Origin of the sequence: Paraburkholderia sp. UYCP14C (assembly GCF_004197395.1) — a bacterium.
Classification (GTDB): domain Bacteria; phylum Pseudomonadota; class Gammaproteobacteria; order Burkholderiales; family Burkholderiaceae; genus Paraburkholderia.
Window position 1 is genome coordinate 115,343 of the sequence record NZ_SELS01000003.1, and the last position, 56,513, is coordinate 171,855.

A 56,513-nucleotide genomic window follows, 5' to 3' on the forward strand; every position below is an offset into this window, starting at 1 on the left:
CGAGCCGTCCGGCGTCTTCACGCAGCTCGGCATTCGCGAATTCGCCGCGCAATTCGTCGACCAGCAGCGCGGTGTCATCGCCGAAACCGATCTTGCAGATGCCTTTGTCGGTGGCCGCGACCAGCACGAAGCCGAGCGAGGTCGGCGCGCTCGCGTAGCGCACCGTGAGCCCGGCACCCTTGCGGCGGTACGCGGACGGCGCCATGCCGAGTTCGGCCGGCGCGCTGTCGTACATTCGCGACGGCGAGCCGAAACCGGCGTCGAGGGTCGCGCGCGTGACGTCGGCGCCGCCTTGCAACGCATCGCGCAACGCGGCGCCGCGCTGCGCGGCGTGGTACTGACGCGGCGACACCCCGACCACACGCTTGAACAGGCGCTGCAAATGGAACGGGCTCACGTGCACGGCATCGCTCAGTTGCGCGAGCGTCAGGCGCTGCTGCGGATCGGCATCGAGCGCGGCGCATGCTCGGGCGACGATTTCGAGCTCGCGCGGCAGGCCGCCGGGCTGGCAGCGCTTGCAATCGCGAAAGCCCGCGGCGCGCGCGGCCGCGGCATCGGTGAAGAAGGCGACGTTTTCGCGGCGCGGCTGGCGCGACGCGCACGACGGGCGGCAGAACACGCCGGTCGTCCTGACGGCGTAGAAGAATGCGCCGTCGGCGTCGTGGTCGCGGCGGGTGACGGCGTTCCAGCGTTCGTCGTCGGTGGGCCACTGGGTGGTGTCGACGTCGGCGGCGGTGCGCACGGTGGCGGAATGGCGAGTGGTGGCGTTCATAATGTCTGGGGCCCGGATGGGCAGGCAATGTCGATGCTCATCAATCTAGGCCCGATCGCTACACAGTACGCGCCGCTTCTTGCTCTGTCATTCGGATGCGCTTGTCCTTACCCGTAGTGGGGTCAAACCGGCAAAGCGAAGTCCGAAACGCCCCGGAACGCACTGCGATCGGGCGTTTCGCCTCAAAGTGCGGCAATTTCGCACGATATCGGGTTTTCCCTTAAAAAGTTATTGCGTCGCACCAAGCCGATGTGTATATTAGTACCTGTCTCCTCCATGTCTCCTCCTGATATGGATTCAGCCCGCCCCACTTGAGCGGGCTTTTTTTTGCCTGCGTTTTTGTCCGCGGTTGGGTCCTTTTGGTTCGCTCGCCCGCGACTTCCCGCCGATCCATCCCCGCCCTTTCTCCTACACTTCCTAATCGGTTCTCCGAACTAGCGAAAGGGCGTCCGACATGAAAATCCACATTCGCGAGATCGACCACGTCGTGATCCGGGCGACGCACGTCGACACCCTCGCGCGCTTTTACTGCGACGTACTCGGCTGCAGCGTTGAAAAGGAGCAGCGCGAACTCGGCCTCACGCAACTGCGCGCGGGCCGATCGCTGATCGATCTGCTGCAGACCGGCGCGAAGCTCGATCGTGCGGAAAACGGCGCGGCGGGCACGGGACGCAACATGGATCACCTGTGTCTGCGCGTCGAATCCTTCGATGCCGACGCGCTGAAGGCGCATCTGAGCGCGCATGGCGCGCGCCTGGGCGAGCAGGGAGTGCGTTATGGCGCGGACGGATTCGGGCCGTCGCTGTATCTGTTCGACCCCGAGGGCAACATGGTCGAACTGAAGGGGCCGCCGGAAGCGGCACGGGTCACGTCGCTCTGAAGGCGAACACGAAGCGGCGCAAAAAAACCGCTTCAGAGTTGCGCCATCACGCGTCGGCGGGCGCTTTCAGAACGGTCCAGTCGATCTTCACCGCATCGGCTTCGGCGCTGCCGAGCCATGCTTCGCCGTCCTGCACCGTGCATTGCAGCCGCATCGTACGTTCGGCGAGCGAGCCGAGCGATGCCGCGACGTCCTCGCCGAGCGTCCATACCGTCGCGTTGCGCAGGCGTTCGACCTTGTTGCGCACGCCCTGCCACCAGATTTCCGAAGTCCGTCCGCCATACGCGATCACGACCACGTGATTGGAGCGGCCGCTCGCCTTCGAGATGCGGCGCTCGTCGGGTTGACCGACCTCGATCCAGGTATCGATCGCGCCGGTCAGATCCTTCGCCCACAGGTCCGGCTCGTCGACATCCGACAAACCTTTGCAAAATTCCAGCCGTTCCTGCGCGAACAGCGCGAACGCGGCGACGCGGACCATCATCCGTTCGTCGGTTTCGGAGGGGTGACGGGCGATCGTCAGCGAATGGTCGGCGTAATAGTGCCGGTCCATGTCCGCGATCTGCAATTCCGCCTTGTATATCGTCGATTTGAGAGCCATGCCGTTGCTAAACCAAGCGCTCGCTCCACCGGAGCGCAGCGAAAATGAATCGTCGACGGCGCGTTGCCGTTTCTTGTGTTTGTTGCTGTACATCGTCTGTTCCTCCCGCGCCGTCAGCCGGTGCCTATGACGCAGAAGGAAGCATTTACCGGGCCACGGCAGCTTCCGTGGCCGTGCCGTACACGTCGCGAGCCGCGTCCCGCAACGCCTCGAGCACGACGGCGGCCGCCGGAGACAACAGATGCGACTGGCGCGTGATGATACCGAATGTATCCATCCTGCACGGTAAATCGATCGGTACTCGCTTCAATACGCCGTACTGTTGGTATTGACGCGCCACTTCATCGGGCAATACGGCCAACATGTCGCTTTGCAGCAGCAGGCTCGAAATGGCGAGGAAGTTGTTCGTATTGACGACGTTCTGCGGCGGATTCAGGCCGATCTGCGAAAACATCAGATCGAAGCGATGGCGCAGCACGCTGCCCGGCGGATGCAGCACCCACGCCGCGTTGACGATACCGCGCAGCGTCAGGCCTGTTTCATTTTCGAGCGGATGGCCGGGGCGCGCGACCACGCACAGCGGTTCGTCGGCGAGCGGTTCGTAGCGCACGTCGGTCTTGAACTGGTTCTGCCGTTCGAGCACGCGGCCGATCATGATGTCGAGATCGCCTTCGGCAAGCCGCGGCAGCATCACGTCGGAGGTTTCGACCTCGGTCCAGATCTGCAGTTGCGGATATCGCTCCTTCACGCTGGCGATCGCGCGCGGCACCATCGTCGCGGCGGCCGCGGCAATCACGCCGATCCGCACCTGGCCCGCGAGCCCCGAGCGCAGCGCCGAGATTTCGTCGTGCGCCTGGCTCAGGTTCGACAGCACCATGCGCGCGTGGCGGATCATCACCTCGCCGTACAGCGTCGCGTGCATGCCGTGCGGCGTGCGGTCGAACAGGCTCACTTCGAGCATGTCCTCGAGTTCCTTCAGCAGGCGCGACGCGGCCGGCTGCGTCATGCCGAGCACGTCGGCCGCGCGGCGCACGTTGCCCTCCTCCTCCATCGCGGCAAGCAGCAGCAACTGGCGCGTTTTCAGCCGCGCGCGCACGAACCAGTTCGAATAGCTACGCGTCATCGCAAGGTCTCCAGGTCTTTACGAGCGGTGTTTGTACGTTCTTCCTCGGAAGTTCCCATGATGCCATATCGAAACTGATATCGGAGAAGCCTAAAAAGGGATTGGAAAGTTATTGGGACGACTCATACCATTCGTGGACTTTTGTGAACTTCCGGTGCGCCTTTTCCGCCGATGAACCGCGATCCGCTCGTCCCTCTCGTTGTCAGCCCATTTCGCCATTACATCAATGGCGGATGGGAGACGGGTGCGACCACGGGCGTGTCGCTCAATCCGTCGGATCTCGACGAACCGGTCGGCGAATACGTGCGCGCCGATGTGCGGCAGACCGATAGCGCGATCGAAGCCGCGCACGCGGCGTTTCGCGACTGGTCGCTCGCCTCCGCGCAGCGCCGCGCGGACGCGCTCGACGCGATCGGCAGCGAAATGCTCGCGCGCCGCGAGGAACTGGCCCGGCTGCTCGCACGTGAAATCGGCAAGGTGCTGCCCGAGGCGCTCGCCGAAGCGACGCGCGCGGGGCAACTGTTCAAGCTGTTCGCGGCCGAGGCGCTGCGCGCGTTCGTCGAACCGCTCGCGTCGGCGCGTGCCGGCGTCGAAATCGACGTGACGCGCGAGCCGCTCGGGGTGGTCGGCATCATCGCGCCGTGGAGCGCGCCGCTCGCGATCGCCGCGGCGAAGCTCGGCGCCGCGCTCGCGCATGGCAACTGCGTCGTCTACAAGCCGGCCGAATCGGCGCCCGCCTGCGCGGCGGCGCTCGCGTCGATCGTCAGTCGCGCCGGCTTACCGGCCGGCGTGTTCAATCTCGTCATGGGCAGCGGGCGCAAGGTCGGCGCGCGCATCGTCGCGCATCCGCTCGTCGCCGCGATCAGCTTCACCGGTTCGTCCGATACCGGCACACGCGTGCTGCAGGCCGCCGCCGCGCGCCAGGCGCGTGTGCAACTGGAGATGGGCGGCAAGAATCCGTTCGTCGTGCTGGCCGACGCCGATCTCGACGGCGCGGTCGATGCGGCGCTGACCGGCGCATTCAGCGCGACGGGCCAGCGCAGCACGGCGGCCGCGCGGCTGATCGTCGAACGCTCGGTGTTCGCGCCGTTCGTCGACGCGTTGCAGGCGAAGCTCGCGAAACTCACCGTCGATCACGCGTTGAAGCACGGCACCGATATCGGCCCGGTAGCGAACGCCGTGCAGCTCGAACGCAATCTCGACCACGTGCGCATCGGCGAGCAGGAAGGCGCGCAGTTGCTGCGCGGCGGGCGGCGACTGGAGCGCGCGACGCCCGGCTATTTTTTCGAGCCGGCGCTGTTTCTCGGCGAACCGGAACATCGCATCGCACGCGAAGAGATTTTCGGGCCGCTTGCGATCGTGCTGCGCGCGGACGATTACGAACACGCGCTACATCTGGCGAACGACACCGCCTACGGACTGTGCGCCGGCATCTGCACGCGCTCGCTCGAACGCGCGCGGCATTTTCGCCGCCACGTGCAGAGCGGTCTCGTCACGATCAACCTGCCGACCACGGCCGTCGAGCATCACGGACCCGGCGGCGGGCGCAAGGCATCGGCCTACGGCGCGAGCGATGCGTCGTTCTGGACCGCTGTGAAAACGGCGTACGTGGCGGGCTAGCAGCGATGAGTCGCACCACCGTTTTCGTCGCCACATGCGTCCCCGGCCATGCACGACGTTTCGCGAATCGCCCGGCTGGCCGAGCCCGGTTCCGCCCAGATCCGCGCGACGGCTGAAGCCGCCCGCGTTACCCCGCTGCAACTACCACGACATCAATGCAGCTTTTCAACTTCAGGAGACAGTAGATGACCAGCAAGCTTCGCCGTTTGACCCTGACCGCAATGGCCGCCGCCGCCCTCGCCGCGCCGTTTGCCGCGCAACTGTCCGCGCATGCGGATGAACCGCTCAAAGTCGGCTTCCTCGTGAAGATGCCGGAACAGGCGTGGTTCATCAACGAACAGAAAGCCGCGACCGCACTCGGCCAGAAGGACGGCTTCTCGGTCGTCAACATCGGTACGCCCGACGGCGAAAAAGTGCTGGCCGCGATCGACAACCTCGGCGCGCAAGGCGCGAAGGGCTTCGTGATCTGCGCGCCGGACGTGCGTCTCGGACCGGCGATTCAGGCACGCGCGAAGCGCTACAACATGAAGTTCGTGACCGTCGACGACCAGCTGGTCGATTCGACCGGCAAGCCGCTGGCGAACGTGCCGCACCTCGGCATGTCGGCGTTCAAGATCGGCAACCAGGTGGGCACGGCGATCACCGACGAAATGAAGCGCCGCGGCTGGAAGCCTGAGGAAGTCGGCGCGCTGCGTATCACCGACTACGAACTGCCGACCGCGAAGCTGCGCACCGACGGCGCGACGCAGTCGCTGCTCGCCGGCGGCTTCAAGAAGGAAAACATCTTCGACTCGCCGCAGAAAACCACCGACGACGAAGGCGGCTTCAACGCGGTGTCGCCGGTGCTCGCGCAGCATCCGAACATCAAGAAGTGGGTGATCTTCGCGCTCAACGAAGAAAGCGTGCTCGGCGGCGTGCGCGCGACCGAGCAGCTGCATATCCCGGGCACGGACGTGATCGGCGTCGGCATCAACGGCGCGGGCGAGGCGTTCGCCGAGTTCCAGAAGAAGGAACCGACGGGCTTCTACGGCACGATCGCGGTCAGCTCGACGAACCACGGCAAGGAGAGCACTGAAAACCTCATCGAATGGATCAAGGACGGCAAGCAGCCGCCCGCCGACACGCAAACCACCGGCAAGCTGATGGTGCGCGGCAATTGGCAGGACGTGCGCAAGGAACTGGGTATTTAAGCGACGTTCTCGCAGCAGATAGCGGGCCGCATCGCGACTTGCGTTTAGCGCGAGCGCGGTCCGCTCAGGTTTCATCCGTTTCGAGGTTTTTCGATGACGTCCTTATTCACCGGGTCTCAAGCCCGCGAGGCGGCGCTCGCGCCCTCGCCCTCGCCTGCATCGACGCCCGCCTCCGCCGCTCCCTATCTGCGGCTCGATGGCATCACCGTGCGCTTTCCGGGCGTGCTCGCGCTCGACCAGGTCTCGCTTGAAGTGCGCCGCGGCGAGGTGCACGGCCTGATGGGCGAAAACGGCGCCGGCAAGTCGACGCTGCTCAAGGTGCTGTCCGGGGTCAATCATCCTGTGTCGGGCACGCTGTCGCTCGATGGTGTCGAGCAGCAGTTCGCGACGACCAAGGCGGCGATCGCCGCGGGCTTCGCGATCATCTATCAGGAATTGCATCTGGTGCCGGAGCTGACCGTCGCCGAAAACCTGATGCTTGGCGCATTGCCGAATCGCTTCGGGGTACTGGACGAAAAGGCTCTGGTCGCGCGCGCGATACGCGAGCTCGAACGGCTCGGCGAAAAGCTCGATCCGTCGCAGCAGGTCAAGCATCTGTCGATCGGTCAGCGGCAGATGATCGAAATCGGCAAGGCGCTGATGCGCGACGCGCGCGTGATCGCGTTCGACGAACCGACCAGCTCGCTGTCGTCGCGCGAGACCACGCAACTGTTCCGCATCATTCGGGCGCTGAGGGCCGAAGGCCGCGCGATCATCTACGTCACGCACCGGATGGACGAGGTCTACGAGCTGTGCGATCGCGTCACGGTGTTTCGCGACGGCCGCCGCATCGACACCTTCGAGGCCGGCGCGGGACTCGATCGCGATCGGCTGATCAGCTGCATGGTGGGCCGTTCGATCTCCGATGTGTACGGCTATCGCGAGCGCGAGCACGGTGACGTGCAGCTTCAGGTCGACGGCCTGATGGGACCGGGACTGCGCGAACCGGCCTCGTTTTCGGCGCGCAAGGGCGAGATCGTCGGCTTTTTCGGACTCGTCGGCGCGGGCCGCTCCGAGCTGATGAAGCTGATCTACGGCGCGGTCAAGTCGAGCGCCGGCGAGGTCGCGCTGAAGGGCAAGCGCGTGCGGTTTGCCACCCCGCGCGACGCGGTGCGCGCCGGTGTCGCGCTGTGTCCCGAAGATCGCAAGCAGGAAGGCATCGTGTCGATCGCATCGGTGTCGGACAACCTGAACATCAGCTGCCGCCGCCACTTCAGCCGCTTCAACGTGCTCAACGGCCGCAAGGAAGCGCAGACGACGCGCGACTACATCGGCAAGCTCGCGATCAAGACCCGCAATGGCGACACGCCGATCGGCACGCTGTCCGGCGGCAATCAGCAGAAGGTGATCCTGTCGCGCTGGCTCGCCGAAGAGATCGACGTGTTCCTGATGGATGAGCCGACGCGCGGCATCGACGTCGGGGCGCGCAGCGAAATCTACGGGCTGCTGTATGGGCTCGCCGAGGCGGGCCGCACGGTCATCGTCGTGTCGAGCGATCTCGCCGAGGTGATCGGCGTGACCGATCGCGTGATCGTGATGAAGGAAGGCCGCATCGTCGGCGATCTGCCCAAGGCGCAGGCCACGCCGGATGCGCTGATCAAGCTGGCGCTGCCGCGCTGATCCGCCGACGGCTCGCGCCACCGGACCTCTTACCGAATACCGCAACGAAAACGGCATTATCTGGAACAGACATCATGAACATACCTTCCACCGATTCCTCGACCCCCGCCGTCGCCTCCGCCGGTTTGACCGCGCGGGCGGCGCGCACCTGGGACCTGATCAACAAATCCGGCATCGTGATGGTGTTCATCATCCTGTTCGCGGTGCTGTCGTTCGCGGTCCCCGGCTTTCTGAGCTCGCGCAATATCCAGGGGCTGCTGCTATCGGTCACGCTGATCGGCTCGATCTCCGTCACGATGATGTTCGTGCTCGCGCTCGGCGAGGTGGACCTGTCGGTCGCGTCGATCGTCGCGTTTTCGGGTGTGGTGGCTTCCGTGCTGATCACCGCGACGCATAGCGTGTTCGTCGGCGTCGCGGCCGGCGTGCTCGCGGGCGGCGCGGTCGGACTCGTCAACGGCACGCTGGTTGCGCGCTACAAGATCAACTCGCTGATCGTCACGCTCGCGATGATGGAGGTCGTGCGCGGCCTCGCCTACATCACGTCGAACGGCGACGCGGTGATGATCTCCGAGGAGCGCTTCTTCGATCTCGGCGGCGGCTCGTTTCTCGGCATTTCTTATCCGATCTGGAGCAACATCGTCGGCTTCGTGCTGTTCGGCTTCCTGCTGAAGAAGACCGTGTTCGGCAAAAACGTGCTGGCCGTCGGCGGCAACAGCGAGGCGGCCGTGCTCGCCGGGCTGCCGGTCACGCGGATCAAGATCACGGTGTTCGTGCTGCAAGGCCTCGTGACCGGCTTCGCTGGCGTGATGCTCGCGTCGCGCATGAGCCTCGGCGATCCGAAGACCTCGGTCGGGCTCGAGCTCGGCGTGATTTCCGCCTGCGTGCTCGGTGGCGTGTCGCTGACGGGCGGCGTCGCGACGATCTCCGGCGTGCTCGTCGGCGTGCTGATCATGGGTTCGGTGCAGGACGCGATGAGCCTGCTGAACGTGCCGACGTTCTACCAGTATCTGATTCGCGGCGGCATCCTGCTGCTCGCGGTGCTGTTCGACCAGTTCCGCCGCAGCAAGCGCGTGCACTGACGCGCCGTTGCTCGTGACCGGTTTCCTGCGCTTTGCGAGAAGGCGTACTGCCGATGCAGGTCGATAAAACCCGCATCGGCTTTTTTATTCCATGCAAAGGCGCGCTGGTATCGAAAGCAATAAAAAAACGGCTTGGCATCTGAATGCCCAAGCCGCTTCTTTTAGCTCACGCGTTCACGCCTGCGGCTTTTAAAGCCGCAGCGGATACGCATGCGACCGTATTCCGGCTTTTGCCGGAATACCGGTGTTGGACTTATTGCTTGATAAATCGGTCGTTCGCCCAGAGCCCCTCAGTGTCGCTATTGCCTGAATTCACGAACTCGACGTCGTGGCCGACCACCCGCACTACGCGGAAACTCGAGTCGGTCGGTGTCGATACGCATTGATATCCGGAGAAGAATTCCTGCATTTGCTGCTGTTCACCGGCTTGCGCGTGGTGGTCGACGGCATCGAGCTTGTCCTTCGATACGCAGCCATACGCATTGGCCTTGAACTGGATCGTTTGCTGCGGCTTGATCACGACGTCTTGCGCCTGAACGCTAGCGGCAGCCAATCCTGCAATGGCGAAAACAACTGCAATTCGAATTTTCATTTATCCCTCCGGTGCGGGCCGAAAAAATACTCGGGTTAGCTATGTATTTAACTTTAACGGTGGACCCGCATCTCGCACTTTAGGAGAACCGAGGAGAACGACAAGCACATCTTGTGTGCGGTCGCAACAGTGACGAATTGTCGCACTCGCTGTCGCAGCTGCTTAAAGCTTGAGCACACGCCGGATCGGATGGCAATGAAACGGATAACTAATAGGCTCATCGCGTCCACGGCTTTAGCTGGTAAAGCTTTGCGCGCGTATTCGCGTAAACGCGGAGCGTCAATTAAGCCAATTAATACAATTTAATCATCGAGTTTGTGCATCGCACACAAAGTCATTCGGCAGGCAAAAGCCGGTACGCGCAATAACGAAGCAAATGTAGAAAATAAATAGTGCCAGCCGTGCATCGAGAGTAGCCCTGAAGCGTTTGCAACGCCTCATTGCCGAAACCGCACTAACCGGGGTCAAGCCGCGCAAAGCCACGCGGACAAGGCAAGGGCGGCGCGAACGTGGCGCAATGCACCATCGGGCGCCGCCTGAATCCAGGGTCGATTAGCGTCGCACTGCCATGCGGGAACAAGCGGTGCTCTACAATTGAAACAAATCTCCTGCACCTGGAGGCTATCGTGAACGAGCACGTAATACTCGGGATTTTTCTGGTCGTTCCGCTGCTGATCGTCGCGTTTCTTTTCTCCGACGAATTGTGGCAGGAGCATCGACACCTGCACGAAGGACGGCCAATGCCAGCGCGACCCCGGCGCATCGACTGGCGGCATCCGCTGCGCCGTGCGCGCGACCGGATCTGAGACTGCGAAGCGGATCGCCCAAAGAAAAAAGCCTGCCACGGCGGGCAGGCTAAAAAAGAGATCCACACTCAATGCCTTGAACACAAGGCAATAGCAGTCTAGCCGCGCCGCGCCTGACGGTGGTTTCAACGGCTTTTACAGTTGTTACCGCACGTGACCGCGATGCGCGGCGCGTAGATCGGTGCGCGCGTGTCGCAAGTCTCAATGCTTCAACGGGCGCGCCAGTGCGCTCGAATTCGTGTGGCGAGCGCTTCGAGCGTGTCCGCATCGGCGCGCTCGCGCGCATGCAGTTTCAACGGTTGACCTTGCCAGCGCGGAATCACGTGGAAATGGACGTGCGGCACCGTCTGTCCCGCCGCCGCGCCGTTGAACTGGCCGATGAACACGCCGTCCGGACGCAGCGCCGCACGCACTGCGATCGCGAGCTTCTGCGCCATGCGCATCGACGCGACCAGCGCGTCATCCGACAGATCGAAAATTTCCGCCACCGCCTCTTTCGGCACGACGAGCAAATGGCCATCGGCTTGTGGCATCAAGTCCATGAAAGCCAGCGCCTGGTCGTTTTCCGCCACCTTGATGCACGGTAGTTCACCGCGCAAGATTTTGGCGAACGGGTTGCTGTCGTCGTAGCTCATCGCGTTTCCTTTGCTCGTTGGGGCTGGGTACCGTCTTTGCCGCGCAGCTTCATGCCGCGGGTTTTCCTATTCTCCCCCGATCGCTCACGACACGCGTGCGGCGCGCCGGATCGCTTGCGGCGGCTGGCCGAATGCGCGCAAAAACGCGCGTCGCATCCGCTCGGGGTCGATGAAGCCAGTGTCGGCCGCGACCGTTTCGATCGAATGACGGCCAGTTTCGAGCATCGTGCGCGCCGCTTCGACGCGCAGCGCCTCGATCGCGCGGGCCGGCGACTGGCGCGTCTCGTCGCGAAACGCGCGGCTGAACTGGCGCGGACTCAGATGCGCGACGTCGGCCAGCTGCTCGACACTCAGCGGCTCGCGCAGATGGCTCTTCGCATACGACAGCGCGTTCTGGATCCGGTCGGATTTCGGTTCGAGATCGAGCATCGCCGAGTACTGCGACTGCCCGCCGGTGCGGCGGTGATAGACGACGAGCTTTTTCGCGATCGCGCGCGACGCCTCGACGCCGAGGTCGTTCTCGACGAGCGCGAGGCAGAGATCGATGCACGCGGTCATGCCGGCCGAGGTCCACACCGAGCCGTCGACGATGAAGATGCGGTCGTCGTCGACCCGCGCGTGCGGAAAGCGCCGCTGCAGGTCGCGCGCATGCGCCCAGTGGGTGGTCGCGTGGCGGCCGTCGAGGATGCCCGCTTCGGCGAGCACGAATGCGCCGGTGCAGATGCTGGCGGTGCGGCGCGAAGCGGCGAGGGCGTCGTTCAGAAACGCAAGCAGCCCCGGCGACGACGGCGCGATCTCCATCGCGCCGGTGACGATCACCGTGTCGTAGGCGGGATCGCCGAACGGCCGCGTTGCGACCTCGACGCCCGCCGAGCTGCGCACCATGCCGCCGTGCTCGGAGATCAGCGCGACGTCGTACGCGGGCTCGTCAGTGTCCTGATTGGCGAGTTCGAATATCGATACCGCGACCATGTCGAGGATCTGGAAGCCCGGAAATACCACCACGCCGATGCGTTTCATGTGCTTGTCCGGAAACGAGGGAAATACGACATTTGAGACAAAACAGTACGCGCCTACACTGAGCTCGTCAACCCCGCCGCATCAGCGCGAAAGCCGCGAGGCGGCGAGTTCACGGATGTTCCCATTCACTGGACAGGGCGGTCGCATCATGCGCAGCCCGCAAGGAGAGCTTCAATGGCAACGCAGGCAGACAAGGGCGTACAAGGCAATTCGAACGAAGGCAAGGGCACGGCGGTGGTGACGGGCGCATCGTCGGGTATCGGCGCGGTGTACGCGGACCGGCTCGCGCGACGCGGCTACGACCTGCTGCTGATCGCGCGCGACGGCGCGCGCCTCAGCAGTCTCGCCGAGCGGCTGACGAAGGAGACAGGACGCCGCGTGAGCACCGTCAGCGCCGATCTGACCGACAAGGCCGACGTGCGCCGCATCGAGAACCAGTTGCGCGCCGAGCGCGGCATCACGATGCTGGTCAACAACGCGGGCGTCGGCGCGACCGCGACGCTGGTCGACTCGGACATCGACGAACTCGAGAAGATGATCGACCTGAACGTCACCTCGCTCACGCGCCTGACGGCGGCGGTGTTGCCGGGTTTCATCGCGCGTGGCGCGGGCACGGTGATCAATATCTCGTCGATCGTCGCGCTGTCGCCGGAGTTGCTGAACGGCACCTATAGCGGCACCAAGGCGTACGTGTTGAACCTCACGCAGTCGCTGCATCACGAGGTGGGCGGCAAGGGTGTGCGGCTGCAAGCGGTGCTGCCGGGCGCGACGAGCACCGCGTTCTGGGATCGCGCGGGTCTCGCGGTCGAGAACCTGCCTTCGCAGATCGTGATGAACGCCGAGGACATGGTCGACGCGGCGCTTGCCGGTCTCGACCAGGGAGAGCTGGTGACGATCCCGTCGTTGCCCGATGCCGCCGACTGGGAGCGTCTGAACAGCGCGCGTTTGCATCTGCAGCCGAATCTGTCGCGCAGCGCGCCCGCCGAGCGCTATACGCGCGCCGTCGCGGCGTAAAACAGAAGGTGGGGAGGGCGGCGCCGGACTCAGCCGCTCACCGCCACCTGATTCCTGCCATCGTGTTTCGCGCGATACAGGCCGACGTCGGCAGCCTCGATCAGCGTCGTGACCGGTTCGGCGTCCGACGGCACCACCATCGCCGCACCGATGCTGATCGTGACGACGCCGTCCGCCGAGCCCGCATGGGTGATCGCGAGGTCTTCGATCGCGATGCGGATTTTCTCCGCGAGCAGGCGCAGGCCGCCCACCGACGCGCCCGGCACGACCACCGCGAACTTCTCGCCGGCGAAGCGCGCGGCGAGATCCGGCGAGCGGCCGAGGCACGCTTCGATCGCATGCGCGACGCTCTTCAGCACTTCGTCGCCGGCGACGTGCCCATAGGTGTCGTTGTAGGCCTTGAAGTTGTCGACGTCGATCATCAGGAGGCCGAGGGCGGTCTTGTCGCGCGTGCCACGGCTCCATTCGGCGGCGAGATACTCGTCGAGGTAGCGGCGGTTCGACAGGCCGGTCAGACCGTCCGAATGCGTGAGCCGCTGCAGTTCGAGGTTCGTCGCCAGCAGTTGCTGTCGGGATTGCCGTAGCGCGCGGTACGCCTCGTCGCGTTGCAGCAGGTTCAGATACGAGCGCGAGTGATAGCGGATGCGCGCGATCAGTTCGATGCGATCGGGCAACTTCACGAGGTAGTCGTCCGAGCCGGCCGCGAAGGCCGCGCTTTTGACGAGCGGTTCCTCTCTGGTCGACAGCGCGATGATCGGAATGTCGCGCGTGGCCGGATTCAGTCGGTATTGCCCCACTAGCGTCAGAGCGTCGGTGCCCGGCATCACGAGATCTTGCAGGATCACCGTCGCGCGCGTTTGCTCGGCGCAGCGCACCGCGTCTTCCCATGACGCGCAGTAATGAAAGTCGACGCCCGGCTCGCCGGCGAGTGCCTCGCGCACCGCCTCGGCGATGATCGCCTGGTCGTCGACCAGCAGCACCGTGATCGGGCACTCGGCCGCCGGCGGACTGGCGAGGAGGCGCGCGATCGCATCGTCGATGGCGGGACTGGGTGCATCCTCCGCGACGAGCGCGTGCGCGTGCGCGTTCGCTTCGTCTGCGGGATGCAGCGTTGCGACGTTCTGGGGCGGTTTAGAGATGTCCATGTGGTTCAGCCAGGAATGAAGGTCAGGAATGGCACGTCAGCATGCGGGTGACGCGAGGCGCTCGTTGACCACGCCACGAACGCACCCCAGAGCACCGCGCCTCGTCGTCAAAACTCCCTTTGGTCAGATAATAGTCGGCGCCCGCATCGAGTCCAGCGCGCAATGCGATGCGCCGGATTACACATGCAACGGTATGTGCCTGTTACAGAGTTAATGTCCGGTTACCAACTGCAGCATCTATTTCCGTCCGGGTTGGCGACAATTCGTCTATGCCTGAACGGCGGGAGCTCAAAATGAAAAAGATCGCAGTGGCGTTGGTAATGGCGGGCAGTTTGACGGTGGCGGGCCAGGCGTCCGCGCACGGAAACGGCGGCGATGTGGTGGGTGCGCTGATCGGCGGCGCGGTGCTGGGCGCGGTGGTGAGCTCGGCATTGACGCCGGCGCCCGTGGTCGCGTATCCGCAGCCGGTCTATGCGGAGCCTGCGTATCAGCAGCCGGTTTATGCCGAACCCGCGTATCAGCCCGCGCCGGCTTATGCGGCACCGCCGCCCGGATATTGCTATGACCAGTACCAGCGCGCCTATGTCGCGTGCGGCGCACCGCCGCCCGGACAGTACGGCTACGCGCAGCCGCAACCCGAGCCGCAGTGGTGAGCGCGGACAGGCTCTGATGCGCGGGTGATTCGGACTGGCAACGCGCAGACAAAAAGGCCGTCGCTCAATGCGACGGCCTTTTCCGTATGAAGCACGCTTAATGCTTGTGATGCAGCCACTCCGAGTAATGCGTGTCGAGCCAGCGCTCGAGCCTCGGCGGCTTGGACGGGTCGCGATGACGCGACATCATCCAGATGGCAAAGCCGACCACCAGCATGACGGCGGGCCCCATCAGGTAGGCGAGCATTGATTCAGGCATCGGAACCTCCGTATCGGCTTGCATCCATCTCTCAGTGTAGGCGAAGGAAGCGGGGAAAGAACGACGATGTGAAATGGTCGAGAGAAGCGGAAGAAGGCGCGTTTGCGCCCGAGTTGGAAACCTTATTTCTTGATGATTTTTCCTTTGTCTGCTTGAGTCTGAGGCGAGGTCGCATCAGCCTGTGTACCATCCCGTTTCCGGTATGAAGGCAAGCGTCACATGGCGCCAAAACCCATGACGATGCCGTCAAGCCGTCCCGTTCGCCGTGTGCCGTGCGACTTCCATCTGGCTATCGACAAAGTCTGCCCAACTCTGAAGCATGTGACGCTGCGGCGCCGCTTCATCGGTCGCTTCGCGATTCGCGATGTCGCCCCCCGCGCCTGATTGCTGCTTCATGTCGCGCAGATGCGTCGACGCGGTGCGCCGAAAGTCATGCAGCACGAAATGCTCGACGTCGAGCCCCAATGCCTTGACCGCCTGGTTCAGCGTGCTTTTGGCGATCGGCCGATCGTTGCCCCTGACGCTCGGGAATACGAACGTTTCGCTGGCGCGGGCGCGCTGCAGCTCGCGCAGCAGCGCAACCGCCTGACGCGGCAGATGGACGACGCGGTCCTCCCGCGCGTTCAGGCGCGCGGCGGGGATCGTCCATAGCGCGTTGTCGAGATCGAACTCGGCCCATGTCGATTCGACGAGGTCCGACTTGCGCGCCATCGTCAGCACCAGAAGATGCAGCGCAAGCTTCAGCGGGCGGCGGATATTCGACGTGTCGATCGTGCGCAGCATGACACCGATCTCGGCGCCGGACAGCACGCGGGTGCGGCTGTCGAAGGTTGCGATCGAGCGCGCCGGCACGACTTCCGCAGGGTTGCCGGTGGCGAGCTGCCGTGCGATCAGGTATGCGTACAGGCGCTTCACGACGTTGCGCGTATGCAGCGCCATTTTCGGCGAGCCGCGGCTTTTGATGCGCTCGCAGATCCCGACGATGTCGTCGGCGGTGACCGCGCCGATCGGCTTGTTGCCGATCGCCGGCAGCACGTCCTTGTCGAGCGCGCGCCGCGTGGTGCGGCGATATTCGTCCGACTTGCCGGCCAGCGCCGTCGCGAGATAAAGCTCGGCCGCTTCGCGCAGCACGTCGGCCTTGCTCTCGGCACCCCGATCGCGCCGCGCGGTCGCGACCGGCGAGATGCCCTGCGCGACGAGATCAGCGTACCGCTGCGCCTTCGCGCGCGCGACGCGCAGCGAAATCATCCGGTAATCGCCGATGGTCGCGAGCGGCTGACGCTTGCCGTTCAACGTATAGCGGAAGCGCCAGACCTTGGTGCCGGTCGTCATGACCTCGATCACGAGGCCGTTGCCGTCGGCGACGCAGTAGCGGGTCGCGCGGGGTTCGAGCGCGCGGATCTCGGATTCGGTCAGCGGGGTGGCGAGGCGGGGCATGGTTTTGGCGACGCTGTACGGTTAGGCTCGGACAGCGGGGATTTTAAACCTTAGGCCTGTTTGTGTACCTAAGATTTACCGCGTTTTTGGTCGACGGAGCGCGATTTTCCATTACGCGGCCGCGCGGCCAATTCGACCAAAAAAGATTAAAATGGCGGGGAGATCGCGTCGACGAGCAAGTTCGGCGTTACTTGCCGATGCAGAATCGGCTGAAAATCACTCCGAGCAGATCGTCCGAACTGAACTCACCCGTGATCGAATTCAATTGATCCTGCGCGAGCCGCAATTCCTCGGCGAACAGATCCAGCGCCTGCGCGTTCTGCTCCGCATGCGCGGCAGCGGTCGCCAAATGCTCGTCGGCCGCGCGCAACGCGATCAGGTGCCGCTCGCGCGCGAGATAGACGCTCTCCGCGCCCGCCTGCCAGCCGGCGATGCGCAACAGCTCATCGCGCAGCAACGAGACGCCGTCTCCCTTCTTCGCCGACAGCCGCACTTCGCTGAGTTCCAGATCGGCGTCGAGTGCCTGGGTCGCCGGTGCGAGCCCGGTCAGGTCGGTCTTGTTCAGCACGCGCACGACCGGCACGCCGTGCGGAAAGCGTCCGGCGATCGTTTCGTCGTCGGCCGTCATGCCGGTGCGCGCGTCGAGCAGATGCAGCACCACGTCCGCGCGCTCGATCTCGCCCCACGTGCGCTCGATGCCGATCTTCTCGACCTCGTCCTCGGTTTCGCGCAAGCCGGCCGTGTCGATCACGTGCAGCGGAATGCCTTCGATCTGGATCGTCTGCGCGACCTTGTCGCGCGTGGTGCCGGCGATCGGCGTGACGATCGCGAGCTCGGCGCCGGCGAGCGCGTTCAGTAACGACGACTTGCCGACGTTCGGCTGCCCCGCCAGCACGACCGACAAACCCTCGCGCAACAACGCCCCCTGGCGCGCCTCGCTCAGCACATGCGCGAGACGCTCGCGTATGCGCGCGAGCTTGCCGCGCGCGTCGGCGGCCTCGAGAAAGTCGATTTCCTCTTCCGGGAAGTCGAGCGTCGCTTCGACCAGCATCCGCAGCGTAATCACTTCTTCGACCAGTGCGTGGATGTCGCGCGAGAACGCGCCGTCGAGCGAACGGCCGGCCGAACGCGCGGCGGCCTCGGTGCTCGCCTCGATCAGATCGGCGACGGCTTCGGCCTGCGCGAGGTCGAGCTTGTCGTTCAGAAACGCGCGACGCGTGAACTCGCCGGGCTCGGCGAGCCGCAGGCCGAACGCGCGGCCGGCGTCGATACAGCGCTGCAGGACCAACTGCAGCACGACCGGGCCGCCGTGGCCTTGCAGTTCGAGCACGTGCTCGCCGGTGTACGAATGCGGCGCCGGGAAGTACAGCGCGATGCCGCGGTCGAGCGGATTGCCGCTCGCATCGAGAAACGGCACGTAGCTCGCGTGACGCGACGCGAGCGTCTGGCCGGTGAGGGCCTGCATCAACGGCTGGGCGGCGGCCGCGCCAGCGCGACCGAACGAAATCCGCACGACGCCGATGCCTCCCCGGCCGGGCGCGGTAGCAATGGCAACGATGGGATCGGAATCGGTCGTGAGCATGGGAAGTCGGGCGAAAACGCGAGGGGGAGGGCAGCGCCGCGTCGGACGAGTCGGCGCGAGGCATTGTAACGCGCGCGCTTCGAGCGGAAGGGGCGGCGTTGGCGGCAAGGATGTGAAGCGGATGGCGCGCTGGTTCGCCCTACTATCCGAACAACTCAGATTTATCTTAAGTAAGCTAGGATCGTTACTACGATTCTTAAGAACAATTGAGATTTGACGGGGCCGTCGGTTCGGGCAAAGGCAGGCCAGTCAATAGAGAGATGAAAAAAAACGAATCCGTGCAACGCATTGCCGGGCGCGCGCTGCAAGCTAAAACTATCTCAAATAGGAGAAAACAAAGCTTGACCGGTTGTCAACTGGGTGAACGCTGAATCGCACAATCTGGCCCATGCCAACCGACAAAGAAAAAGCCGCCTTCGCCAAGAGGCTGAAGGAACTGCTCGAGCCGCTGAAAATTCGCGGCGGGACCAAACTCGCCGAGCAGTTCAATCTTCGCTATCACGGCGAGCGGCCCGTGACACCACAGACCGCGCACAAATGGCTGACCGGTACGACGATTCCGAAGCCGGACAAGTTGCGCACGCTAGCCGAATGGTTAAACGTCAAGGAGCACTGGCTCCATTACGGACCGCCGCCCGGCGCCAGCGCAAGACCGATGGCTCGCGGCGAAAAATATCCGCCGACGCCGGAAACGATCGAGCTCGCTTCCAAGATCGCATCGTTGACCCCGAAGGACCGGAATCTGGTCGAGGAAATGATCGTGCGCTTTTACGGCGAGGATTCCGACGAGGAGTGAGCGACGCAACATGAGCGCGGCGGCCGGCCGCATTTCCTTCCACCGCACCATAAAAAAAGCCGCCCGGTTCGCACCGGGCGGCTTTTCGTTTTCAGCTTGCGCCGCGCCGGCCATGCGGGCCGCCGCGGGACGGAACATCAGGCCGGCTTCGCCTTTGAGCTGCCCATCATCCGCGTGATGTAGTACTGCTGCGCGATCGACAGCACGTTGTTCACGACGTAGTACAGCACGAGACCCGCGGGGAAGAAGAAGAACATCACCGAGAACGCGATCGGCATGAACATCATCATCTTTGCCTGAACCGGGTCCGGCGGCGTCGGGTTCAAGCGGGTCTGCAGGAACATCGACACGGCCATCAGGACCGGCAGGATGAAATACGGGTCCTGCTGCGACAGATCCTGAATCCACAGAATCCACGGCGCGCCGCGCATTTCCACAGACGACAGCAATACCCAGTACAGCGAGATGAACACCGGAATCTGGATCACGACCGGCAGACAACCGCCGAACGGATTGACCTTCTCGGTCTTGTACAGCTCCATCAGCGCCGCGTTCATCTTCTGCGGATCGCCCTTGAAGCGCTCGCGCAGCGCTTGCATGCGCGGCGTGATCGCCTTCATGCGCGCCATCGACTTATAGCTCGCGGCCGACAGCGGGAAGAACACTGCCTTGATCAGCAGCGTGAGCAGCACGATCGACCAGCCCCAATTGCCGACATAGCTGTGGATCTTCGACAGCAGCCAGAACAGCGGCTTCGCGATGATCGTGACCCAGCCGTAGTCCTTCACCAGATCGAGGCCCGGCGCGATGCCGGCGAGCATCTTCTCTTCTTCCGGACCGGCGAACAGACGCGCGGACACGCTAACGGTCTGGCCCGGCTGGATGGTCGGCATCGCCTGCTTCATGCCGACGCGATACAGCGACGGATCGATCTTCTCGGCGTAGAACTCACGCTTCACGCCTTCCTGCGGAATCCATGCCGACGCGAAGTAGTGCTGGACCATCGCGACCCAGCCGTCGTTGGCCGACGTCGCGAAGTTCTCCTTGTTCTTGTCGAGATCGCTGAACGTCATCTTCTGGAAGTGATGCTCGTTCGTGTAGACAGCCGGTCCGATGAACGTGTGCGAGAAGCGCGGCGTTTCGACCGGCTGGTCGTCGCGCACGAGCTCCATATAGACCTGCGGCGTCACCGGCGTGGTGCCGACGTTCTGGACCTTCGTCTCGACGCCGATCACGTAGCTGCCGCGCGTGAACGTATACGTCTTGATGACCCTGAGGCCGCCCTTTTCCGGCGACTCGAAGCTCATCTGGAACGAGTTCTGACCGTCAGCCAATTGGGTCGGCTGGTTCGGCATCAGCGTGAAGACGTCGTTGTGATTCGGGAAATCGCCGCCGAGCAGGCCGGTGCGAGCCAGATACGTGTGATTGTTCGTCTTGTCGAACAGGGTGATCACGAGGTCCGGCTGCTTGCCGTCGCCCTGCTTGACGAGCGACAGGCGCGACAGCGTGCCGCCGCGGGTGTCGATTTCGCCGCTATAGACGTCGGTGCCGAACTTCACGAGCTGCGATTGCGCGGCTGCCGGCGCGTTGCCGGGCGCTGCCGCGTTGGTGGCCGGCAGATCGGCCGGTTGGGTGCCCGGCGTCGTGGTACCCGGCGCTGCGCTGCCGGCGGTCTGGGTCGGCGTCGTGCTCGGGAAGAACATCGACGGGCGTCCGTGGTCGCGTTGCCAGTTGTCGAACAGCATGACAGCTGACATGAAAAAGATGACCCATAGGACGGTGCGTTTGATATCCATGCGTTGTCTCAGTGTCGATGGAACGGCGCGTCAGCGCTTTTCAGAGGTGGGTGGCGGGACGAGATCGATGCCGCCCGCGGAAAGCGGGTGGCAGCGGCAAACACGCCTCACGGCGAGATAAGTCCCGCGCGCGGCGCCATGATACTGGATTGCCTCGCGCGCGTAATCAGAGCAGGAAGGGTAAAAACGGCACCGGTTGCCGAGCATGGGGCTCACGGCAAGCTTGTAAAAACGCAATAAAGCGAAGAGTACCGTTTGCATGGCAGGTGCGGCCGAACGGCGCCGCGCAACGTGGAGTACCGAGCGACGCCCGCGCCCTGAAGCTGCCGGCGCAACGCCCGTTGCGGCGACCGTGGTGCGGGCGATCACTGCGTCATTCCGTCCTGGGCGCCTCCGCGGGCGGCGCCTGACGACGGGTAATTTCGCGCGCTGCCTTGTCGAGCAACGCTTCGATTTCGCTGCGGCACAGCGCCTTCAACGGCGGTGACGACGCGCTCGGCAAAGCCTTTTTGTCGAAACGCGTGTGTAGACGCAGCAGCACATCCCAACCGCCGAATTCCGCGCGACGCACTCGGAAGGCCTCGCGCGCGATCCGACGCACCAGATTACGCGTCGCCGCGCGCGGCGCATACTTCTTGCCGATCACGAGGCCAAGACGCGCCTCGTTGCCGGTGGGCCGGCCGTACACGACAAAGTGCGCGGTACGGCGCCACGGCCGCAAACGAAAAACGGATGAAAATTCATCCGTTTTTAGCAGCCTTGCGGCTTTGGGGAAGGCGGCTTGCGCTCGCAACGGAACCGAGCCCGGTTGCTGCGCCCCGGCCGCTCCCGCTTCGCCACGGGCTTCGGTCACAGCGCGCAATCCGCTTGCCTTAGATCGCGAGGCGCTTGCGGCCCTTCGCGCGACGTGCGTTGATGACCTTGCGGCCGCCAGCGGTCTTCATGCGAACGCGGAAGCCGTGGGTGCGCTTGCGACGGGTAACGGAAGGTTGGTAAGTACGTTTCATGTTGCTCTCACTTGATCGAAAAAAACCGCGCGATCATCGCTGAAAGCGCAATGGCCGGTGGTTCACTGAAATTGGTTTTCGCGGAACCCGCTATTTAAACTGGTTTTCCGTTGGCCGTCAATACTTTAGCCATCCTCCGGCGCAGCCGATGCTTATGGGACTCGATGATCCGTCCCTGTGGATAACTCACTTTCGGGTCCGTTTTGGCGTTAGAATCTCGCCTTACTTCCCAAAAATGTTGCACGTCGCTCCGGCACGTTTGTCCCGCAGACCCTTGTGGCACAAGCGCCTGGGGCCGTTACGCCTGGCTGCTCAGGGCCTTGTTGCGCGTGCGCGACAGGGGCAGCGGCGACCGCCGTGCACACCATAACGATAGCAACTTGATGAACGAATTCTGGCAACACTGTTCCGCATTGCTGGAGCGTGAGCTTACGCCCCAGCAGTACGTGACGTGGATCAAACCCTTGGCCCCGGTCGCCTTCGACGCCGATGCGAATACGTTGAGCATTGCCGCGCCGAACCGCTTCAAGCTCGACTGGGTCAAGAGCCAGTTCTCCGGCCGCATCGCGGATATGGCCCGCGATTTCTGGCATACGCCGGTGGACGTGCAATTCGTACTGGATCCGAAGGCCGGCATGCGCGCCCCGGCGGCCGCGGCGCCGGCTCCGTCGTCGCCACGCCCGGCTTCACCCGCGCCGCATGGCGGTAATGCCGGGGGCGTCGCTGCCGTAGATGCGGCTGTCGGCGCCGTGCAGGCCGCGCATGCCTCGCGCGCGAATCCCGTGGCCGCGGCAGCGGCGCTCGCCGCGCAAAATGCGCACCAACGCAGCGCCGCCGAAGACGCCGCAGACCTCGACCTGCCGAGCCTGGACGCGAACGAAGCCGCCGCCGGACGCCGCACGTGGCGTCCAGGCCAAGGCGCGGGCGCGGCGGCGAGCAGCGAGAACGACTCGATGTACGAGCGCTCGAAGCTGAATCCCGTGCTGACCTTCGACAACTTCGTGACCGGTAAGGCGAACCAGCTCGCGCGCGCCGCGGCGATCCAGGTCGCCGACAACCCCGGCATCTCGTACAACCCGCTGTTCCTGTACGGTGGCGTGGGCCTCGGCAAGACCCACCTGATCCACGCGATCGGCAATCAGTTGCTGATGGACAAACCCGGCGCGCGGATTCGCTACATCCACGCGGAACAGTATGTGTCCGACGTCGTGAAGGCGTACCAGCGCAAGGCGTTCGACGACTTCAAGCGCTACTACCACTCGCTCGACCTGCTGCTGATCGACGATATCCAGTTCTTCTCGGGCAAGTCGCGCACACAAGAGGAATTCTTCTACGCGTTCGAGGCACTGGTCGCGAACAAGGCGCAGGTGATCATCACGAGCGATACGTATCCGAAGGAAATCTCGGGTATCGACGACCGCCTGATCTCGCGCTTCGACTCCGGCCTGACGGTGGCGATCGAGCCGCCCGAACTCGAAATGCGCGTTGCGATTCTGATGCGCAAGGCGCAATCGGAATTCGTGAGCCTGAACGAAGACGTCGCGTTCTTCGTCGCGAAGCATCTGCGTTCGAACGTGCGCGAGCTCGAAGGCGCGCTGCGCAAGATCCTCGCGTATTCGAAGTTCCACGGCCGCGAAATCACGATCGAACTGACCAAGGAAGCGCTGAAAGACCTGTTGACGGTGCAGAACCGGCAGATTTCGGTTGAAAACATCCAGAAGACGGTCGCCGACTTTTACAGCATCAAGGTCGCGGACATGTATTCGAAGAAGCGTCCGGCGAACATCGCGCGGCCGCGGCAGATCGCGATGTACCTGGCGAAGGAATTGACGCAGAAGAGTCTGCCGGAAATCGGCGAGCTGTTCGGCGGCCGCGACCACACGACGGTGCTGCACGCAGTGCGTAAGATCGCCGACGAGCGCAGCAAGGACGCGCAGCTGAATCACGAACTGCACGTGCTGGAGCAGACGCTGAAGGGCTAAACGGGCTGGCCGTGCCCGCGACTATGAACCGCGCGGGTGCGGAGTGAAATGCGAAAGTGATTGGTAGCGGCTGCAAGTGGGCCGCACCAGCACCGGAAGCTGGGAAACGGGGCATCCAACGAGCAACCGGCGTCCATCTGCGGGACCCGGACGGGGTAATGACAGGAGCACGACGGTAAGCAGCCGGAGAGTGGCGTAGAAGCGCGGGGAAAAGTGCGACGAGGATACGGCTTGACCTGCCTGACCTGGCGCAAAAGGCCGCCCGCGAACCGGCCGCGCAGCGCAGCGGCGCAACAAACCGCCAGCGACCGAGACCCCGCTCCGCAAAATCGACCTGTTTATTCCCAAACTCGCCCCCAATTTAGTGAGGCGGTCCCGTTTTCAGGCACAATACAGGTTTAACCGCCCGGCGGCCGCGGGCGGATTTCACGCCGTGACGGGCGCTTGCGTGGCGCCGGCGGGGAGCTGCGGCTGCACGCTGGAAAGCCTGTCCTGCAAGGCGTGCAGGCCGTTATATCAACGAAGGAACCCTATGCAACTGGTCAAGACCGAACGCGATAACCTCCTCAGGCCGCTGCAAACCGTGAGCGGCATCGTCGAACGCCGCCATACGTTGCCGATCCTCGCCAATTTGCTGATCACCAAGAACGGTCCGGACGTATCGTTCCTGTCGACTGACCTCGAGTTGCAGATCACCACGCGCGCCGACTTCGGTGTGGGCGGCGATTCGGTCGCGACCACGGTGGCGGCGCGCAAGCTCCTCGACATTCTGCGCGCGATGCCCGACGGCCAGGTCACGCTGACGCTGAACGACAAGCGCCTGACCGTGCAATCCGGCAAGAGCCGCTTTGCGCTGCAAACGCTCGCCGCGGACGAGTTCCCGACCGTCGCTCAGGCTAAAGACTACGGCGCGAGCCTCGTGGTTCCGCAAAAGACGTTCCGCCAGCTGCTCGGCATGGTCCATTTCTCGATGGCCCAGCAGGACATCCGCTACTACCTGAACGGCATGCTGCTGGTGGTGGACGGCGATCAGCTGATGGCGGTCGCGACGGACGGCCACCGTCTCGCGTTTTCGTCGATGAAGATCGAAGGCTCGTTCGCGCGCCAGGAAGTGATCATTCCGCGCAAGACGATTCTCGAATTGCAGCGCCTGCTCGAAGACATCGACGACACGCTGAAGATCGACATCGCGCAGACGCAGGTCAAGTTCACGTTCGGCCAGGTCGAACTCGTGTCGAAGCTCGTGGAAGGCAAGTTCCCCGACTTCCAGCGCGTGATTCCGAAGTCGCACAAGAACAAATTCCAGATTGGCCGCGAAGAACTGCAGCGCTCGCTGCAACGCGCGGCGATTCTGACGTCGGATAAGTTCAAGGGCGTGCGCTGCATCGTCGAGCCGGGCCAGTTGAAGATCATGTCGACCAACGCCGATCAGGAAGAGGCGCAGGAAGAACTGGAAATCGCGTACGACGGCGACAGCGTCGATATCGGGTTCAACGTCACGTATCTGCTCGACGTGCTCGCGAACCTGAAGGTCGACATGTTGCAGGTGAGCCTGGGGGACGCCAGCTCCAGCGCGTTGATCACGATTCCCGAGAACGACGAATTCAAGTACGTGGTGATGCCGATGCGCATCTGACGCGTCCAACATCAAGAAGAACACCAAGGGGCGCAGCGCCCCTTTGGCGTTTTTATGGCGTTTTGAAAAGTCCAGAGCAGTAACCTTGCAGTAACGCAGAACCGGAAAAAATCCATGACTGAAACGAACAATACGCAGCCCGATAACAGCTACGGCGCCTCGTCAATCCAGATCCTCGAAGGTCTGGAAGCCGTGCGCAAGCGGCCTGGGATGTACATCGGGGATACATCGGATGGCACCGGTTTGCACCACCTCGTGTTCGAAGTGCTCGACAACTCGATCGACGAAGCGCTCGCCGGGCATTGCAACGACATCCAGGTGATCATTCACGCGGACAACTCGATCTCGATCACCGACAACGGCCGCGGCGTGCCGACCGGCCTGAAGATGGACGACAAGCACGATCCGAAGCGCAGCGCCGCTGAAATCGTGATGACCGAGCTGCACGCCGGCGGCAAGTTCGACCAGAACAGCTACAAGGTGTCGGGCGGCTTGCACGGTGTGGGCGTGTCGTGCGTGAACGCGCTGTCCGCGTGGCTGCGTCTGACCGTGCGCCGCGACGGCAAGAAGCACTTCATGGAATTCCACCGTGGCGTGCCGCAGAACCGTGTGCTCGAAGTAATCGACGGCGTGACCACATCGCCGATGCAGGTGGTCGGCGACACCGAAAACCGCGGCACCGAAGTGCATTTCATGGCCGATGAGACGATTTTCGGCAACGTCGAATATCACTACGACATTCTCGCGAAGCGGATTCGCGAGCTTTCGTTCCTCAATAACGGCGTGCGGATTCGTTTGCTGGATCAGCGCTCGGGCAAGGAAGAAGATTTTGCGTTCGTCGGCGGCGTGAAGGGCTTTGTCGAGTACATCAACAAGAACAAGTCCGTGCTGCACCCGAACATCTTCCACATCATGGGTGAGAAGGAAGGTGTGGGCGTCGAAGTAGCGATGCAGTGGAACGACAGCTACAACGAAAACGTGCTGTGCTTCACCAACAACATTCCGCAGCGCGACGGCGGCACGCACCTTACCGGTTTGCGCGCGGCGATGACGCGCGTGCTGAACAAGTACATCGCCGACCACGAAGTCGCGAAGAAGGCGAAGGTCGAAACGTCGGGCGACGACATGCGTGAAGGGCTGTCGTGCGTGCTGTCGGTGAAGGTGCCGGAGCCGAAGTTCAGCTCGCAGACGAAGGACAAGCTGGTGTCGTCGGAAGTGCGCGCGCCGGTGGAAGAAGTGGTCGCGAAGGCGCTCGAGGAATTCCTGCTCGAGACGCCGGCCGACGCGAAGATCATTTGCGGCAAGATCGTCGATGCCGCGCGTGCGCGCGATGCGGCGCGCAAGGCGCGTGAGATGACGCGTCGCAAGGGCGTGCTCGATGGCGTTGGTTTGCCTGGGAAGCTCGCGGATTGCCAGGAGAAGGATCCGGCGAAGTCGGAGATCTATATCGTCGAGGGTGACTCGGCGGGTGGCTCGGCGAAGCAGGGGCGTGACCGGAAGTTTCAGGCTATCTTGCCGCTGCGCGGTAAGGTGCTGAACGTCGAGAAAGCACGCTACGACAAGCTGCTTTCTTCCGAGCAGATCGTTACGCTGATTACCGCGCTTGGGTGCGGGATCGGCAAGGAAGACTACAACCTCGACAAGCTGCGTTATCACCGCATCATCATCATGACCGATGCTGACGTCGATGGTGCGCACATCCGTACGCTGTTGTTGACGTTCTTCTATCGGCAGATGCCGGAGATGATCGAGCGCGGGTATATCTATATCGCGCAGCCGCCGCTGTACAAGATCAAGGCGGGGAAGGACGAGCGGTATCTGAAGGATGAGTCGGAAGTGAATGCTCATATTCTTCGGCTCGCGCTGCAGGGGTCGGAGTTGGTGGCTTCTGAAGGTGCGACGCCGATTACCGGGGATGCGTTGGGTGAGTTGGCTCGGGCTTATCTGTTGGCGCAGGCGGTGGTTGATCGTTTGAGCCGCTTGTATGACGCTGGTGCGCTCGAGGCCGTGATGGATGGCGTCGCTATCGATCTGTCCAGCGAGCAGGCGGCCGAGGCTTCGGCTCGCGCTCTCGAAGCGAAGCTGCGGGATGATGCGCTAAAGCCTGATGTCACCGTGACCACGATGTATGACCCCGTGCGGGAATTGCGCTCGCTGCGCGTCGCGCGGACGCATCATGGCAATCAGAAGATTTCCGTTATCGATGAAGAGTTTCAGTTGACCGCGGATTATCAGCAGCTGGTGACTACCGCTAATACGTTTAAGGGTTTAATTGGCACTAACGCTGTGATCAAGCGTGGGGAGCGGAGTATGGCCGTCATCGACTTCAAGAGTGCGATGAAGTGGCTGCTTGCTGATGCCGAGCGGAATATGTCCAAGCAGCGCTATAAAGGCCTCGGTGAAATGAATCCTGAGCAGCTTTGGGAGACGACTATGGACCCGCAAGTGCGCCGTCTTCTGAGAGTGCAGATCGAGGATGCCATTGCGGCTGATGGGATCTTTGCTACGCTGATGGGGGATGATGTCGAGCCGCGGAGGGCGTTCATCGAGTCGAATGCGCTTAGGGCGGGGAATATCGACGTTTAATGGTGTAGTGCGAAGCTCGACCGAGCATCTCATCAAGTTGTGCGATAAAGTCCTGAAACCCCGCAGCCGTAAAGGCTTGCGGGGTTTTTTCTTTCCCGCATTCGCGACATAGCCTCGATTGCGAGCCCCGACGCTGAATGCTCTGCGCTTGAAAATCCGCGGGTCGCGACCATTCAGTTGCCGCCAACGAGATCTTCTAGTGGCCTTTCACTCAAGGCCACTTATCCACATCCCCCTTTGGACAACCTTTGTAAAAGCAGCCGAACACGTTGTGGGCGAAACCTTGACAAACGCTAAGCGTTAACGGACCGACGAAAAGTTCTCCCTGGCTCCGTTAACCTGTCCGCCCGCGCTCCCAAGGGTTATCGATTCCGCAGCGCGTTGATCCGTAAACGAACTTCCAAGTTATCCACAGCCGAACGCGCCGCTTGTTAACTATTACTACGTATACATATACAAAGACTATAAAAACCAGAGAAGCAACCCAAAACCCGCGCAACGTATACGCACACGACAACAGCAACATCGCAGCATTCAGAAGGAGAAGCAGCGAGCACCCACCCAGCCACCCGCGCCTCACCCCAACGGCAAACAGATCTCCGTAATCAACTCCGCAGGCGCAGTCTCCTTGGGACTATTCAAATACTCCTCAAACACCGGCGCATCCGCCGCCTCTCTTCCAGACTGCACGAGCCAGGTCCCGTACAACCACTCATAAGCCGCCCGCATGTCGCTATACGGCCCAACATGCCGCAACACCGCATATTCCCCACCGCGTATACGCGTGACAGAAACCCCGCCATCCATCGCAACGGCAGAAGCAACTTCAGCCATCACCGGTCCCGGCAACAGCACCCCCGCCTTCGACCGCAGCGCCTGCTCCTCGACCACCCCCGCATCATCGAAGTAAACGCCGATCATCCGCATCTGCGCCGCGAGCAGATTATGTTTCGCAAGCCACCCGAACAAAGCATCAAAAGCCTTGCCGATCTGCATATAAGGCCCGACATGATCGACCGACAGAATCTCCATCGGCTCCACATAACGAATCACGACCTCACGAATCGTCGTCATCTGATCCTCTCCTGAAAGCGCCGGCCGAAACCGGCTCTGCGTGCCCTGCTTGCGATACTGCGCCGGCGGCACACCAAACACCGCGCGAAACGTCCGCGAAAATGACTGCAAACTGCTATACCCCGAACGCTCGGCGATCAGAGCGATCGGCATCGAGCTGTTCGCGAGAAACCCCGCCGCGCGGTGCAACCGTAAGCGGCGCACCGTCATCGCGACCGTCTCGCCGTACATCGCCTGATAAATCCGGTGCCAGTGGTACGGCGACAGGCATGCAATCTCCGCAAGCCGTCCGATATCGAGCGGGTCGTCGAGGTGATCGTAGATATGATCGAGCACGCGTGCGAGTCGCGTTTCATATCGAGCTCGATGGTCTGATTCATTCATAGCTGGACCGCAGAAAATTGGCGCGAGAGCATGCAAGCAAAGTATCACGCTACGGCGTGCGCGCCGTTTACCAAATCCTGCGGATTTAACGCGGTCCGCGAGAAGCGGATTAAGCGCTTGTTGACCACATCACGCGCGCAAGCGGGAGCGCCAAACGCGAATCGACAAGCAGCCCCGCCCCCCAACGTGACGCTGCCTCAATTTGGCGCTATCGTGTAACCCGCACCATCAGCAGCAAGCAGTAGGCAGCAACTAACCGCCGTTCCCATTCCTACCCGCGTTCGCGCGAAGCGATGGAGCCGCAAACATGAGCTATACCGAGTCGATCGGCAGTCGCACCTACCGCTTCGCCGACCTGAAGACCCTGCTCGCCAAAGCGAGCCCGCAGCGCTCCGGCGACCAACTGGCAGGCGTCGCGGCAACGAGCGAAGAAGAGCGGGTCGCCGCCAAAATGGCGCTGGCACAGGTGCCGCTGCGCACGTTCCTGAACGATCCGCTGATCCCCTACGAAACCGACGAAGTCACCCGCCTGATCATCGACGATCACTCGCCACAAGCCTTCGCCGAAATCTCGCATCTGACGGTAGGCGATTTCCGCAACTGGCTGCTCAGCGCCACAACCGACACCGACGCACTCACCGGCATCACCCACGGCCTCACGCCTGAAATGGTTGCCGCGGTCTCGAAGCTGATGCGCAACCAGGACCTGATCGCCGCCGCCCGTAAACGCCCGGTCGTCACCCGCTTTCGCAACACGGTCGGTTTACCGGGCCGCATGTCCGTACGCCTGCAACCGAACCACCCGACCGACGACGTCAAAGGCATCGCCGCCTCGATGCTCGACGGCCTGATGTACGGCTGCGGCGACGCAATGATCGGCATCAATCCCGCGAGCGACAATCTCGCCGCGATCACGAAGCTGCTCCACATGATCGATGAATTCCGTCAGCGCTATCAGTTGCCGACGCAGTCGTGCGTCCTCACGCATGTGACGAGCACGATCGCCGCGATCGAAAAAGGCGCTCCGGTCGATCTCGTGTTCCAGTCGATCGCGGGCACCGAGAAAGCGAACGCGAGCTTCGGCATTTCGCTCGCGCTACTTCGGGAAGCGTACGAGGCGGGGTCGTCGCTGCAACGTGGCACCGTCGGCAGCAATCTGATGTATTTCGAAACGGGACAGGGCAGCGCGCTGTCGGCGGATGCGCATTTCGGCGTCGACCAGCAGACCTGCGAGGCGCGCGCCTATGCGGTCGCACGCAAGTTCAAGCCGTTCCTGGTGAACACGGTGGTCGGTTTCATCGGCCCCGAGTATCTGTACGACGGCAAGCAGATCATGCGCGCGGGTCTCGAGGATCACTTCTGCGGCAAGCTGCTCGGCGTGCCGATGGGCTGCGATATCTGCTATACGAATCATGCCGAAGCGGATCAGGACGACATGGACAATCTGCTGACGCTGCTCGGCGTCGCGGGCATCAATTTCATCATGGGCGTGCCGGGCGCGGACGACGTGATGCTCAACTATCAGAGCACGTCGTTTCACGATGCGCTGTACGTGCGCGACGTGCTCGGTTTACGGCGCGCGCCCGAATTCGAGGAATGGCTGGAGTCGATGCAGATCATCGACGCACGCGGCGCACTGATCAGCGCACCGACACGGCAACCGCTGCTCGAAGGCGCGCGCGACTGGATGGGGATCGCATGAGCGAGAACGACGCACCCGATAAGGATCCGTGGAACGCGCTGCGTCGGTTTACGCAGGCACGCATCGCGTTGGGCCGTGCGGGCAACAGCCTGCCGACCGCGCCATTGCTCGCGTTCAATCTCGCGCATGCGCAGGCGCGCGACGCCGTGCACCATCCGCTCGATGTGGACCCGCTGCACGCACAGCTGCGCTCGCAAGGTTTCAATACGCTCGACGTGCATAGCGCCGCGCCGGATCGCGAGCATTATTTGCGGCGGCCTGATCTTGGGCGGCGTCTGTCGGATGAGAGTCGCGCGGCGCTCGCGCAACTGCCGGCACAATCAACCGATGTGCTGTTCGTCATCGGCGATGGTCTATCGGCATTTGCCGCGTCGAAGCAAGCGGTGCCGTTGCTGCAAGCCATCCATCCCAAGCTCGCGGGTTGGACCATTGGCCCCGTCGTGATCGCGCGTCAGGCGCGCGTCGCGCTTGGCGACGCGATCGGCGAATTGCTCGACGCGAAAATCGTCGTGATGCTGATCGGCGAGCGGCCGGGTCTGAGCTCACCGGATAGCCTCGGCATCTACATCACGTACGCGCCGAAAGCGGGTTGCAGCGACGCCCAGCGCAACTGCATTTCGAACGTGCGGCCCGAGGGACTCGACTATCCGCAGGCCGCGCACAAGCTGCACTATCTGCTCACGCAGGCGAGGAAGCTCAAACTTACCGGCGTAGGTTTGAAAGACGACAGCGATGAGCTACTGGCGGGCGCACCAACCCATCCTGCGGTGAGCGACGGCTCAACGTAGCACGCAACGCGACAGCAAACGCCGCACGCCCGTCGCTCACTTGCGCAACAACCTCAACCCATTGCCCACCACCAGCAAACTCGCGCCTACATCGGCGAACACCGCCATCCACATCGTGCCGAAGCCCATCAACGTCAGCACGAGAAACACGCTCTTGATGCCCAGCGCGAGCGCGATGTTCTGCACCAGCACCGCATACGTCGCCTTCGACAACCGGATGAACGCCGGAATCTTGCGCAGATCGTCGTCCATCAGCGCGACGTCGGCCGTCTCGATAGCAGTATCGGTACCCATCGCGCCCATCGCGAAGCCGATGTCGGCGCGCGCGAGCGCGGGCGCATCGTTGATGCCATCGCCGACCATGCCGACCGTCGCGCCGTCGGCCGACCATTGCGCGACGGCAGCGAGTTTGTCCTCGGGCAACTGATCGCCGCGCACTTGATCGACGCCGACCTGTTGCGCGATCGCCTCGGCGGTGTGGCGGTTGTCGCCGGTCAGCATTGCGGTGGCGACACCGAGCCGCCGCAGATCGGCGACGGCGGCGCGGCTCGTGTCCTTCACCGTGTCGGCGACCGCAAACAGAGCGAGCACCCGCTGCGCGCCGACGAGCATCACGACGGTTTTGCCTTGCTGTTCGAGCGCATCGAGACGCGCTTCGAGTTGCGGCGAGCAGCGGCCCAGTTCTTCGACCAGGCGATGATTGCCGAGCCAGTACGCGATGCCGTCGATGTCGCCGCGCACGCCGCGCCCAGCGATCGCTTCGAACGCATCGACCGGCAGGTGTTCGACGCCGTCGTCATCTGCGGCGGCAGCAATCGCCATCGAAACGGGATGGTCGGAGCGTCCCGCGAGGCTCGCCGCGAGCGTGCGGTAGCGGTGCGCGTCACCCTCCTCGCCAAGCGCCTCGAACTCCGTCTGCACCGGCTTGCCATGCGTAATCGTGCCGGTCTTATCGAGCGCCAGCCGGGTCAGCTGGCGTCCCTGTTCGAGGTATACGCCGCCCTTGATCAGTATCCCCTTGCGCGCCGCGGCCGCAAGCCCGCTGACGATCGTCACCGGCGTCGAAATCACGAGAGCGCACGGACACGCGATCACCAGCAGCACCAGCGCCTTGTAGACCCACGCGTGCCACGCTCCACCGAATAGCAGCGGCGGGACCAGCGCGACGGCGAGCGCAATCGCGAACACGATCGGCGTATAAACACGCGCGAACTGATCGACGAAGCGCTGCGTCGGCGCCTTCGTGCCCTGCGCCTCCTCGACCGCGTGGATGATGCGCGCGAGCGTCGTGTTGCCCGCCGCGGCCGTCACGCGATAGTCGAACGAGCCCGTCTGGTTGATGGTGCCGGCGAACACGGTGTCGCCGGTCGTTTTGTCGACCGGCAGGCTCTCGCCGGTGATCGGCGCCTGATCGACGCTCGAGCGGCCCGCGACGATCTCGCCGTCGAGCGCGATCCGCTCGCCCGGCTTCACGCGCACCAGCGCGCCGGGCGCGATCGCGTCGACGCGGACGAGCTGCCACGCGCCATCGGGCTGCTGCACGCTGGCTTCTGCGGGCGTGAGCCGCATGAGTCCTTCGATCGCGTTGCGCGCGCGGTCGAGCGAATGCGCTTCGATCAGCTCGGCGATCGTGAACAGCACCATCACCATCGCGGCTTCGGGCCACTGGCCGAGGAGCGCCGCACCGGTCACGGCGATGCTCATCAGCGCGTTGATGTTCATGTTGCCGTTGCGCAGCGCGAGCCAGCCTTTGCGATACGTCGTGAGGCCGCAAGACGCGATCGCGACGACTGCCATAATCGCCACGACCCAGGTGGGCGCACCGAGCCAGCTAGCTGCTTCTGAGGCAACCGCGACGCCGCCGGCGAGGATCAGGGGCCACCACGGCTTGCGCATGGCGCCAGCTGCCGGCTGGGATGCAGCGTTGGCATCGTCGGTGTCGCTTGCCAGTTCGGGCGTGAAGTCGAGCGAGCGCAACGCGGCGAGGACCGTGTCGAGCGCCTCCGGCGCGTGGACGACCGTCAGCACGCGCTGCATCAGGTTGAATTCCATGCTGCGCACGGACGGCATACGGCCGAGCTTTTTGCGGATCAGTGCTTCCTCGGTGGGGCAGTCCATCTGCAGGATGCGGATTGCGGTGCGCAGGTCGTCGCCTACCGCTTCGGAAGGCGGCAGGCGTAGCGAAGTCGGCGCGAACGAGGTGGAGGCGCAGCAGGCGCCAGCAGCGTGATCGTGGGCGTGATCGTGGTCGTGATCGTGATCGTGATCGTGATCGTGATCGTGATCGTGATCGTGATCGTGGTCGTGGTCGTGGTCGTGGTCGTGGTCGTGATCGTGCCCTTCGTGCCGATGTTCGCCGCAACTGTCGGCGCCATGAGCATGCTCGTGCCGCGCGCCAACCTCCCCGCAAGCCCCGTGCGTACAGGCTTCGCCCACTTCTGGACGATCGACGGCAAAACGGTTGGTATCAGGCATGGTGGCTTCCTCGTGCGATTTGTGGTCTAGTAAACACCTTGAAGCCACTACAAGGTCAAGGCCGCGTGGAGGAAAGGTCCATGAAAATCGGCGAACTGGCGAAAATCGCCCATTGCACGACGGAAACCATCCGTTTCTACGAGAAGGAGCGCCTGCTGCCCGAGGCGGAGCGCACCGAAGCCAATTACCGCAGTTACACGGCGAAGCACGTCGAGCGCCTGCGCTTCATCCGCAATTGCCGCGCGCTCGACATGACCCACGACGAAATCCGCGCATTACTGCGTCTGACCGACGCGCCGGCGAACGGCTGCGGCAGCATGCATGCGCTGATCGACGAGCACGTCGCGCACGTCGATACGCGTATCGAAGAGCTGCAGCAGCTGAAGGCGCAACTGACGACGCTGCGCGACCAATGCCACGGCGAGCATCCGGTCGAAGACTGCGGCATCGTGCACGGCCTGACCGACATGGATGTGGCCGTGCCGCGCCCGCGGCATACGCATCTCGGCTGACGCCGGGCTGGCGTCGTGAGCCATTGCATCGCGACGCAGCGCCGGCGCAACAACCCCATACACGGCAAGGCCGCGCCTGCGATCTTGCCGATCGATCATCGAATCCAGTTGGAGAATCAACGTGTTCACCTGTAGAAACCAGTCCTGCGGCGCGCAGTGGGAGCAATCCGACGTCGTCATCAAGAACGAAGGCCAGGGGCTCCTGTTCCGCTGCCCGCTGTGCGGCGCGCGCAATTACGTCGAGCGTTTCGACGGCGACGACGGCGAAGTGCTGTACGAGCAACTGCCGGGCCGCCCCGACCAGGGCCCGATGGCCGAGTAATCGCGATTCCTACAGACGACCTTATGAACAGTCCCACCCCCGCCGGCGCCGCATTCAGCGAGCTGCCGCTGCCGCCCGCGACGCTCGCGAACCTGACGCAGCTCGGCTACGTCGAAATGACGCCGATCCAGGCCGCCAGTCTGCCGATCGCGCTTGCCGGCAACGACCTGATCGCCCAGGCGAAAACCGGCAGCGGCAAGACCGCGGCGTTTTCGCTGGCACTGCTCGCGCGCCTCGACGCACGCAAATTCGACACGCAGGCCATGGTGCTGTGTCCGACGCGCGAACTCGCCGATCAGGTCACGCAGGAAATCCGCCGCCTCGCGCGCGCGGAAGAAAACATCAAGGTGCTGACCTTGTGCGGCGGTACGCCGATGCGTCCGCAGACGGCCAGCCTCGAACACGGCGCGCACGTCGTGGTCGGCACGCCGGGCCGCATCATGGATCACCTCGAACGCGGCACCCTCGTGCTGCAGGCGCTGAACACGCTCGTGCTCGACGAAGCCGACCGCATGCTCGACATGGGTTTCTTCGACGACATCGCGAAGGTCGCGCGGCAATGCCCGAAAGAGCGGCAGACGCTGCTGTTTTCGGCGACGTACCCCGAAGGCATCGCGAAGCTGAGCCAGCAATTTCTGCGCAACCCGAAGGAAATCAAACTCGCCGAGCGGCACGACGACAGCAAGATCCGTCAGCGCTTCTACGAAGTGAGCGAAGATGAACGGCTGCACGCGGTCGGTCTGCTGCTGAACCACTATCGGCCGGTCAGCACGCTCGCGTTCTGCAACACGAAGCAGCAGTGTCGCGATCTGCTCGACGTACTGCGCGCGCAGGGCTTTCATGCACTCGCGCTGCACGGCGAACTCGATCAGCGCGAGCGCGATCAGGTGCTGATCCAGTTCGCCAACCGCAGCTGCTCGGTGCTCGTCGCAACCGACGTCGCCGCACGCGGCCTCGACATCGCGCAACTCGAAGCGGTGATCAACGTCGACGTGACGCCGGACCCGGAAGTGCATACGCACCGCATCGGCCGCACGGGCCGCGCCGATCAGGAAGGCTGGGCGCTCAGTCTCGCGAGCATGGACGAGATGGGGCGTGTCGGCGGGATCGAGCAGGCGCACAAGCGCGACGTCGAATGGCACAAGCTGGCCGAACTGAAGGCGGCCAGCAACGAGCCGCTGCTGCCGCCGATGGAAACGCTGCAGATCCTCGGCGGCCGCAAGGACAAGATCCGTCCCGGCGACGTGCTCGGCGCGCTGACCGGCGACGCCGGTTTCGCGGGCTCGCAGATCGGCAAGATCAACGTGACCGACATGTCGACCTATGTCGCGGTGGAGCGCAGCATCGCGCGCGAGGCGGTGCGCCGGCTCAGCGCGGGCAAGCTGAAGGGACGCAAGGTCAAGGTCCGTTTGATGGACGAAGCCTGATTCACCCGAAGCTCATGCTCTCCGTGAAAGTCAGATGATTCGAAAAAACGGCCGCATATGCGGCCGTTTTCACAAGCGCTCTTCGCTTCAAAAGCCCGCTTCAAAAGTCCGTTTCTGCGCTGTGTTCATAGCGGTGTTGCCCTGCGCACCTCGGATCCGGCGGCGTCAAGGTGGCGGAGCTGCACCGGCCGTTTGCGCCGCGGAGCCGCTCAGCATCACATTCCTTCATACCTACGCAGTTACCCGTATTCCCCGAACCCCCCACTGTCTGCCCGCAAACCGCGATCTAGCCGGCTTTGGCCTGCGTACAGCGGCTTCGCGCGAGCCATGAAGAAAACGCATGCTGCGCATGACAAAGTTTCGATTGTGAGCGTTCTTTGGCTGATGCCTAATCACCCTAACGGAAGGAATGCCCCGCCGCCGCCGTTCGCGCGGCCGCCGGCGGCTGAAGAAAGGGAGAAAGTCTATGCAGAGCGCCATGCAGGCCCGCTCGAAACTGCCGGATGTCGGCACCACCATTTTTACCGTGATCGGCCAGTTGGCCGCTCAACACGACGCATTGAACCTGTCGCAGGGCGCGCCGAATTTCGCGCCGGATCCGAAGCTCGTCGAGGGCGTCGCGCAAGCAATGCGCGCCGGCCATAACCAGTACGCGCCGATGGCCGGCATCGGCGCGCTGCGCGAAGCGCTCGCCGACAAGGTCGAAACGCTGTACGGCGTGCGCTACGACGCAGCCAGCGAAGTGACGGTGCTCGCGAGCGCGAGCGAAGGGCTTTATTCGACGATCAGCGCGCTCGTGCATCCGGGCGACGAAGTCATCTACTTCGAGCCGTCGTTCGACAGCTACGGCCCGATCGTGCGTCTGCAGGGTGCGAAGCCGGTCGCGATCAAGCTGTCGCTCGATCATTTCCGCGTGGACTGGGACGAAGTCGCGGCCGCGATCACGCCGAAGACGCGCATGATCATCATCAACACGCCGCACAATCCGACCGCGACGATTTTCAGCGACGCCGACATCGAGCGGCTCAAAGCGCTCACGCGCAACACCGATATCGTGATCCTGGCCGACGAGGTCTACGAGCACGTGGTGTTCGACGGCGCGAAGCATCAGAGCATGGCGTGCCATCGCGAACTCGCGGAGCGCAGCGTGATCGTGTCGTCGTTCGGCAAGTCGTATCACGTGACCGGCTGGCGCGTCGGCTATTGCCTTGCGCCCGCCGCGCTGATGGACGAGATCCGCAAGGTCCATCAGTTCATGGTGTTCTCCGCCGATACGCCGATGCAGTACGCGTTCGCCGACGCGCTAGCCAATCGCGACAGCTACCTCGGTCTGTCCGACTTCTATCAGAAGAAGCGTGATCTGCTCTCGCATGCACTGCGCGAATCGCGCTTCGAGTTGTTGCCGAGCGAAGGCAGTTTCTTTATGCTCGCCCGGTTCCGCGGCTTCTCCGATGAAAGCGACAGCGATTTCGTGCTGCGCCTGATCCGCGATGCGCGCGTCGCGACGATTCCGTTGTCGGCGTTCTACACCGACGGCACGGATTCGGGCTTGATTCGCCTGAGTTTCGCGAAGGACGACGCGACCCTGCTCGAAGGCGCGCGGCGGTTGTGTGAAATCTGAGCGCGCGGGAGCACGCTCGAAGTATCGAAGCCATCAAAGTATTCGAAGCAAGAAGGGAGACGTTATGAAGTTGCTCAAGTGTTTGTTGGCGCTAGCCTGCGCAGGCGCGTCGCTCGCAACATGGTCGGCCGCCAGCGCCGCCGATACCTCGACGCTGCGTTTCGGCCTCGAAGCGCAGTACCCGCCGTTCGAATCGAAAGGGCCGGGCGGCCAGCTGCAAGGGCTCGATATCGACGTGGGCAACGCGGTCTGCGCGGCCGCGCACATGACGTGCAAGTGGGTCGAAACCTCGTTCGACGGCCTGATTCCGGCGCTGCAAGGCCGCAAGTTCGACGCGATCAATTCGGCGATGAATGCGACCGAACAGCGCCGCCAGGCGATCGATTTCACGACGGTGGTCTATCGCGTGCCGACGCAACTGATCGCGCGCAGCGACAGCGGTCTGCAGCCGACGCCCGAGTCGTTGAAAGGCAAGCGCGTCGGCGTGCTGCAGGGCTCGATTCAGGAAACCTACGCGAAGGTGCATTGGGAGCCGGTCGGCGTGGTCGTGCTGCCGTATCAGGACCAGAACCAGGTCTATGCCGATCTGACCGCGGGCCGTCTCGATGGCACGCTGGTGCTCGCGCCGGCCGGCCAAACCGGCTTTCTGTCGAAGCCCGAAGGCAAGGGATACGGGTTCGTCGGTCAGGCGGTGCGTGACGACAAGATTCTCGGCAGCGGCATCGCATACGGCATTCGCAAGGGCGACACCGCGTTGCGCGATCAGTTGAACGCCGCGATCGCGAAGGTGCAAGCCGATGGCACGGTGAAGACGCTCGCCGCGAAATATCTCGGCAATATCGACGTCAGCGCGAAGTAGTCGCGTCCCGTTCGAGCGGCGGCGCCGTTTGCGAGCGGCGCCGCGCGTTCGCTTGTTGGCCATGCGTTTGACGGCTACGATACGTAGGCTTCGCGAAGTTGGAGACAACGGCGAAGTCGACGGATCAACCGGAGAGCGCGCATGAGCGAGACGACCGAGGCGGCACGCGCTACGAACACCGCACGCGCAAGAGACGCAGACGCGCCGCGCTTCTGGCGCAGCGACGCGTTGCCGTTCATCGAGGCGCGCTCCATCGACGATGGCCGCAAGGTCTGCTACGCCAAACATTCGCACGAAACGTTTTCGATCGGCGCGGTGACGGGCGGCCGCAGCGTCTATCTGAACCGCCACGCGCGGGAATGGATCGGCGCGGGTGCCGTCGTGATGATGAACCCCGACGATGTGCACGCGTGCAACCCGGTTGGCGGCGAGCGGTGGTCGTATCGGATGCTGCACGTCGATGTCGCGTGGTTCACGAAACTGCAGCACGAGCTGGGTTTCAATCCGAACCATACGTTCCGCGCGATTTCGCAGATCATGACGCTCGACGCCGCGTTGTTCGACGGCTTGAACCGGCTGTGCACGATTCTCGCCAGCAACGACGGTGACGTCGACACGCTGCGCAAGGAAAGCGCCGCCATCACTTTCTTTTCCAACGTGCAGCAAACGCTCAATCCGGCCACCTCGCCCGAGCGTGCGGAGAGCGGCCAGCTCGCGCGTGCCGCGGAGTACATCGCCGAAAACTGCACGCGCGCGCTGAAGCTCGACGACATGTGCGAAGCCGCCGGATTGTCCGCTTCACATCTGATACGCGCGTTCAAGCTGCGCTACGGCATGACGCCGCACGCGTATCTGATCAACCGACGCATCCAGTACAGTCGCGCGCGACTGCGGCGCGGGGCACCGATCGCCGATGTCGCGCTCGACGCCGGCTTCGCCGATCAGGCGCATTTGCAGCGCACCTTCAAGCGGCTGGTGGCGGCGACGCCGGGGCAATATCGCCGCTGAGCGTGACGCGGCATGAAGGCGCATCGGCAAGCAGGCGCGACTCGCGTCACTCCATCAGCAGATACAACGCGCTGAGCGCGAGAAGTGCGGCCATCACGCGATTGAACACCCGGACCCGCTTCGCTTCACGCAAATGCCTGCGCAAAAACGTGCCGGCATACGCCCAACTCGCAATCGACAGATAGCAGATCACGAAGTACAGCGCCGTGAATTGCCAGACGAGCCCTTTGTCGCCGCCGGCCGCATACGCGCCCATGCCGGCCAGCGACGCGAGCCATGCCTTTGGATTGAGCCATTGCATCGCCGCGCCGTGCGTGAACGAAGGCCCGCGCGCCGGTTTGTCCGCGCCGAGTTGGCCGTTATCGATGGTGAGCTTGTAGGCCATGTAGAGCAGAAAACCCACGCCCGCCCATTTGACGATCTCGATCAGATTGGGAAAGTGCGCGAGCAATTCGTGCAGGCCGAGGCCGATCAACAGAAGCAGCAATGTGAATCCGACCGTTGCGCCAGTGACGTGCCGCAAACTCGCGGCGAGCCCGTGCCGCGCGCCGGCGCTGAGCGCCACGACGTTGACCGGGCCGGGTGAAATGGAACTGGCGAGCGCGAACGCGGCCATCGACAGGAATGCGGTCATCGGATGCCTCGAAACGTGAGTGGGCAAAATGGATTGCGACGCTCAACGGTAACGAGACGGCGAGGGCATGTATTGAAGGAAATTGCCCAGCCGAAAAGCGGGTGAAACCGCATGCGGCTTCAACAGATCATCAAAAGATAATGCGACGACGCGATAATCAGGTAACAAACGCGCGTTTGAATTTAAAAATAAATTTGCGCAAACGTTATCGAGGAAAACCAATTCCGGAATTATCAGGTAAATTGTACTCATCGAAACTTATGATATGCACCTATGAAGCCGGCGATTATTTGGCCCGATAAACAGTCCGAGGCCTCGAAAAACCGGTGATACAGGGCTTAAAGACTTACGCGCGAAAAAGCGAATCGATCAAGCGCGCGATGAATGCCTGGCATCAGTATCAATAGACCGGTCCGCTTGTGCTGGGAGCGACGAGTCGAATGGAAGAAAGGGAGTGCATGTGGGTCCCCATGTGAGCAGGCAAAAGATTGCGATCGAATTGAACGGGCTGTGTCTCGCGTTATTCGATGGCTGGCGCGAGCGCAGATGCGTGATTTCGCTCGCGTATCTGTTGCAAGTCTGGCCGCTCGTCGAAGCGACGCAGCGGTCGTTCAAACGCCTGCGCGACAACCTGCGTGATCTCGAGTGCTGGCATCTGAACGACGTTTCCGATGAAGATGGGGGGAGAATTCGCTATCTGCTGGGTGTTCTGTCCCAACAAACCGGAAGCGTAGTGAGCACTTCGACAAACTAACTCCCGCCGTTGAAAGCGCAGAGCACATGATCCACAAAACAAAGGGGCGGGTTCGCGTGCTGATCGCACGGGCGCGCAGACGTCGGATTCCGCGCGATGGCGTCGTCTATGCGGGATGCGGCGTAGTGCTGGCAATGCTCGCGCTGTGTGGCTACGCGCTGTATCAGAGCCGCGAAGATGCGATTGCGCGTGCGCTCGATTCAACCCGCGATGTCGCCACGATCACCGAGCGCGACATTGCGCGCAATTTCGAGTTGTACGCGCTGTCGCTGCAGGCGGTCGCCGACGGCCTCGGGCGTCCGGGCGTGCTCGATTCGCCGCGTCTGCGGCGCGAGATCCTGTTCGATCGCGCGGCCACCGGGCAATACGTCGGCGCGATGGTGGTGATCGACGCGCTGGGCAACGTCGTGATGGATTCGGACAGCGACGTGCCGCGCGGAGGAAACCTGTCGGACCGTCCGTACTTCAGGATTCATCGCGAAGATCCGGATCTCGGGCTCGATGTCAGCGCGCCGTATAGCTCGAGACTCAGACCCGGTTCGCGCAGCATCGCGTTGAGCCGGCGGCTGTCGCGGCCGGACGGATCGTTTGCGGGGATCGTCGCGCTCGGTATCGATCAGGAGTATTTCGCGAGCCTGTTTGCGGATCTGCGGATCGGGCAGCATGGCTCGCTGTCGATCATCAGAACGGACGGCACGATCATTGTGCGACGGCCCGACGATGGACACGTGACGGGCGGCGACATCAGCAAGACGGCGTTCTTCCGGCACCTGCTCGCGAAAGACGAGGGCAGCTTTATCGCGTCTTCGCCGCTCGATGGTGCCGAGCGGCTCTACTCGTTCAGACGGATTCCGCAATTGCCGCTGATCGTACTGGTCGCCGAGTCGACCGCCGATATCTATGCGGGCTGGTGGAAGCGCGCACTGACGATCGGTTCGCTGATGCTGATCTTCGGGATTGGCGTAATCGTGTTGGCGGCGTGGCTCGGCGCCGAGTTCCGACGACGACAGCGGGTCGAGCATGAGCTCGAACGGCTTGCCGGCACGGACGGACTCACCGGCCTGCCCAATCGTCGCGCGCTGTGCGAAACGCTCGATCGCGAATGGCTGCGCGCGCGCCGCACGGGCAGCGTGTTGTCGTTGCTGTTCGTCGATATCGATCACTTCAAGGCCTACAACGATACGTATGGCCATCAGGCCGGCGACGTCGCGCTGACCGCGGTCGCGCGTTGCATCCGCAGGGTGATCCAGCGGCCGGGCGATTGCGTCGGCCGATACGGCGGCGAGGAGTTCATCGTGGTGCTGCCTGATACCGACGGTGCCGGTGCCGGGGTGGTCGGCGAGAACATCCGCGTGGCGATCGGCGAACTGAACATCGCGCACGTGGGCTGCGAGTTTGGTCGCGTGACGGTCAGCATCGGCGCGACCACGTCGCGGTCGGATCGGGTGACGGATGTCAGCGTGGTCGTGCGGGCCGCGGATGAGGCGTTGTATACGGCAAAGGCCGGTGGCAGGAATATGGTCGCGCAGATGGGAGTCGGCTGACTGGTCGCTGCTGGTTTTTCTGCGCTGGAGATGAAGAGGGTTGCGACGCTTTCGCGTGCAACCCTTTTTCATTTTCGCGCGGTGCTACGCTCGGTTTAGAAACTTTAGGGTCGGAAGAAAGGTTGTTCCAATTGGGTAAAGAACATTGCCGCTGGGCGATTCGACAGCCGCGTGGTCGCTGGAGACCTGGGAAGAAGGGCGCTTGTTGCTGCAACGTCGCAGCAGTTCGCGGCCAGAATGCAAAAAGCCCGGTCGCGGTGACCGGGCTTTTTGCATGAATCTGGTGGTGGGGCGTGAGTGACTCGAACACTCGACCTACGGATTAAGAGTCCGCTGCTCTACCAACTGAGCTAACGCCCCAACAGAAGCGAAATTATGCAGGATCTTTTCGAGATTGCCAAGCCCTTTTAGCAGTTTTGTTAAAAAGATCGCATCTCCGGAACTGGAGCCTTCCCTCGACAAAGCGGTCATCCCGAAACCATCGTTGCGTCCAACGCTGCCGGTATCATGTCGCGGACACCTCGCCGCACGCAGCATCACGCGGCATTCGACCGGGGATTGCCATGGATGACAAAGAGATTACCGAGTTGCTCGACCGAGTTCTCGCACCATGGGTCCGGGCGCTCACGCTGACGCCGATCAAGGTCGACGAGGAAAGTGCGACGCTGCGTCTGCCGTTCTCCGGCGAGTGGCGTCACTCAGGCGGCATGATCAGCGGCCAGGTGTTCATGGCGGCCGCGGATACGGCGATGGTCGTCGCCATCACCGCCGCGCTCGGCGGCTTCAAGCCGATGAGCACGGTGTCGCTGAACATCAACTTCATGCGCGCGGTCCGCAAGGGCGATGTGCTGATCAAGGCGCGCGTGCTGCGCATGGGCCGCAATCTCGTGTTCGGCGAAGTCGAACTGTTCGACGAAGGCGGCAACATGGCCGTTCAAGCCACCACGACTTACGCGCTGCTGGCGTGAATGCTCGCCGGCCACGAGCCGGCCGGCAACACAATCGATCCGTGGCAAGAGCAAAGGAAAGCAAGGAAAAGCAGCATGTTCGATCAGGTCGTATTCGCCGGCGGCGGCAACCGCTGCTGGTGGCAGGCGGGTTTCTGGGACGTCGTGCAGCCGCAACTCGACATCCGTCCGCGCGTGATCACCGGCATTTCGGCCGGCGCCGCTACCGCGTGCATGATCTACACGCGCGGAGATTCCGACTGGGTCATGCGCTATTACGAGGACGCGCTGCGTCACAACACGCGCAACGCCTACTGGGGCAACCTGCTGCGCGGCGAGTCGGTGTTCCCGCATTACCGGATCTACCGACAGGCGCTGCTCGACATCTACGGCGACAAGTTTTCCAGGCTCGCGCAGGCGCCGGAAATCCGCATCGGCGTGTCGCATCTGCCGCGCTGGCTTGGCGCGAGAAGCGCGGTCGCGGCGGGGCTGGTGGCGTACAACATCGAAAAATACGTGCGCAAGACGCTGCATCCGACGCTCGGTCGGACGCTTGGCTTTCATCCGGAATTCGTGCGCGCGCAGGATTGCGCGAGCGTCGAGGAGTTGGCGGACCTGATCCTGCAATCGTCGAGTACGCCGCCGTTCACGCCGGTTCTGCGACGCAACGGCCGGCCGGTGCTGGACGGCGGCATGGTCGATAACGTGCCGGTCGGCGCGCTCGATGCCGATGCGCCGGGCAACGTGCTCGTGATGGTCACGCGTCTCTATCCGCGGCCGCAGATGTTCGTCGTGCCGCACGGCGTGCAGCAGCGGCTTTACGTGCAGCCGTCGCGCAAGGTGCCGATTTCAAGTTGGGATTACACGAGTCCGTCGCAGATGACGCACGCCTATAACCTCGGCCGGGCAGACGGCGAGGTCTTCCTTGAGCGCATACCCGCATTGATGGAAGCCGGAGCCCACGAAGCGCGGTGAGCAACGCGACACGCGACGCGGCGGGCCAAGCCTGACCCGCCAGTCGCTTCACCCGTCAATCACCGCCGACGCCCGCCCTGCAACGCCTCTGGATTCGCGACACTGGCGGTATCGCCGGCGTCGAACGCGAGGATGTTCTTGAACGCCGCGGAAAAATACAGCTCGTAGCTCTCACGCTCCACGTAGCCGATGTGCGGCGTGCAGATCACGTTTTCCATGCGCAGCAGGCTGTAGCCTTGCAGGATCGGCTCGCTTTCGTAGACGTCGATCGCGACCATCCCCGGACGGTTGTGCGACAGCGCGGTCACCAGCGCATTCTCTTCGAGCAACTCGGCACGGCTCGTGTTCACGAGCAGCGCGGTCGGCTTCATGCGCATCAGATCGTCCTGCTTGACGATGCCACGCGTGTCGTCGTGCAGACGCAGATGCAGCGACAGCACATCGCTGGTCTCGAACAGTTCCTCACGACTCGCCGCGACGCCGTAGCCGTCAGCGCTAGCAGCCTCACGCGAATGCTCGCGGCCCCAGATCAGCACGTTCATGCCGAACGCCTTGCCGTAGCCAGCGAGCAGCCGCCCGATCTTGCCGTAGCCCCAGATCCCGAGCGTCTGTCCGCGCAGCACCTGGCCCAAACCGAAGTTCGGCGGCAACGCCGACGTCTTCAGTCCTGACTGCTGCCAGGCGCCCTGCTTAAGGTTTGCCACGTATTGCGGAATACGCCGTTGGGCGGCCATGATGAGTGCCCACGTCAGTTCGGCCGGTGCGACCGGCGAACCGCTGCCCTCGAGCACGGCGATGCCGCGCTCGGTACAGGCCGCGAGATCGATGTGGCTCGATACTTTGCCGGTCTGACTGATCATGCGCAAACGCGGTAGCTTATCGAGCAGTTGCGAGGTGATGCGAGTACGTTCGCGAATCAGGACGAGGGCGTCGACTTCCGCAAGACGGCTCGCCAATTGTCCGAGACCGCGCACGGTATTGTTGAATACTTTGACTTCCTGGTCGGCCAGCAATTGAAAGCAGTCGAGCTTGCGAACGGCGTCCTGGTAATCGTCGAGGATGGCAATCTTCATGGTATGTAATTTGCGGCGCACCTCGGTGGTGCGAACGGAATGTTATGCTGACTGTCCCAGCATGTGACTTAGGTCACACGTTGGTCTGGCTAGATGTCCTACCGTAGAAACTGTCGCACAAAAAAGAACGGCACCGCTACGGGAAGGCGAATTGAGAACGTTTTTAGCAGTTTGTTGCGTGTTGAGGCAAGCCGCTTTACACAAGGTTGCAGAAGCTTTGTAAGAAGCGCGCCTCCGCCTGGCAAGCTGTGTGGCCCAGGACGATCTGCGCAATCGTGCGCCGACGGTCGAAATGACACGTCGGCGTGACGAATTCAATGCCTCTCGCATGCAGCGTCCCAGGGCTTGTGCCGTTTTTCTATTGCTTCAAACGGAGACAAGTCGATGAATCATCCCTCGTTCGAAGGGCAGCCTGCTATCCAGGCGCCCGCATGGGTCAAACACCGCAAGCTGATCGACTGGGTCCAGCGCATCGCCGCGCTGACCAAGCCCGAAAAGGTGGTCTGGTGCGACGGCTCGCAGGAAGAATATGACCGCCTGTGCGCACAGATGGTCGAAGCCGGAACCCTGAAGAAACTCAACCCCGCCAAGCGTCCCAATTCCTATCTTGCCTGGTCCGATCCGTCCGACGTCGCGCGCGTCGAGGATCGCACTTTCATCTGCTCGCAGCGCGCCGAAGATGCCGGCCCCACCAACAACTGGATCGCTCCGGCCGAAATGCGCTCGACGCTCGACGGCCTGTTCGACGGCGCGATGCGCGGTCGCACGATGTACGTGGTGCCGTTCTCGATGGGCCCGCTCGGCTCGCCGATCGCGCACATCGGCGTCGAGCTGAGCGACAGCCCGTACGTCGCGACCAATATGCGCATCATGACGCGCATGGGTCGCAAGGTGTACGACGTGCTCGGCGAGGACGGCGAGTTCGTGCCGTGCGTGCATTCGGTCGGCGCACCGCTCGCGGCGGGCGAGCAGGACGTCGCGTGGCCGTGCAACAAGACCAAGTACATCGTGCATTTCCCCGAAGCGCGCGAAATCTGGAGCTTTGGCTCGGGCTACGGCGGCAATGCGCTGCTCGGCAAGAAGTGCTTCGCGCTGCGCATCGCATCGACGATGGGCCGCGACGAGGGTTGGCTCGCCGAACACATGCTGATTCTCGGCGTTACGTCGCCGGAAGGGCGCAAGCATCACGTGGCGGCGGCGTTCCCGTCGGCGTGCGGCAAGACCAACTTTGCGATGCTGATTCCGCCGGCCGGCCTGAACGGCTGGAAAATCTCGACGATCGGCGACGACATCGCGTGGATCAAGCCGGGCAAGGACGGCCGCCTGTACGCGATCAATCCGGAAGCCGGCTACTTCGGCGTTGCGCCGGGCACGAGCGAAAAAACCAACTACAACGCGCTCGCCACGTTGAAGGAAAACGTGATCTTCACGAACGTCGCGCTGACCGACGACGGCGACGTCTGGTGGGAAGGCATGACCGACGAGCCGCCGGCGCACCTGATTGACTGGCAGGGCAAGGACTGGACGTCGGCCGAGGCAAAGGAAACCGGCCGCAAGGCGGCGCATCCGAACGCGCGCTTTACGGCGCCGGCTTCGCAGTGCCCGTCGATCGACGCGGACTGGGAAAACCCGGCCGGCGTCGCGATCGACGCGTTCATCTTCGGCGGCCGCCGCTCGACCACCGTGCCGCTCGTCACCGAAGCGCGCAACTGGGTCGAGGGCGTCTACATGGCGGCGACGATGGGCTCCGAAACCACCGCCGCGGCCGCTGGCCAGCAGGGCGTGGTGCGTCGTGATCCGTTCGCGATGCTGCCGTTCTGCGGCTACAACATGAGCGACTATTTCAGCCATTGGCTGAAAACCGGTGAGCGTCTGCAGCAACTGAGCGCGAAGCTGCCGAAAATCTTCTGTGTGAACTGGTTCCGCAAGGGCACGGACGGCAAGTTCGTGTGGCCCGGCTTTGGCGAGAACATGCGCGTGCTGAGCTGGATGGTCGGCCGCATCGAAGGCACCGCGCAGGGCGAAGAGCATGCGTTCGGCGTTTCGCCGCACTATGAGGACATCGACTGGAGCGGCCTGAACTTCAGCCGCGAGCAGTTCGAGCAGGTGATTTCCGTCGACGACGCTGCCTGGCGCGACGAACTCGTGCTGCACACGGAGCTGTTTGACACGCTGCAACACGGTCTGCCGCCGGCGCTGACCGAAGCGAAGCGTGCGCTCGAGGGAAAACTCACAGCCTAATCATGTGAGTGCTCACTCAGCCTGAAAAGCCGCCCTCGGGCGGCTTTTTTCTTTGGGCGCTGGCTTTACTTCCATCTTGGCGACTTCCACTACGCCCGAACAACCGTTGCGTCTGTTCGAACAAAAAAGACAGAGCAAGCTGCAGCGCAGCAGATTGTTTTCGTTTTGGGAATAATCGCTGGTCGGACCCCGGTTTTGTGGACACAGTTGTACCAAAATTGACAATATTTCGTGTTTCGCGGGCAACTTCTGCACGATATTGCGAGTCGTAGGAGAATTCCAAGTTCGCTTCACTGGTTTTCACCAATTGTCAGGAAGCAGTAACAAGGCAGGGAGTTGTCCTATGGATCATTTGCAGTCGATGCGAGTTTTCGTCAAGGTGGCGGATCTCGGCAGTTTTGCCCGCGCCGCAAGCGCGATGGATATTTCCAACGCGGTCGCCACCCGTCACGTTGCCGACCTCGAAGGCCGCCTTGGTACGCGGCTGCTCAATCGCACGACCCGCAGCTTGTCGCTGACCGAATCCGGTCAGGTCTATCTCGAGCGCGCCCGTCAGATTCTCGACGAACTGGAAGATGTCGAACAGATGGTGGTCGCGCGCAATCACGAACCCGTCGGCACGCTGCGCATCGTCGCGCCCGTCGTGTTCGGGCTCCATAACCTCGCGCCCGTGCTGCAAACGTACGCGGAGCGCTATCCGAAAGTCATTCCCGATGTCACGCTGGTCGATCGTCAGGTCGACCTCGTCGAGGAAGGTTTCGACGTCGGCGTCGTGATCGCCCGGCAAATGCGCAGCGCGAGCATCGTCACGCGGCGTCTGACCACCGGCTGCATGACCGTCTGCGCGACGCCGGCATATCTGGAAAAGCATGGCACGCCGTCGCGTCCCGAACATCTGCTCGAACATCCTTGCCTGAGCCTGCCGTCCGAATACTGGGGCGATGAGCGGGTGTTCACCGGGCCGGAAGGCGAAGTGCGGGTGCGGCCGTCGAACGTGATCGTTGCGAACAACACGGAAATGCTGCGGCAGTTTGCGCTGCTTGGCATGGGCATCGCGATACTGCCGAGCTATCTGATCGGTCGCGACATGACGCGCGGCCGGCTGGTGCGTCTGCTCGGCGACTATCGTTTGCCGCAGGTCGAGATCAATATTGCGTACCCGAGCCGCCGTCACCTGCCGGCCAAGGTGCGCACGTTCATCGACCATCTGGTCGAGCACTTCAACCAGACGCCGAACAGCGTGCTCGGCGAGCAGTGGATTAAGGACGGTCTGGAGCGTCCGGCGACCTCGGCCGCGTTCGAGACTGCCGAGTCGCGTGCGCCGGAAGCGTTCGATGGCGCGGAGCCGCTGTCGCGGCTGCTCGATAGCGAGCTGTCGCCGGCCGTGCCGAAGCCGATGACGAAGTCGTCCAATCGCAGCACACGGCCGACGGCGTTGTCGCCGCTGTAAGTCTTTGAATGTCGAAGCCCGCAGCCCTGTGGGCATCCAATAAAAAGGCGCAGTCACCTGAAGTGACTGCGCCTTTTTTAATGCGCAAATGCGGACGCAGCCGCAGGCCACGCACGGATCACCGGCTGGCGGCTGCCACCGCAAGCCGCCGATCCGAACCCCACCTTACGAGCCGGTTTTACGCGCCGCGGCTTTCTTCGCCGGTGCCTTCTTGGCCGCAGCGCTCTTGGCCGCGGGAGCCTTCTTCGCCGCCGCCTTCTTTTCCGCCGGCTCCGCCTTCACGGCCACAGCGGTATCGCCTTCGTCCGCTTCCGGCATCGCCTTCGCCGCAGAACGGGCACCCGACGTCTTCGCCGCCGCGGTTTTCGCCGCCGCCGGCTCCTTCTTCTCGAACTCGAAGCCGATCTTGCCGTCGTTCTGCTTGACGAGGAACGCCTTGAAGTTACGACCCGTACGCGACGACTTGAAGTTCGTCAGCAGGTCGGTGCGACCCTCCTCGAGCAGCTTGGCCATCTGCTCGCGGGCGATTTCCTGCTGCAGGATCACCTTGCCTGATCGGAAGTCGCACGACTTCGGATTTGCGACCGAGTTTTCGCAGACGTAGCTCATGCCGTGCTCGAACACGCGGCCCTGGCACTTCGGACACGCACCGACCGGCTGCTGATCGGAGAAGTCGGGCGGTTCGCCGTCTTCGCCGGCCGCATCCTGGCCGAAGTCGAACTCGAGCTTGTAGTTCTTGATCTCGTCGTCGAGCGACAGTTTCAGGATCGCCGAGAACGGCCGCCCCATCTTGCTGCGGAAACCCGACAGCGGCCCGATCGTCTTGTTCTGCAGCAATTCCTCGACTTCGGGGATCTCGAATTGACGACCGCCCGGAATCTTCGAGATCGAGAACTCGCACTTCGAGCACGCGAAGCGGCGGTAGTTTTCCTTCACCTGGCCGCCGCAATTCGGGCAAGGTGTCTGCAACGTCGCGTAATCGCCCGGGATCGTGTCGGAATCGTATTCCTTCGCGCGCTTGACGATGGTCTGCGTCATGCGCGCGATTTCCTGCATGAACGCGTCGCGAGGCAGGTTGCCGCGCTCCATCTGCGACAGCTTGTATTCCCATTCGCCGGTCAGCTCCGGCGCAGTCAGCTCCTTCACGCCGAGCCCGCGCAGCAGCGTCATCAGCTGGAAGGCCTTGGCTGTCGGAAACAGATCGCGGCCTTCGCGGATCAGGTACTTTTCGGTGAGCAGACCTTCGATGATCGCCGCGCGCGTCGCCGGCGTGCCGAGACCCTTGGCCGCCATCGCTTCGCGCAACTCGTCGTCTTCGACCAGCTTGCCCGCGCCTTCCATCGCCGACAGCAGCGTCGCTTCGTTGTAGCGCGCCGGCGGCTTCGTGACCAGTTGCTGCGCGGCGATCTTGTCGGTCTTGACCTTCTCGTCCTTCTGCACCGGCACGAGGTTCGCGTCGTCGCCGCTGGTTTCCCGGCCGTAGACCTGCAGCCAGCCCGGCTCGACGAGCACCTTGCCCTCGGTCTTGAACTGATGGCCGACCACCTCGGTGATACGCGTCGTCACGCGGTATTCGGCGGCCGGGAAGAACACCGCGAGGAAGCGCTTGACGACGAGGTCGTAAAGCTTCTGCTCCGGCTCGGACAGATTCTTCGGCGCCTGCAGCGTCGGGATGATCGCGAAGTGGTCGCTGATCTTCGAGTTGTCGAAGATGCGCTTGTTCGGCTTCACCCAGCCCTTGTCGAGCACCTGTTTCGCGAACGGCAGGTAGTTGTTGCTCTCCTTGAGCATGCCGAGCGTCTGCTTGACCGTGTCCAGATAGTCTTCCGGCAGCGCGCGCGCGTCGGTTCGCGGATAGGTCAGCACCTTGTGCTTTTCGTACAGCGCCTGAGCGAGGCCCAGCGTGTTCTTCGCCGAGAAGCCGAAGCGGCCGTTGGCTTCACGCTGCAGGCTGGTCAGGTCGAAGAGAGCGGGCGAGAGCTGCGTCGACGGTTTCGACTCCTCGGTCACCGTGCCCATCTGGCCGCGGCAAGCCGCGACGATCGTCTCTGCCGCGGGCAGCGACCACAGGCGCGAATCGCGCTTTTCCGGGTCGAACTCGTCGCGCTTGAATTTCGGGTCGAACCAGCGGCCTTCGTAGAAGCCGCCCGCACAAACGAACTCCGCCTTCACTTCCCAGTAATCGCGCGGCACGAAGCGTCGAATCTTCTCTTCGCGCTCGACGACGATCGACAGTGTCGGGGTCTGCACCCGCCCGACCGTGGTCAGGAAAAAGCCGCCGCCCTTGCTGTTGAACGCGGTCATTGCGCGCGTGCCGTTGATACCGACGAGCCAGTCCGCTTCCGAGCGGCAGCGCGCCGCGTCGGCGAGCGGCTGCATCTCTTCGTCGCTGCGCAGACGCGCGAAACCGTCGCGGATCGAGCCGGCCGTCATCGACTGCAGCCACAGCCGTTGCACCGGCTGCTTGGCTTTCGCGTGCTGCGCGATCAGGCGGAAAATCAGCTCGCCCTCGCGCCCCGCGTCGCATGCGTTGATCAGACGGTCGATGTCCTTGCGCTTCAGCAGCTTGGTCAGCACCTTCAGGCGCGACTCGCTCTTGGCGATCGGATTCAGATCGAAATGCGGAGGAATGACGGGCAGGTTGGCAAAGCTCCACTTGCCACGCTTGACTTCGTATTCGTCGGGCGCGGCGATTTCCAGCAGATGGCCCACTGCCGATGAAAGGACGTAGTCGTCGCTTTCGTAGTACTCGTCATGCTTGGTAAAGCCGCCCAAAGCGCGCGCGATGTCGTTCGCGACAGAAGGCTTTTCGGCGATGATCAGTGCTTTGGACATGACTCGATGTGAGGTTGGTAGATCCGGGTTGGTGGCCTTGAGCGCCAACATGGCGCGCGACGCTCGCTTGAGACCTTTTTCGACCCAATAACGACCGCTTTATAGCACAAGGCACGAACCCAACGGGTCAAGTGCCATAAAAGCGCGCCATCATAATTGCGCGTCCGGCGGTTGATCAACTGCGGCAAACGCCGCGTGCGGACAGCGATGCCAGCGGCGATGCTGTCCCAAAGTTGGTCGGCGACCGCCCTTGCCGCAAGCCGCGCGCCGCGAGGCTTTCCGTTTGGCCGGGCGGCGCGCGAAGTCGTCTTCAGGCTACCGCCAGCGCCGGTCGCAGCTTCGGCGCGCCGGTCACGCCGGGCAGTGTGGTCAGATCCGACAACATCCGCTCGACGATCGACACCTGTGGCAAAACCGTACCGAAAAATCGTGTCGTCACCGAGTCTTCGATCAGGACGGTCGGGAAATTCTCGACGTCCAGATCGTCGAAGCGATCCGCATGAGTTTCGATGTCGATCCATGCGAAACAGACTTCCGGGTGCCGATCGGCCAGTTGATTGAAGGCGTCCCGGTATTCGCGGCACGTTCCGCACCATTCCGCGCACAGGCATGCAACGAACAACGTGTCGGGTTCGTTGACGCGCTCGGCGATCCGGTCCTGATCGGTGTCGAGATTCAGCGCGGGCATGAAGTGGTTTCCTTGTGTACTTTGTCGGGTCCTTTGGCGCGAATGTAGCATGGCCGGTCGCGAAAAGTTGCCAATCTGCGTTGATGCCGGTCAGTCTCGGCTCATTCATGATGGGCTCGCATGAAGCGGCCGCCGGGCAGCAGCGTGACTTCCCCAGCGAGTTCGAGCCGGAGCAGGGCGGCGTGCAGGGCGGCGTCCTCCATCTCGGTGCGGGCGGCGAGAATTTCAAGCGTCGTCGGCGAATGGCCGAGCGCGACGAGCAGCCGCTGGGCGTCGGCGCAGAGCGCCGGCTGCTGCGGGGCCAATTCGGACGTCGGTGAGTCGGCGAAGGCGGTGCTCGTAGCTTGCGAAGCGTTTGCTTCCGACGCAACGCGCAAACCCGGATGCTCCAGCGGCACGGTCCGCTTCGCCGCGCGTCCCGCATTGCGCGCCGGCCGCCGGGCAAAGCCCAACTCCTCCAGCACCTCGTCAGGCGTTTCCACCAGCCGCGCCCCCTGCTTGATCATCCGATGACAGCCGCGCGACAACGGCGCGTAAATCGATCCCGGCAACGCGAACACGTCGCGCCCCATCTCGTTGGCGAGCCGCGCGGTAATCAGCGAACCGGAGCGCATGGCCGCCTCGACGATCACGACGCCGCTGACCAGCCCGGCGATCAACCGGTTGCGCTGCGGGAAATTGGCGGCGCGCGCCGGCGTGCCGAGCGGCCACTCGGACAGGATTGCGCCCTGCGCGCCGATCTGCCGCGCCAGCGCATGATGCGCGGCCGGATAGACGAGATCCGCACCGGTGCCGATCACCGCGACCGTCCCGCCGACGCCTTCCAGCCCGCCCCGATGCGCGGCGCCGTCGATGCCGAGCGCGAGTCCCGAGACGACCGTCACACCCGCCGCCGACAGTTCACGCGCGAACCGCCGCGCATCCTCGATGCCCTGCGGGGTCGCGCTGCGGCTGCCCACCAGCGCGACCGCGCGCGTATGCAGCAGATCGAGCCGGCCCTTTATATATAGAAGCGGTGGCGGATCGGGCATCGTCAGCAGCGCGGGCGGATAGGCGGGATCGTCGAGCGTGACGATCTGGTTGCCCGGCTGCTCGCGCCATGCGAGCACCGCATCGAACTGGCCGTCGAACGTTGGACCGGGCGGTGCCAGCACCGCGCGCGCCGCGGCTTCACCGGCGACTGCCGCGAGCGTCTCCGGCGACTGCGCAAAGAGCGCCTGCGGCAACCCGAATGCGCCAAGCAACAGACGCAACGCCTCGGGTTTGAGGCCCGGCGCAAGCGACAACCGCAACCAGGCGGCCAGTTCATTACGGGTTGCGGGCAAGGTCTCCATGCGGGTCGCTCCTCTGGCGAGGCCTGCGGGCAGGCGGGCGCCATGCTAAAATTTTCATCATCCGAAATAAAACGGCAAATATGCCGCGAATAACCGCGGCGCCGCGCTTAACGGTGCGGGTTCGTCGTCGGGCGCACGAGGCGCGTTGAATCGAACCGGTTCGACACCATCTATCCTCTGCGTATTACGACGGGCTCACAACCTGGCCGAATGGCTAACGCGAGCCTTTCCGCGGTTGGCGGCGTCTGAAATCACACTCGAAATCATGGCTTTACTGAACATCCTCAATTACCCGGACAAACGGCTGCACAAGGTGGCGAAGCCAGTCGCGGAGGTCAACGACCGTATCCGCCGCCTGGTCGCGGACATGTCCGAAACGATGTACGCGGCGCCCGGCGTCGGCCTCGCCGCCACCCAGGTAGACGTGCACGAGCGCGTGATCGTGATCGACGTGTCCGAAACGCACGACGAACTGCTCGCGTTCATCAACCCGGAAATCGTCTGGTCCAGCGATGAGAGGAAGCTGTCGGAAGAGGGCTGCCTGTCGGTGCCCGGGATCTACGACAACGTCGAGCGCGCCGAGAAGGTGCGCGTGCGCGCGCTGAACGAGAAGGGCGAAACGTTCGAGCTCGATTGCGAGGGGCTCCTCGCCGTGTGCATCCAGCACGAGATGGATCACCTGATGGGCCGCGTGTTCGTCGAATATCTGTCGCCGCTGAAGCAAACGCGCATCAAGAGCAAGATGAAGAAGCTCGCCCACGCGATGTAACGCGCTTTCAACTTGCCCGCCGCCCTTACATGAGTCATTCGTTGCGCGTCATCTTCGCCGGTACGCCGGAATTCGCCGCGGCCGCGCTGGCCGCGATTCATCGTGCCGGGTTTGCCGTGCCGCTCGTACTGACGCAGCCGGACCGACCTGCGGGACGCGGCATGAAGCTTCAGGCGAGCCCGGTCAAGCGCTACGCGCAGGAACATGGCCTCGCGCTCGCGCAGCCCACCTCGCTGCGCCGCGCCGGCAAATATCCGCAGGAGGCCGCCGCCGGCATCGAGCAACTGCGCGCAACGCCGCACGACGTGATGGTGGTCGCCGCTTATGGGCTGATCCTTCCGCAGGAAGTGCTCGACATTCCGCGCTTCGGCTGCATCAACATTCACGCGTCGCTGCTGCCGCGCTGGCGCGGCGCGGCGCCGATTCATCGCGCGATCGAGGCGGGCGACACGCAAACCGGCATCACGCTGATGCAGATGGACGCCGGCCTCGACACCGGCGCGATGATCTCCGAAGTGCGCACCCCGATCTCCGCCGACGACACCACCGCCACGTTGCACGATCGCCTCGCCGAGGACGGCGCGCGGCTGATCGTCGACGCGCTGATCGAACTCGAGCGCAGCGGCAAGCTGACGTCGAGCCCGCAACCGGCCGACGGCGTGACCTACGCGGAAAAAATCGCCAAGCACGAAGCGGCGCTCGACTGGCGCCGCCCGGCCGAGGCGCTTGCGCGTCAGGTGCGCGCGTTCGACCCATTCCCCGGCGGCGCCGGCACGCTCGACGACGGCAGCACCGTCAAGATCTGGGCCGCCACCGCTGCGGTCTCGTCGGCCGCGGGCAGCGACAAGGCGCCAGGCACCATCACCGAGGTGGCGCCCGACGGCGTACTGGTCGCTTGCGGCGAGGGCGTACTGCGTCTGACGCAATTGCAGAAGCCGGGCGGCAAGCGCCTGCCGGTGCGCGAATTCCTGGCTGGCTCGCCGCTCGCCGCAGGGCAGCGCTTCCAGCTTCCCAGAGCGGAATAAGCGCACCGCGCGTGCAGAACATCGTCCATTCGGCCGGTGTTCTGCACGCGCGCCGCGAGGGCGCCGCGCGTTAGAATCCTCTATGCAGCAGACCAGTTTTCGAGGCTTCATCCCATGTTCGGCATCGTCCATTTCGAGTTTTTCATCGTCGCGGTTTTTCTCCTGAACATCACGCCGGGGCCGGATACCGCTTATATCGTCG

The 56,513-nt window shown here is 63.3% G+C and carries 52 protein-coding genes and 1 tRNA gene (2 of these 53 running past the window's edge); 29 read left to right on the forward strand and 24 right to left on the reverse strand.

All coding sequences use genetic code 11. The features are described from left to right. Window positions 1-772, reverse strand: partial view of a bifunctional DNA-binding transcriptional regulator/O6-methylguanine-DNA methyltransferase Ada gene (gene ada, locus EVC45_RS03640; RefSeq protein WP_248295021.1) — the 5' portion only. 431 nt of this gene lie to the left of the window's left edge; only the first 772 of its 1,203 coding nucleotides appear in the window; the start codon lies at window positions 770-772; its stop codon lies off the left edge, out of view. A gap of 454 nt (window positions 773-1,226) precedes the next feature. Here ada and EVC45_RS03645 point away from each other — a divergent pair, with 454 nt between their 5' ends. After that, window positions 1,227-1,652 (forward strand): VOC family protein, encoded by a 426-nt coding sequence (locus EVC45_RS03645; protein ID WP_129956675.1) that lies wholly within the window; start codon window positions 1,227-1,229, stop codon window positions 1,650-1,652. 46 nt (window positions 1,653-1,698) lie between these two features. Here the strand turns inward: EVC45_RS03645 and EVC45_RS03650 are convergent, their stop codons facing one another. Then, window positions 1,699-2,253 carry a YaeQ family protein gene (locus EVC45_RS03650; RefSeq protein ID WP_129956817.1) on the reverse strand — a complete coding sequence of 185 codons (555 nt, stop codon included), beginning with the start codon at window positions 2,251-2,253 and terminating at the stop codon, window positions 1,699-1,701. Between the two features lie 145 nt (window positions 2,254-2,398). Continuing rightward, a complete protein-coding gene (locus EVC45_RS03655) occupies window positions 2,399-3,376 on the reverse strand; it encodes a LysR family transcriptional regulator (RefSeq protein WP_129956676.1) in 978 nt (325 codons plus the stop codon). Window positions 3,377-3,547: 171 nt separating this feature from the next. Between EVC45_RS03655 and EVC45_RS03660 the strand changes: the two genes are divergently transcribed. The 4 genes from EVC45_RS03660 to araH all read left to right on the forward strand — a co-directional run bounded on the left by EVC45_RS03660 (window position 3,548) and on the right by araH (window position 8,924). Further along, window positions 3,548-4,996 carry an aldehyde dehydrogenase family protein gene (locus EVC45_RS03660; protein WP_129956677.1) on the forward strand — a complete coding sequence of 483 codons (1,449 nt, stop codon included), beginning with the start codon at window positions 3,548-3,550 and terminating at the stop codon, window positions 4,994-4,996. Window positions 4,997-5,181: 185 nt separating this feature from the next. After that, a complete protein-coding gene (locus EVC45_RS03665; RefSeq protein WP_129956678.1) occupies window positions 5,182-6,186 on the forward strand; it encodes an arabinose ABC transporter substrate-binding protein in 1,005 nt (334 codons plus the stop codon). A 93-nt stretch (window positions 6,187-6,279) separates the two neighbouring features. Next, on the forward strand, window positions 6,280-7,845 hold the full coding sequence (gene araG, locus EVC45_RS03670) for an L-arabinose ABC transporter ATP-binding protein AraG (protein ID WP_129956679.1): 1,566 nt from the start codon (window positions 6,280-6,282) through the stop codon (window positions 7,843-7,845). A 74-nt stretch (window positions 7,846-7,919) separates the two neighbouring features. Continuing rightward, window positions 7,920-8,924, forward strand: coding sequence for an L-arabinose ABC transporter permease AraH (gene araH / locus EVC45_RS03675; RefSeq protein WP_129956680.1), 1,005 nt, complete (start codon window positions 7,920-7,922; stop codon window positions 8,922-8,924). A gap of 253 nt (window positions 8,925-9,177) precedes the next feature. Here araH and sap1 read toward each other — a convergent pair whose 3' ends face one another. From sap1 to EVC45_RS03695, 4 genes are all read right to left on the reverse strand, one after another. Further along, on the reverse strand, window positions 9,178-9,516 hold the full coding sequence (gene sap1 / locus EVC45_RS03680) for a surface attachment protein Sap1 (protein ID WP_129956681.1): 339 nt from the start codon (window positions 9,514-9,516) through the stop codon (window positions 9,178-9,180). 464 nt (window positions 9,517-9,980) lie between these two features. After that, window positions 9,981-10,406: a hypothetical protein gene (locus EVC45_RS46135; protein ID WP_211193362.1), complete on the reverse strand. Its 426-nt coding sequence runs from the start codon at window positions 10,404-10,406 to the stop codon at window positions 9,981-9,983. Window positions 10,407-10,531: 125 nt separating this feature from the next. After that, the gene (locus EVC45_RS03690; RefSeq protein WP_129956683.1) at window positions 10,532-10,957 is read right to left on the reverse strand and encodes an HIT family protein; all 426 of its coding nucleotides are present in this window, start codon (window positions 10,955-10,957) and stop codon (window positions 10,532-10,534) included. Window positions 10,958-11,041: 84 nt separating this feature from the next. Then, window positions 11,042-11,977, reverse strand: coding sequence for a GlxA family transcriptional regulator (locus EVC45_RS03695; RefSeq protein WP_129956684.1), 936 nt, complete (start codon window positions 11,975-11,977; stop codon window positions 11,042-11,044). Window positions 11,978-12,151: 174 nt separating this feature from the next. Here EVC45_RS03695 and EVC45_RS03700 point away from each other — a divergent pair, with 174 nt between their 5' ends. Then, on the forward strand, window positions 12,152-12,991 hold the full coding sequence (locus EVC45_RS03700) for an SDR family oxidoreductase (RefSeq protein ID WP_129956685.1): 840 nt from the start codon (window positions 12,152-12,154) through the stop codon (window positions 12,989-12,991). A 29-nt stretch (window positions 12,992-13,020) separates the two neighbouring features. Here the strand turns inward: EVC45_RS03700 and EVC45_RS03705 are convergent, their stop codons facing one another. After that, complete coding sequence (locus EVC45_RS03705) at window positions 13,021-14,136, reverse strand: diguanylate cyclase (RefSeq protein WP_129956686.1); 1,116 nt, start codon at window positions 14,134-14,136, stop codon at window positions 13,021-13,023. A 293-nt stretch (window positions 14,137-14,429) separates the two neighbouring features. Between EVC45_RS03705 and EVC45_RS03710 the strand changes: the two genes are divergently transcribed. Continuing rightward, window positions 14,430-14,789, forward strand: coding sequence for an ecotin precursor (locus EVC45_RS03710; protein ID WP_129956687.1), 360 nt, complete (start codon window positions 14,430-14,432; stop codon window positions 14,787-14,789). A 97-nt stretch (window positions 14,790-14,886) separates the two neighbouring features. On the opposite strand, the gene EVC45_RS45395 is transcribed toward EVC45_RS03710, so the two are convergent. From EVC45_RS45395 to mnmE, 3 genes are all read right to left on the reverse strand, one after another. Then, window positions 14,887-15,048 (reverse strand): cytochrome c-type biogenesis protein CcmH, encoded by a 162-nt coding sequence (locus EVC45_RS45395; RefSeq protein WP_136624672.1) that lies wholly within the window; start codon window positions 15,046-15,048, stop codon window positions 14,887-14,889. Between the two features lie 246 nt (window positions 15,049-15,294). After that, window positions 15,295-16,485, reverse strand: a complete 1,191-nt coding sequence (locus EVC45_RS03715; protein ID WP_129956688.1) for an integrase arm-type DNA-binding domain-containing protein — start codon at window positions 16,483-16,485, stop codon at window positions 15,295-15,297. A gap of 187 nt (window positions 16,486-16,672) precedes the next feature. Further along, window positions 16,673-18,067 carry a tRNA uridine-5-carboxymethylaminomethyl(34) synthesis GTPase MnmE gene (mnmE, locus tag EVC45_RS03720; RefSeq protein WP_129956689.1) on the reverse strand — a complete coding sequence of 465 codons (1,395 nt, stop codon included), beginning with the start codon at window positions 18,065-18,067 and terminating at the stop codon, window positions 16,673-16,675. 388 nt (window positions 18,068-18,455) lie between these two features. Here mnmE and EVC45_RS03725 point away from each other — a divergent pair, with 388 nt between their 5' ends. After that, a complete protein-coding gene (locus EVC45_RS03725; protein ID WP_129956690.1) occupies window positions 18,456-18,863 on the forward strand; it encodes a helix-turn-helix transcriptional regulator in 408 nt (135 codons plus the stop codon). 137 nt (window positions 18,864-19,000) lie between these two features. Here EVC45_RS03725 and yidC read toward each other — a convergent pair whose 3' ends face one another. The 4 genes from yidC to rpmH form a co-directional block, all read right to left on the reverse strand. Next, the gene (yidC, locus tag EVC45_RS03730) at window positions 19,001-20,659 is read right to left on the reverse strand and encodes a membrane protein insertase YidC (RefSeq protein ID WP_129956691.1); all 1,659 of its coding nucleotides are present in this window, start codon (window positions 20,657-20,659) and stop codon (window positions 19,001-19,003) included. Between the two features lie 30 nt (window positions 20,660-20,689). Then, window positions 20,690-20,920: a membrane protein insertion efficiency factor YidD gene (yidD, locus tag EVC45_RS03735; protein ID WP_129956692.1), complete on the reverse strand. Its 231-nt coding sequence runs from the start codon at window positions 20,918-20,920 to the stop codon at window positions 20,690-20,692. 112 nt (window positions 20,921-21,032) lie between these two features. Continuing rightward, complete coding sequence (locus EVC45_RS03740; RefSeq protein ID WP_129956693.1) at window positions 21,033-21,512, reverse strand: ribonuclease P protein component; 480 nt, start codon at window positions 21,510-21,512, stop codon at window positions 21,033-21,035. A gap of 19 nt (window positions 21,513-21,531) precedes the next feature. Continuing rightward, window positions 21,532-21,666 (reverse strand): 50S ribosomal protein L34, encoded by a 135-nt coding sequence (rpmH, locus tag EVC45_RS03745; RefSeq protein WP_004198824.1) that lies wholly within the window; start codon window positions 21,664-21,666, stop codon window positions 21,532-21,534. A 383-nt stretch (window positions 21,667-22,049) separates the two neighbouring features. Between rpmH and dnaA the strand changes: the two genes are divergently transcribed. From dnaA to gyrB, 3 genes are all read left to right on the forward strand, one after another. Continuing rightward, window positions 22,050-23,648: a chromosomal replication initiator protein DnaA gene (dnaA, locus tag EVC45_RS03750; RefSeq protein WP_248295022.1), complete on the forward strand. Its 1,599-nt coding sequence runs from the start codon at window positions 22,050-22,052 to the stop codon at window positions 23,646-23,648. A 532-nt stretch (window positions 23,649-24,180) separates the two neighbouring features. After that, a complete protein-coding gene (gene dnaN / locus EVC45_RS03755) occupies window positions 24,181-25,284 on the forward strand; it encodes a DNA polymerase III subunit beta (RefSeq protein WP_129956695.1) in 1,104 nt (367 codons plus the stop codon). 114 nt (window positions 25,285-25,398) lie between these two features. Next, on the forward strand, window positions 25,399-27,870 hold the full coding sequence (gene gyrB, locus EVC45_RS03760; protein WP_129956696.1) for a DNA topoisomerase (ATP-hydrolyzing) subunit B: 2,472 nt from the start codon (window positions 25,399-25,401) through the stop codon (window positions 27,868-27,870). A gap of 576 nt (window positions 27,871-28,446) precedes the next feature. On the opposite strand, the gene EVC45_RS03765 is transcribed toward gyrB, so the two are convergent. Further along, window positions 28,447-29,328 carry a GyrI-like domain-containing protein gene (locus tag EVC45_RS03765; RefSeq protein ID WP_129956697.1) on the reverse strand — a complete coding sequence of 294 codons (882 nt, stop codon included), beginning with the start codon at window positions 29,326-29,328 and terminating at the stop codon, window positions 28,447-28,449. Between the two features lie 307 nt (window positions 29,329-29,635). On the opposite strand from EVC45_RS03765, the gene EVC45_RS03770 reads away from it, so the two are divergent. Continuing rightward, a complete protein-coding gene (locus EVC45_RS03770) occupies window positions 29,636-31,030 on the forward strand; it encodes an ethanolamine ammonia-lyase subunit EutB (protein ID WP_129956698.1) in 1,395 nt (464 codons plus the stop codon). Further along, window positions 31,027-31,818: an ethanolamine ammonia-lyase subunit EutC gene (gene eutC / locus EVC45_RS03775; protein ID WP_129956699.1), complete on the forward strand. Its 792-nt coding sequence runs from the start codon at window positions 31,027-31,029 to the stop codon at window positions 31,816-31,818. The genes EVC45_RS03770 and eutC overlap by 4 nt, the downstream gene beginning before the upstream one ends. Before the next feature lie 36 nt (window positions 31,819-31,854). Here the strand turns inward: eutC and EVC45_RS03780 are convergent, their stop codons facing one another. Beyond that, window positions 31,855-33,936 carry a cation-translocating P-type ATPase gene (locus EVC45_RS03780; RefSeq protein ID WP_248295023.1) on the reverse strand — a complete coding sequence of 694 codons (2,082 nt, stop codon included), beginning with the start codon at window positions 33,934-33,936 and terminating at the stop codon, window positions 31,855-31,857. Window positions 33,937-34,050: 114 nt separating this feature from the next. Between EVC45_RS03780 and EVC45_RS46570 the strand changes: the two genes are divergently transcribed. From EVC45_RS46570 to EVC45_RS03810, 7 genes are all read left to right on the forward strand, one after another. Continuing rightward, on the forward strand, window positions 34,051-34,323 hold the full coding sequence (locus tag EVC45_RS46570; RefSeq protein ID WP_248295024.1) for a hypothetical protein: 273 nt from the start codon (window positions 34,051-34,053) through the stop codon (window positions 34,321-34,323). Window positions 34,324-34,373: 50 nt separating this feature from the next. Beyond that, window positions 34,374-34,805, forward strand: a complete 432-nt coding sequence (gene cadR, locus EVC45_RS03785; RefSeq protein WP_129956701.1) for a Cd(II)/Pb(II)-responsive transcriptional regulator — start codon at window positions 34,374-34,376, stop codon at window positions 34,803-34,805. Window positions 34,806-34,926: 121 nt separating this feature from the next. After that, complete coding sequence (locus EVC45_RS03790; RefSeq protein ID WP_008918000.1) at window positions 34,927-35,127, forward strand: hypothetical protein; 201 nt, start codon at window positions 34,927-34,929, stop codon at window positions 35,125-35,127. Between the two features lie 23 nt (window positions 35,128-35,150). Beyond that, entirely contained in the window at window positions 35,151-36,554 is a 1,404-nt protein-coding gene (gene dbpA, locus EVC45_RS03795; protein WP_129956702.1) for an ATP-dependent RNA helicase DbpA, read from the forward strand. A 466-nt stretch (window positions 36,555-37,020) separates the two neighbouring features. Then, on the forward strand, window positions 37,021-38,175 hold the full coding sequence (locus EVC45_RS03800; RefSeq protein ID WP_129956703.1) for a pyridoxal phosphate-dependent aminotransferase: 1,155 nt from the start codon (window positions 37,021-37,023) through the stop codon (window positions 38,173-38,175). Window positions 38,176-38,239: 64 nt separating this feature from the next. Beyond that, window positions 38,240-39,034 carry an ABC transporter substrate-binding protein gene (locus EVC45_RS03805; protein WP_129956704.1) on the forward strand — a complete coding sequence of 265 codons (795 nt, stop codon included), beginning with the start codon at window positions 38,240-38,242 and terminating at the stop codon, window positions 39,032-39,034. 141 nt (window positions 39,035-39,175) lie between these two features. Continuing rightward, window positions 39,176-40,042 (forward strand): AraC family transcriptional regulator, encoded by an 867-nt coding sequence (locus tag EVC45_RS03810; RefSeq protein ID WP_129956705.1) that lies wholly within the window; start codon window positions 39,176-39,178, stop codon window positions 40,040-40,042. Window positions 40,043-40,088: 46 nt separating this feature from the next. Here EVC45_RS03810 and EVC45_RS03815 read toward each other — a convergent pair whose 3' ends face one another. Next, window positions 40,089-40,676: a LysE family translocator gene (locus tag EVC45_RS03815; protein ID WP_129956706.1), complete on the reverse strand. Its 588-nt coding sequence runs from the start codon at window positions 40,674-40,676 to the stop codon at window positions 40,089-40,091. A 472-nt stretch (window positions 40,677-41,148) separates the two neighbouring features. Here EVC45_RS03815 and EVC45_RS03820 point away from each other — a divergent pair, with 472 nt between their 5' ends. Further along, window positions 41,149-41,430, forward strand: a complete 282-nt coding sequence (locus tag EVC45_RS03820; protein WP_129956707.1) for a hypothetical protein — start codon at window positions 41,149-41,151, stop codon at window positions 41,428-41,430. 26 nt (window positions 41,431-41,456) lie between these two features. Then, complete coding sequence (locus EVC45_RS03825) at window positions 41,457-42,974, forward strand: sensor domain-containing diguanylate cyclase (RefSeq protein WP_129956708.1); 1,518 nt, start codon at window positions 41,457-41,459, stop codon at window positions 42,972-42,974. Between the two features lie 284 nt (window positions 42,975-43,258). Here the strand turns inward: EVC45_RS03825 and EVC45_RS03830 are convergent. Beyond that, window positions 43,259-43,334 (reverse strand) — tRNA-Lys (locus EVC45_RS03830). Window positions 43,335-43,537: 203 nt separating this feature from the next. Here EVC45_RS03830 and EVC45_RS03835 point away from each other — a divergent pair. Both EVC45_RS03835 and EVC45_RS03840 read left to right on the forward strand, forming a co-directional pair. Then, the gene (locus EVC45_RS03835; RefSeq protein WP_129956709.1) at window positions 43,538-43,942 is read left to right on the forward strand and encodes a PaaI family thioesterase; all 405 of its coding nucleotides are present in this window, start codon (window positions 43,538-43,540) and stop codon (window positions 43,940-43,942) included. Between the two features lie 75 nt (window positions 43,943-44,017). Further along, complete coding sequence (locus EVC45_RS03840) at window positions 44,018-44,896, forward strand: patatin-like phospholipase family protein (protein ID WP_129956710.1); 879 nt, start codon at window positions 44,018-44,020, stop codon at window positions 44,894-44,896. 59 nt (window positions 44,897-44,955) lie between these two features. Here the strand turns inward: EVC45_RS03840 and EVC45_RS03845 are convergent, their stop codons facing one another. Next, the gene (locus EVC45_RS03845; RefSeq protein WP_129956711.1) at window positions 44,956-45,969 is read right to left on the reverse strand and encodes a D-2-hydroxyacid dehydrogenase family protein; all 1,014 of its coding nucleotides are present in this window, start codon (window positions 45,967-45,969) and stop codon (window positions 44,956-44,958) included. Between the two features lie 384 nt (window positions 45,970-46,353). On the opposite strand from EVC45_RS03845, the gene EVC45_RS03850 reads away from it, so the two are divergent. Next, window positions 46,354-48,210 carry a phosphoenolpyruvate carboxykinase (GTP) gene (locus EVC45_RS03850; RefSeq protein ID WP_129956712.1) on the forward strand — a complete coding sequence of 619 codons (1,857 nt, stop codon included), beginning with the start codon at window positions 46,354-46,356 and terminating at the stop codon, window positions 48,208-48,210. Window positions 48,211-48,226: 16 nt separating this feature from the next. Here the strand turns inward: EVC45_RS03850 and EVC45_RS03855 are convergent, their stop codons facing one another. Next, window positions 48,227-48,493, reverse strand: coding sequence for a hypothetical protein (locus tag EVC45_RS03855; protein WP_168991393.1), 267 nt, complete (start codon window positions 48,491-48,493; stop codon window positions 48,227-48,229). A gap of 60 nt (window positions 48,494-48,553) precedes the next feature. On the opposite strand from EVC45_RS03855, the gene EVC45_RS03860 reads away from it, so the two are divergent. Continuing rightward, window positions 48,554-49,660 (forward strand): LysR family transcriptional regulator, encoded by a 1,107-nt coding sequence (locus EVC45_RS03860; protein WP_129956714.1) that lies wholly within the window; start codon window positions 48,554-48,556, stop codon window positions 49,658-49,660. Between the two features lie 165 nt (window positions 49,661-49,825). Here EVC45_RS03860 and EVC45_RS03865 read toward each other — a convergent pair whose 3' ends face one another. The 3 genes from EVC45_RS03865 to dprA all read right to left on the reverse strand — a co-directional run bounded on the left by EVC45_RS03865 (window position 49,826) and on the right by dprA (window position 54,517). Further along, the gene (locus EVC45_RS03865) at window positions 49,826-52,495 is read right to left on the reverse strand and encodes a DNA topoisomerase III (RefSeq protein ID WP_129956715.1); all 2,670 of its coding nucleotides are present in this window, start codon (window positions 52,493-52,495) and stop codon (window positions 49,826-49,828) included. Window positions 52,496-52,805: 310 nt separating this feature from the next. Continuing rightward, window positions 52,806-53,183, reverse strand: coding sequence for a thioredoxin family protein (locus tag EVC45_RS03870; RefSeq protein WP_129956716.1), 378 nt, complete (start codon window positions 53,181-53,183; stop codon window positions 52,806-52,808). A 101-nt stretch (window positions 53,184-53,284) separates the two neighbouring features. Then, window positions 53,285-54,517 carry a DNA-processing protein DprA gene (dprA, locus tag EVC45_RS03875; protein WP_129956717.1) on the reverse strand — a complete coding sequence of 411 codons (1,233 nt, stop codon included), beginning with the start codon at window positions 54,515-54,517 and terminating at the stop codon, window positions 53,285-53,287. Window positions 54,518-54,782: 265 nt separating this feature from the next. On the opposite strand from dprA, the gene def reads away from it, so the two are divergent. From def to EVC45_RS03890, 3 genes are all read left to right on the forward strand, one after another. Further along, window positions 54,783-55,286 carry a peptide deformylase gene (gene def / locus EVC45_RS03880; RefSeq protein ID WP_129956718.1) on the forward strand — a complete coding sequence of 168 codons (504 nt, stop codon included), beginning with the start codon at window positions 54,783-54,785 and terminating at the stop codon, window positions 55,284-55,286. Between the two features lie 29 nt (window positions 55,287-55,315). After that, window positions 55,316-56,311: a methionyl-tRNA formyltransferase gene (gene fmt / locus EVC45_RS03885; RefSeq protein WP_129956719.1), complete on the forward strand. Its 996-nt coding sequence runs from the start codon at window positions 55,316-55,318 to the stop codon at window positions 56,309-56,311. 114 nt (window positions 56,312-56,425) lie between these two features. Beyond that, window positions 56,426-56,513 carry the 5' portion of a LysE family translocator gene (locus EVC45_RS03890; protein WP_129956720.1) on the forward strand. It continues 554 nt past the right edge of the window, so 88 of the gene's 642 nt are visible here — the first part of the coding sequence; its start codon is at window positions 56,426-56,428; the stop codon falls past the right edge of the window.

What these genes read in the sequence shown, in the direction of transcription:
- EVC45_RS03645 (WP_129956675.1), top strand. Translation starts at nt 1,227, where the DNA reads ATGAAAATCCACATTCGCGAGATCGACCACGTCGTGATCCGGGCGACG.
- EVC45_RS03650 (WP_129956817.1), bottom strand. Translation starts at nt 2,253, where the DNA reads ATGGCTCTCAAATCGACGATATACAAGGCGGAATTGCAGATCGCGGAC.
- EVC45_RS03655 (WP_129956676.1), bottom strand. Translation starts at nt 3,376, where the DNA reads ATGACGCGTAGCTATTCGAACTGGTTCGTGCGCGCGCGGCTGAAAACG.
- EVC45_RS03660 (WP_129956677.1), top strand. Translation starts at nt 3,548, where the DNA reads ATGAACCGCGATCCGCTCGTCCCTCTCGTTGTCAGCCCATTTCGCCAT.
- EVC45_RS03665 (WP_129956678.1), top strand. Translation starts at nt 5,182, where the DNA reads ATGACCAGCAAGCTTCGCCGTTTGACCCTGACCGCAATGGCCGCCGCC.
- araG (WP_129956679.1), top strand. Translation starts at nt 6,280, where the DNA reads ATGACGTCCTTATTCACCGGGTCTCAAGCCCGCGAGGCGGCGCTCGCG.
- araH (WP_129956680.1), top strand. Translation starts at nt 7,920, where the DNA reads ATGAACATACCTTCCACCGATTCCTCGACCCCCGCCGTCGCCTCCGCC.
- sap1 (WP_129956681.1), bottom strand. Translation starts at nt 9,516, where the DNA reads ATGAAAATTCGAATTGCAGTTGTTTTCGCCATTGCAGGATTGGCTGCC.
- EVC45_RS03690 (WP_129956683.1), bottom strand. Translation starts at nt 10,957, where the DNA reads ATGAGCTACGACGACAGCAACCCGTTCGCCAAAATCTTGCGCGGTGAA.
- EVC45_RS03695 (WP_129956684.1), bottom strand. Translation starts at nt 11,977, where the DNA reads ATGAAACGCATCGGCGTGGTGGTATTTCCGGGCTTCCAGATCCTCGAC.
- EVC45_RS03700 (WP_129956685.1), top strand. Translation starts at nt 12,152, where the DNA reads ATGGCAACGCAGGCAGACAAGGGCGTACAAGGCAATTCGAACGAAGGC.
- EVC45_RS03705 (WP_129956686.1), bottom strand. Translation starts at nt 14,136, where the DNA reads ATGGACATCTCTAAACCGCCCCAGAACGTCGCAACGCTGCATCCCGCA.
- EVC45_RS03710 (WP_129956687.1), top strand. Translation starts at nt 14,430, where the DNA reads ATGAAAAAGATCGCAGTGGCGTTGGTAATGGCGGGCAGTTTGACGGTG.
- EVC45_RS45395 (WP_136624672.1), bottom strand. Translation starts at nt 15,048, where the DNA reads ATGCCTGAATCAATGCTCGCCTACCTGATGGGGCCCGCCGTCATGCTG.
- EVC45_RS03715 (WP_129956688.1), bottom strand. Translation starts at nt 16,485, where the DNA reads ATGCCCCGCCTCGCCACCCCGCTGACCGAATCCGAGATCCGCGCGCTC.
- mnmE (WP_129956689.1), bottom strand. Translation starts at nt 18,067, where the DNA reads ATGCTCACGACCGATTCCGATCCCATCGTTGCCATTGCTACCGCGCCC.
- EVC45_RS03725 (WP_129956690.1), top strand. Translation starts at nt 18,456, where the DNA reads ATGCCAACCGACAAAGAAAAAGCCGCCTTCGCCAAGAGGCTGAAGGAA.
- yidC (WP_129956691.1), bottom strand. Translation starts at nt 20,659, where the DNA reads ATGGATATCAAACGCACCGTCCTATGGGTCATCTTTTTCATGTCAGCT.
- yidD (WP_129956692.1), bottom strand. Translation starts at nt 20,920, where the DNA reads ATGCAAACGGTACTCTTCGCTTTATTGCGTTTTTACAAGCTTGCCGTG.
- rpmH (WP_004198824.1), bottom strand. Translation starts at nt 21,666, where the DNA reads ATGAAACGTACTTACCAACCTTCCGTTACCCGTCGCAAGCGCACCCAC.
- dnaA (WP_248295022.1), top strand. Translation starts at nt 22,050, where the DNA reads ATGAACGAATTCTGGCAACACTGTTCCGCATTGCTGGAGCGTGAGCTT.
- dnaN (WP_129956695.1), top strand. Translation starts at nt 24,181, where the DNA reads ATGCAACTGGTCAAGACCGAACGCGATAACCTCCTCAGGCCGCTGCAA.
- gyrB (WP_129956696.1), top strand. Translation starts at nt 25,399, where the DNA reads ATGACTGAAACGAACAATACGCAGCCCGATAACAGCTACGGCGCCTCG.
- EVC45_RS03765 (WP_129956697.1), bottom strand. Translation starts at nt 29,328, where the DNA reads ATGAATGAATCAGACCATCGAGCTCGATATGAAACGCGACTCGCACGC.
- EVC45_RS03770 (WP_129956698.1), top strand. Translation starts at nt 29,636, where the DNA reads ATGAGCTATACCGAGTCGATCGGCAGTCGCACCTACCGCTTCGCCGAC.
- eutC (WP_129956699.1), top strand. Translation starts at nt 31,027, where the DNA reads ATGAGCGAGAACGACGCACCCGATAAGGATCCGTGGAACGCGCTGCGT.
- EVC45_RS03780 (WP_248295023.1), bottom strand. Translation starts at nt 33,936, where the DNA reads ATGGACTGCCCCACCGAGGAAGCACTGATCCGCAAAAAGCTCGGCCGT.
- cadR (WP_129956701.1), top strand. Translation starts at nt 34,374, where the DNA reads ATGAAAATCGGCGAACTGGCGAAAATCGCCCATTGCACGACGGAAACC.
- dbpA (WP_129956702.1), top strand. Translation starts at nt 35,151, where the DNA reads ATGAACAGTCCCACCCCCGCCGGCGCCGCATTCAGCGAGCTGCCGCTG.
- EVC45_RS03800 (WP_129956703.1), top strand. Translation starts at nt 37,021, where the DNA reads ATGCAGAGCGCCATGCAGGCCCGCTCGAAACTGCCGGATGTCGGCACC.
- EVC45_RS03805 (WP_129956704.1), top strand. Translation starts at nt 38,240, where the DNA reads ATGAAGTTGCTCAAGTGTTTGTTGGCGCTAGCCTGCGCAGGCGCGTCG.
- EVC45_RS03810 (WP_129956705.1), top strand. Translation starts at nt 39,176, where the DNA reads ATGAGCGAGACGACCGAGGCGGCACGCGCTACGAACACCGCACGCGCA.
- EVC45_RS03815 (WP_129956706.1), bottom strand. Translation starts at nt 40,676, where the DNA reads ATGACCGCATTCCTGTCGATGGCCGCGTTCGCGCTCGCCAGTTCCATT.
- EVC45_RS03825 (WP_129956708.1), top strand. Translation starts at nt 41,457, where the DNA reads ATGATCCACAAAACAAAGGGGCGGGTTCGCGTGCTGATCGCACGGGCG.
- EVC45_RS03835 (WP_129956709.1), top strand. Translation starts at nt 43,538, where the DNA reads ATGGATGACAAAGAGATTACCGAGTTGCTCGACCGAGTTCTCGCACCA.
- EVC45_RS03840 (WP_129956710.1), top strand. Translation starts at nt 44,018, where the DNA reads ATGTTCGATCAGGTCGTATTCGCCGGCGGCGGCAACCGCTGCTGGTGG.
- EVC45_RS03845 (WP_129956711.1), bottom strand. Translation starts at nt 45,969, where the DNA reads ATGAAGATTGCCATCCTCGACGATTACCAGGACGCCGTTCGCAAGCTC.
- EVC45_RS03850 (WP_129956712.1), top strand. Translation starts at nt 46,354, where the DNA reads ATGAATCATCCCTCGTTCGAAGGGCAGCCTGCTATCCAGGCGCCCGCA.
- EVC45_RS03860 (WP_129956714.1), top strand. Translation starts at nt 48,554, where the DNA reads ATGGATCATTTGCAGTCGATGCGAGTTTTCGTCAAGGTGGCGGATCTC.
- EVC45_RS03865 (WP_129956715.1), bottom strand. Translation starts at nt 52,495, where the DNA reads ATGTCCAAAGCACTGATCATCGCCGAAAAGCCTTCTGTCGCGAACGAC.
- EVC45_RS03870 (WP_129956716.1), bottom strand. Translation starts at nt 53,183, where the DNA reads ATGCCCGCGCTGAATCTCGACACCGATCAGGACCGGATCGCCGAGCGC.
- dprA (WP_129956717.1), bottom strand. Translation starts at nt 54,517, where the DNA reads ATGGAGACCTTGCCCGCAACCCGTAATGAACTGGCCGCCTGGTTGCGG.
- def (WP_129956718.1), top strand. Translation starts at nt 54,783, where the DNA reads ATGGCTTTACTGAACATCCTCAATTACCCGGACAAACGGCTGCACAAG.
- fmt (WP_129956719.1), top strand. Translation starts at nt 55,316, where the DNA reads ATGAGTCATTCGTTGCGCGTCATCTTCGCCGGTACGCCGGAATTCGCC.